This is a genomic window from Acidovorax sp. AC410 (assembly GCF_979253235.1).
This window is the reverse complement of the sequence record NZ_CEEDCG010000001.1, coordinates 2,723,999-2,781,248: the sequence shown is the minus strand read 5'-3', so window position 1 is coordinate 2,781,248 and position 57,250 is coordinate 2,723,999. Positions and strand designations below refer to the sequence as shown.

The window sequence follows — 57,250 nt, the reverse complement described above, 5'->3', positions numbered from 1 at the left end:
TGGGTCACGCACATCATGGTCATGCCTTCGTTGGCCAGGCCCACCATCACGTCGAGCACTTCACCGACCATTTCGGGGTCGAGCGCCGACGTGGGTTCGTCGAACAGCATCACGATGGGGTCCATGCTCAGGGCGCGGGCAATCGCCACGCGCTGCTGCTGGCCGCCCGAGAGCTGGCCAGGGAACTTGTCCTTGTGCGCCATCAGGCCCACGCGCTCCAGCATCTTGAGGCCACGCTTCTTGGCATCGTCGGGGGTGCGGCCCAGCACCTTGATCTGGGCAATCGTCAGGTTCTCCGTCACCGACAGGTGGGGGAACAGCTCGAAGTGCTGAAACACCATGCCCACGCGGCTGCGCAGCTTGGGCAGGTTGGTGCTGGGGTCGTGCAGCTTCACACCATCGACCGTGATCTCGCCCTTCTGGAAGGGCTCGAGCGCGTTGATGGTCTTGATCAGCGTGGACTTGCCCGAGCCCGAGGGCCCGCACACCACGACCACTTCACCCTTGTTGATGACGGCCGAGCACTCGTTGAGCACCTGCACGGGGCCATACCACTTGGATACGTTCTTGAGTTCGATCATTTCTTGTTCCTCAATCCAATCTCTTTTGCATCAGCGAATGATCGCGATCTTCTGGTGCAGGCGTTTGACCATCCAGGACAGCGCATAGCACATCACAAAGTACAGAACCGCTGCGGCCAGGTAAGCCTCGATGGGGCGGCCAAAGTTCTTGCCCGCCACTTCAAAGCCCTTGAGCATGTCGTAGGCACCGATGGCGTAGACCAGCGAGGTGTCCTGGAACAGGATGATGGTCTGTGTGAGCAGCACCGGCAGCATGTTGCGAAACGCCTGCGGCAGCACCACCAGCTTCATGTTCTGGCCATAGGTCATCCCGAGGGCCTGGCCGGCATGGACCTGCCCACGCGCAATGGACTGGATGCCGGCGCGCATGATCTCGCTGAAGTAGGCGGCCTCGAAGGCGATGAAGGTCACCACCGCCGAGACTTCCGCACCGATGGGCCGGCCGATGATGGCCGGCACCAGCAGGAAGAACCACAGGATCACCATCACCAGCGGAATGCTGCGCATGCCGTTGACGTAGATGGTGGCCGGCACGTCCAGCCACTTCTTGCCCGACAGGCGCATGAGGGCCAGCACGGTCCCGAAGATCACGCCACCGATGGTGGCCACGAACGTGAGCAACAGACTGAAATACAGCCCCTTGAGCACGAAGTTGGAGATCAGGTCCCAGTTGTAAAAGCCAAAGTCGAGATTCATTTGTCAGTGCCCTCCACCTGCGCCGCTGGGCACGACCACGCCGGGAATGCGCGCACGCTTCTCGATGAACGCCATGATGCGGTTGATGGCAAACGCGGAGATGATGTAGAGCGCCGTCACGGCCAGGTAGACCTCGATGCCGCGCGAGGTTTCCTCCTGCGCCTGCATGGCAAACATCGTGAGCTCGGCCACCGACACGGCAAACGCCACGGAGGAGTTCTTGAAGATGTTCATCGTCTCGCTGGTCAGCGGCGGGATGATGATGCGAAACGCCATGGGCAGCAGCACGTAGCGGTAGGTCTGGAAGGTGGTGAAACCCACTGCCATCCCGGCGTAGCGCTGACCGCGCGGCAGGGTATTGATGCCCGAGCGCACTTGCTCGGCAATCCGCGCCGACGTGAAGAAGCCCAGCGCCAGCACCACCAGCGTGAAGCCGGGAACGCCCTTCATGACCGGAAACAGGCTGGGCAAGACGTGGTACCAGAGGAAAATCTGCACCAGCAGAGGAATGTTGCGAAACAGCTCGACCCAGGCATTGCCCAGGCGCACGATCATCGGCCGGTCCTGCAAGGTACGCAGCGTGCCAATGAGGGAGCCCAACACGAGTGCCAGCACCAGGGCCAGCAACGAAACAGACACCGTCCAGCCCCAGGCCGACAGCATCCAGTCCAGGTAGGTGATGTCGCCGCCCTTGCCAAAGCAGCTTTGCACGACTTCCCTGTCCATGGTGTCCTGGCAGAACACCTGCCAATCCCAACTCATAGGATCACCCCTTTATTGTTTGGTATTGAATTGGGCGCAATCCTTTGCGGACCCAACAAAAAAGCCCCTTCAAACCATGGCGGCCGAAGGGGCGCAAGCATTCCGAAGATTACTTCTTGGCGTAGTCTTCCATCGGCTTGTCGTTCGGGGCGGCCCAGGCCGCCTTGGTAGCGTCGGAAATGGGCAGACCGATCTTGGTGTTGGTCGGGGGCACGGGCTGCATGAACCACTTGTCGTACAGCTTGGCCAGCGAGCCGTCGGCGATCTGGCGCTTGATGCTATCGTCCACGGCCTTCTTGAAGGCCGGGTCATCCTTGCGCAGCATGCAGGCGATGGGCTCCACCGAAAGCACTTCGCCGACGATCTTGTAGTCGGCAGGGTTCTTGGACTTGGAGACGTTGGCGGCCAGGATCGAACCGTCCATCACGAAGGCGTCGGCACGGCCGGTTTCCAGCATCAGGAAGCTGTCGGCGTGGTCCTTGCCGAAGACTTCCTTGAAGTCGACGCCACCAGCGCGCTCATGCTTGCGCAGGGTCTGCACCGAGGTGGTGCCCGTGGTCGTGGCCACGGTCTTGCCGTTCAGGTCCTTGATGGACGTGATGCCGGAATTGGCCTTCACGACAGTACGCACTTCTTCCACGTAGGTGGTCACGGCAAAGGCCACGTCCTTCTGGCGTGCGGCATTGTTCGTGGTGGAGCCGCACTCCAGGTCCACCGTGCCATTGGTCACCAGGGGAATGCGGTTTTGCGAGGTGACGGGCTGGTACTTGGTTTCCAGCTTGGCCAGGCCCAGTTGCTTCTGGATGTCGGCCAGGATGATTTCACCCATTTCGGTGTGGAAACCCACGTACTTGCCATTGCCCAGGGTGTAGGAAAGACCCGAAGACTCGCGCACACCCAGCGTCACGCTGCCCGAGGCCTTGATTTTGGCCAGGGTGTCGGTGGCTTGGGCGAATGCGCTGCCTGCAGCCAGGGCGGTCACGGCAACCGCGAGCAAATGCTTCTTCATTGGGATCTCCTTGTGTGAAACGAAAAGGGGGGGATTTTAGAGATTTACCCGGCCCGGAAGCACCGGTGGGCAAAAAACCAAAAAGGGAACCACGCGACCAGCGATATTAGTCAGAACGGGACCTGGTCGGTAGGGTATTTCCAGAAGTCCCGCAACAGATAGCTGACGGGAAGGTTCAGCGTGGTGTTGTTGGGGGGAATCGGTTTGGCAAACCACTTCTCATATATGGGGTAGATATCCCGGCTGGTGATCAGACGGCGCATCTCCTCGTCCACCAGCTTCTTGAATTCGGGGTCGTTCTTGGGCAGCATGATGGCCAATGGCTCGGTGGTCATGAAACGGCCCACCACTTTCAGGGCGCTCGGGTTCGGCCGGCCAGCGGCCAGGCCGTACAGCAGCACGTCGTCCATGACGAAGGCATCGGCTTCGCCCTTCTCCACCATCTCCACGGCCTTGGCGTGGTCGGGCGCTTCCAGGATGGTGATGCCCATCAACCGCTCGCGGTTGGCCTGGTCGGCCGCCTTCAGCGGCGTGGTCCCCTTGGTGGACACCAGTTTCTTGCCATTGAGATCTTCCACACGGTCGATGGTGCTGGCCGATTTCACCAGCAGGCGCGCGCCGGTGATGAAATGAGGCACCGTGAAGGCCACCTTCTGGCGCCGCTCGGCATTGTTGGTGGTGGAGCCGCATTCCATATCGGCCTTGCCCTGCTCGATCATGGCAATGCGGTTGGCCGGCGTGACGGCCAGGAACTCGACCTGCATGTCCTTCTTGCCGGTCTTCTTTCGAACCACTTCGGCCAGGCGCAGGCACAGGTCCATGGCATAGCCGACCGGCTTGCCGGTCTTGCTGTCGATGTAGGAAAACGGCACCGACGACTCACGGTGCGCAATCACCAGCTTGCCGCCGCCGCTGACGCGCTCGAGCACCCCCTGCGCAGACGCCGCGGATGCGCAGCACAAGGCGGCAAAGCCCCACGCGAATCCCCAATGCTGAACTTTCATGCGGTGTCTCGGTAAATAGGAAGTGGAATCAGATCTGCAATCTTCGTGCCACCCTGGGGCCTGAAAGAGACTACATCGCTATCGCTGATCCAGCAATGGGGGCGACTGTACGTGTCGTTACCATGAAATTCCAATGCCGTTTGCGCGGACAACTATGCAAACTGTTTATATCCGTATTTACCCTAGGCATGAAAGAACGCGGCGGTTCACGCCACCTGCGCCTGCAGGTAGGTCCACAGCGCCTGGGCCGTGCCCTTGGGTGCTTCCTTGCCGGAGGGCTTTTCGCGGTAGGCCCGCACGTCCATGGTCATTTGCAGGCCTTCGGTGTCCGGCGGGGCAGCACTCACCAGCTTGCGCGTGCGCAGCTCCTTCTTGACCGCACTGTGGGGCAGAAAGGCCACGCCGTGCCCTTCGAGCGCCATGGCCTTGAGGCCTTCGGCCATGTCGGTCTCGTAGACCCGATCCAGGTGAATCGGGGTGCCCGACTCCTTGAGGATCAGCTCCGTCACCCGCCCCAGGTAGGCGCCGGGCGCGTAGCCCAGGTAGGGCAGCGGCTGGCCCACGCGGCCCGGCAGCCGGAACAGCGGCTGCCCGTCGGCATCGGCCTTGGAGTAGGGGGACAGCACCTCCTGGCCCAGGCTCACCATCTCGTACCGGTCGGCGTCGAGCTGGAAAGGCTGCGAGGGGTGGTGGTAGGCGATCAGCAGATCGCAGCCGCCCTCTACCAGGCGCATCACGGCGTCATGCACGTTCAGCGCGATCAACCGGCTCTTGAAGGGGCCAAACTTGTCGTGCAGGCTCGACACCCAGGCCGGAAAGAAGGTGAAGGCCAGCGTGTGCGGCACCGCGAACTCGATCATGTCCTTGCCCGCACTGGTGTGCGCGCGCAGCATGGCCCGGGTGTTCTGCAGCGCCTGCAGCATCTCCAGCGCCTGGTCGTACAGGGTCTTGCCAGCCGGCGTCAGGCGCGTGGGGTAGGAGCTGCGGTCCACCAGATCGGTGCCGGCCCAGGCCTCCAGGGCCTGGATGCGCCGCGAAAAGGCGGGCTGCGTCACATGCCGCAACTGGGCGGACCGGCTGAAGCTGCGCGTTTCCGCAAGACTGACGAAATCTTCAAGCCACTTGGTTTCCATCGGTGCATTATCGGTGCCGGCCCTGCCGCGTGCTGGCCTGTCGTGGAAAGCCTGTACAAGGGTTTATCCATAGCGCACCATTGGTGTGCACACATAGCAACGCACCGCATAATAGGGAAAGTTGCGTCCAAAGCGCGCTCCCGCGTCACGGCCCCAGGTGCACAACACCGGCGGGCAGAGCGACCGGCCCGTCCTGTTTGTTCTCCTGTACCGCCGCCCCGATGTCCTCCACCCCTCCCCAAGGGCCGGTGACCGACGCATCCGTGCCCGTCGCCGCCCCTGACTCCGAAGAACCCCGCTCCCTGCGCATCGAGGACTGGCTCACCGTCATCGTCATGGCTGCGCTGGCGCTGATCACCTTTGCCAATGTGCTGGTGCGCTACTTCACCAGTTCCTCCTTCGCCTGGACGGAGGAAATCTCCGTCTTCCTGATGATCGTGCTGGCCCTGGTGGCGGGCTCCGCCGCCGTGGCGCGCGACCAGCACATCCGCATCGAGTACTTTGCCGAAGGCGGCTCTGCCGCCCGCCGCAAGCGCCTGGCGCAGCTGGGAGCCGTGGCCGTGGCCCTGCTGTTCGGGCTGATCGCCGTGCTCAGCGTGCGCGTGGTCTGGGACGACTACCGCTTTGGCGAGACCTCGCCAGGCATCGGCGTGCCGCAGTGGTGGTATTCCATCTGGCTGCCCGTCATCTCGGCGCTGATCGCCGCGCGCGCCGTGGGCCTGCTGCTGCGCCGCAGCCGCGAACCGCTGCGCGCCGAGGAAGCGCCCGCCAGGGACGCCCAGCCATGATCGCCACGCTCTTGTTCGTGGCCTTCCTCGGCCTGATGTTCGTGGGCGTGCCGATCGGCGCCGCCTTGGGCCTGGCCGGCGCGGCCGCCATCGCCCTGGCCAATGCCGACAGCCAGTGGTTCGGCCTGCTGGCCGTGCCGCAGAACTTCTATGCCGGCCTGGGCAAGTACCCGTTGCTGGCGATTCCGATGTTCGTGCTGGTGGGCTCCATCTTCGACCGCTCGGGCGTGGCCCTGCGCCTGGTGAACTTCGCCGTGGCCATCGTCGGGCGCGGCCCGGGCATGCTGCCGCTGGTGGCGATTGCCGTGGCCATGTTCCTGGGCGGCATCTCCGGCTCGGGCCCGGCCAATGCCGCCGCCGTGGGGGGCGTGATGATCGCGGCCATGTCGCGCGCGGGCTACCCGCCTTCGTTCTCGGCCAGCGTGGTGGGCGCGGCTGCGGCCACCGACATCCTGATCCCGCCGTCCGTCGCCTTCATCATCTACTCGGTGCTGGTGCCGGGCGCCTCGGTGCCGGCGCTGTTCGCGGCCGGCATGATCCCCGGCATCCTGGCCGGCATCGCGCTGATCGTGCCCGCCGTGTGGATGGCGCGCAAGCACAAGATGGGTGCGCTCGAATCCACCATGCCCCGCCCGCCGTTCTGGAAGAGCCTGCGCGAAGCCCTGTGGGGCCTGGCCGCGCCGGTACTGATCCTGGGCGGCATGCGCGCCGGCTGGTTCACCCCGACCGAAGCCGCCGTGGTGGCGGTGTTCTATGGCCTCTTCGTGGGCATGGTGATCCACCGCACGATCAAGGTGCGCGACCTGTTCCCCATCCTGCGCGAATCGGGCGAGCTCTCGGCCGTGATCCTGCTCGTGGTATCGCTCGCGGGCATCTTTGCCTATTCGCTGTCGACCCTCGGGGTGATCGACCCGGTGGCCAAGGCCATCGTGAACTCGGGCCTGGGCGAATATGGCGTGCTGGCTTTGCTGATCGTGCTGCTCATCACCGTGGGCATGTTCCTTGACGGCATCTCCATCTTTCTGATCTTCGTGCCCCTGCTCCTGCCCATCATGCAGCACTACCAATGGGACCCCGTCTGGTTCGGCGTGATCCTCACGCTCAAGGTGGCGCTGGGCCAGTTCACCCCGCCGCTGGCCGTGAACCTGATGGTCTCGTGCCGCATTGCCGGCGTGCGCATGGAATCGACCGTGCGCTGGGTCGGCTGGATGCTGTTCGCCATGTTCCTCGTGATGGTGCTGGTGATCGCCTTCCCGCAGTTGGCCCTGTGGCTGCCGGCGCGCCTGGGCTACTGACCCGTAGTAAACCCCGAGACCGATTTGCCTTCCACCCTACAAAATTGACCCAGGAGACTGACCCCATGAAACTGCGCACCTTTCTGACTTCCGCCGTGGCTGCCGCTGCCGCGCTGGCCTTCACCGCCCCGGCTGCCATCGCGCAGACCGCCTACAAGAGCGAGTACCGCATGTCGCTGGTGCTGGGCACCGCCTTCCCCTGGGGCAAGGGCGGCGAGCTGTGGGCCAACAAGGTGCGCGAGCGCACGCAGGGCCGCATCAACATCAAGCTGTACCCCGGCGTATCCCTGATCCAGGGCGACCAGACGCGCGAATTCTCGGCGCTGCGCCAGGGCGTGATCGACATGGCCGTAGGCTCGACCATCAACTGGTCGCCCCAGGTCAAGCAGCTGAACCTGTTCTCGCTGCCCTTCCTGATGCCCGACTACGCGGCCGTGGACGCACTCACCCAGGGCGAAGTCGGCAAGAGCATCTTCAGCACGCTGGACAAGGCCGGCGTGGTGCCCCTGGCCTGGGGCGAGAACGGCTACCGCGAGATCTCCAACTCCAAGAAGGCCATCAAGACCCCCGAGGATCTCAAGGGCCTGAAGATCCGCGTCGTGGGCTCGCCCCTGTTCCTCGATACCTTCACCGCGCTGGGCGCCAACCCCACGCAGATGAGCTGGGCCGACGCCCAGCCCGCCATGGCCAGCGGCGCCGTGGACGGACAGGAGAACCCCATTGCCGTGTACATGGCGGCCAAGCTGCACACCGTGGCGCAAAAGCACGTGACCATGTGGGGCTACATCAACGACCCGCTGATCTTCGTGGTGAACAAGGACATCTGGAATTCCTGGACCCCTGCCGACCGTGAAATCGTCAAGCAGGCTGCCATCGACGCCGGCAAGGAAGAGATCGCCATCGCCCGCAAGGGCATGGTCGAGGCCGACAAACCCCTGCTCAAGGACATCGCCGCCAATGGCGTGACCGTGACCCAGCTCTCTCCCGCCGAGCGCGAGGCCTTCGTGAAGGCCACGCGCCCCGTGTTCGAGAAGTGGAAGGGCCAGATCGGTGCCGACCTCGTGACCCAGGCCGAGAAGGCGATTGCCGCGCGCAAGCAATAAACGCATAAGCACATACCGGCAGCCGATAACGGCCGCCCGCACCATCCGAGGCGCTCCCTGTGACAGGGGAGCGCCTTTTTCGTGGACGGCCACCGGCTGGCCCGATGCTTGCGAGCGCTGCATGCAGCTGTGGGGGAAATGCGTGCCCAGCCAAAAAAAGCCCATCAACGGGCTCCGGCTTTGCCAACTTTATCGTGCGTACACATATGGCCCCCACAATGCCTTCAACTCTGACTCACCGTCTCCCATGCCGTTCCTTCTGAATGCTGGCCGCCCGGCTGCCACGGGCTCGCTGACGCTGGCCTCCTCCCCTGCCCGCCCCGCCCTTCCCATGTCCCGGCTGAACCCGGCCTGGGTGCGAACCTGCATGGCGGCCCTGTGCATCAGCGGCCTGGTGGCCTGCTCCGGCAAGGACCAGCCGGCCCAGGCCGGCGCGGGCAAGCCCGCCGGCGAGCCGGCGGTGGGCGTGGTAGTGCTGGCCCCCGAGAGCCAGACGCTGAGCACGGAGCTGCCGGGCCGCACGGCGGCGTTCCAGAACGCCGACATCCGCCCGCAGATCAACGGCATCATCCAGAAGCGGCTGTTCACCGAGGGCGCGCTCGTCAAGGCCGGCCAGCCGCTGTACCAGGTGGACCCGGCCACCTACGAAGCCGCCCAGGCCAGCGCCCAGGCGGCCCTGGCCAAGGCGCAGGCCACGGCGCGCACGGCCCAGGTCAACGCCAAGCGCAATGCGGAGCTGGTCGAGATCGACGCCATCAGCCGCCAGGTCTTCGACGAAAGCCAGGCCGCGGTGCAGCAGACGCAGGCCGACGTGGGCGTGGCGCAGGCCGCGCTGGACGCGGCGCGCATCAACATGCGCTACACCCGCCTGCTGGCGCCCATCTCCGGGCGCATCGGGCTGTCGTCCGTGACGGCGGGCGCCCTGGTCACGGCGAACCAGGCCAATGCCCTGGCCACCATCCAGCAGCTCGACCCGATCCAGGTGGACATTACGCAGTCCAGCGCGGACCTGCTGCAGTTGCGCAGACAGTGGCAAGAGGGCAAGTTTACGCGCGTGGATTCCAACCAGGCCAAGGTAAAGCTCATTCTGGAAGACGGGTCCACCTACGAAAAGGAAGGCACCTTGCAGTTCACCGGCACCGCCGTGAACCCGACCTCGGGTGCGATCACCCTGCGGGCGACCTTCCCCAACCCCGATCACTTCCTGATGCCCGGCATGTACGTGCGCTCCCAGCTGGCCACCAGCGTCGCACCGCAAGCGCTGCTGCTGCCCCAGGAGGCCGTGATCCGCAATCCTGCCGGCGAGCCCAGCGTGCAGGTGGTGGGAGAGGACAACAAGCTCACCAAGCGCCCGGTGGAACTCGGTCAGGCCGTGGGCAACCGCTGGCTCGTGATCTCGGGCGTCAAGGCCGGGGATAAAGTGATGGTGGACGGCTTCCAGAAAGCCCGCGTGGGCCAGACGGTCAAGCCCACGGTGGTCAAGCCACGCGACAAGGCCGCGCCCGCGGCGGCCACGGCCTCTTCGGCCGCAGCCAGTTCCTGAGGCGCGCTGCGCGCACCGCCCCCACCCGACCGACCTGCGACCCCACCCCCACGCTGATCCATGGCCCAGTTCTTCATCAACCGCCCGGTCTTCGCCTGGGTGCTGTCCATCGTCATCATGCTGGCGGGGGCGATGTCCATCTTCACGCTGCCGCTGGAGCAGTACCCTGACATCGCGCCACCGCGCGTGACCATCAACACCACCTACACCGGTGCCTCGGCCGGCACGGTCGACAACTCGGTGACCCAGGTGATCGAGCAGCAGCTCAAGGGCATCGACAGCCTGCTGTACATGGGTTCAACCAGCGACTCCGCCGGCCGCTCGCGCACCACCCTGACCTTCGCCCCCGGTGCCAACATCGACGTGGCCCAGGTGCAGGTGCAGAACAAGCTGCAGGCGGCCATGAACCGGCTGCCTGAGGCCGTCAAGAGCCGCGGCGTGTTCGTGAACAAGGGCGGCCAGGACTTCCTGGTGACCTACGTGTTCACCTCGCCCGACCCCACCGTGACCCAGGTGGCCATTGGCGACTACATCTCCAGCAACGTGGTGGACGTGATCGCCCGCCTGGACGGCGTGGGCGACGTGACCGTGTTCGGCACCTCCTATGCCATGCGCATCTGGATCGACCCGGCGAAAATGGAGAAGTTCGCGCTGATGCCGTCGGACCTGATCACCGCGCTCAATGCCCAGAACGCCCAGGTCTCGGCCGGCCAGCTCGGCCAGCAGCCCGCACCGGCGGGGCAGATGCTCAACGCCACGATCACTGCACGCACCAAGCTGCAGACAGTGCCCGAATTCGAGGGCATCGTGCTCAAGTCCGGCACCGACGGCTCGGTGGTCACCATGGCCGACGTCGCCCGGGTGGCGCTGGAGGCGGACAACCTCACCGTGAAGTCGCGCCTGAACGGGCAACCGGGCGCCGGTATCGGCATCGTGCTGGCCGACGGCGCCAACGCCATGGACGTGGCCGACGCCGTGGCGCGCAAGATGAAGGAACTCGAACCCTTCTTCCCGGACGGCATCAACGGCGTGGTCAGCTCGGACTCCACCCCCTTCGTGCGTGCCTCCATCGAGGAAGTGGTCAAGACGCTTGCCGAGGCCATGCTGCTGGTGGTGATCGTGATGTTCATCTTCCTGCAGAACTTCCGCGCCACGATGATCCCGGCGATTGCCGTGCCCGTGGTGCTGCTGGGCACCTTCGGCGTGCTCTCGGCGCTGGGCTACTCGATCAACATGCTGACCATGTTCGCCATGGTGCTGGCCATCGGCCTGCTGGTGGACGATGCCATCGTGGTGGTGGAGAACGTGGAGCGCGTGATGAGCGAGGAGGGCCTGTCGCCCAAGGAGGCCACGCGCAAGTCGATGAAGGAGATCACGCCCGCGCTGGTGGGCATCGGCCTCACGCTGTCGGCCGTGTTCATCCCCATGGCCTTCTTCACGGGCTCCACCGGGGTTATCTACCGCCAGTTCTCCATCACCATCGTCTCGGCCATGGCGCTGTCGGTGTTCGTGGCGCTGACGCTGACGCCGGCGCTGTGCGCCACCCTGCTCAAGCCCATCGAGAAGGGTCACCATGCAGCGCACGACGGCCCGCCACGGCGCGGCCTGCTGGGCCTGAGCGACCGCTTCTTCGCCTGGTTCAACCGCACGTTCGACAGCACGGCCAACCGCTACCAGCGCGTCGTGGGCGGCCTGCTCAAGCGCAGCCTGCGCATGGTCGTGATCTACCTGGCGATCCTGGTGGGCGTGGGGCTGCTGTTCAAGGTACTGCCCACCTCCTTCCTGCCCAATGAGGACCAGGGTTTCGTGACGGCCTCGATCACCTTGCCCTCTGGCGCCACCGACGAGCGCCTGGGTGTGGTGCTCGATGAAATCAAGGACTACTTTCTGGCCAAGCCCGAAGTGCTGCGTGTGAATTCGATTGCCGGCAACAACGGCAACCAGAACTCCGGCAACATGTTCATCCGGCTCAAGCCCTGGGCGGAACGCCCGCTGCGCAGCCAGTCGGCGGAGGTCATCGCCAGCCAGGCCACCAAGGACCTCGCCAAGATCCGCGACGCACGCATCTTCGTCTCGCTGCCGCCGGCCGTGCGTGGCCTGGGGTCGAGCGCGGGCATCAACTTCATGATCAAGGACCTCAACGGACTGGGGCAGGATGCTCTCGTCGCCGCCAAGGACCAGTTGATCGAACTGACCCGCCAGAACCCGATCCTCACCAATGTGCGGACCACCAATTTCGACAACACCTCGGAGCTCAAGGTCACCATCGATGACCGCAAGGCCGCGGCCCAGGGGTTGACCACGGCGGACATCAACGGCGTGCTCTCCAGCGCCATGGGCGGCACCTATGTGAACGACTTCGTGCACCAGGGCCGCGTCAAGCGCGTGTACGTGCAGGGCGATGCGCCCTACCGCATGCTGCCGCAGGACATCGGCCACTGGAGCGTGCGCAACCGCAATGGCGAAATGGTGCCCTTCTCGACCTTTGCCAGCACCTCGTGGACCAACGGCCCACCGCAGCTCATGCGCTACAACGGCAGCCCCGCCCTGGAACTGCAGGCCGAAACCGCGCCAGGCGCCAGCTCGGGCGACGCCATGGTGGCCATCGAGGAAATCATGAAGAAGCTGCCGCCCGGCATCGGCATGGAGTGGACGGGCGCATCGCTGCAGGAGCGCCGCTCAGGCTCGCAAGCGCCGCTGCTCTACGCCGTCTCCATCCTCTTCGTGTTCCTGTGCCTGGCGGCCCTGTACGAAAGCTGGAGTGTGCCGTTCTCGGTGATGCTGGCCGTGCCGCTGGGCGTGATCGGGGCCCTGCTGGCCACCTACACGCGCGGCATGACCAACGACGTGTACTTCCAGGTGGGGCTGCTCACCACCGTGGGGCTGGCCTCGAAGAACGCCATCCTGATCGTCGAATTTGCGGTGCAATTGCAAACCCAGGGCAAGAACCTGTATGACGCCACGGTGGAAGCCGTGCGCATGCGCCTGCGCCCCATCCTCATGACCTCGCTGGCCTTCGGCTTCGGCGTGCTGCCCCTGGCCATCGGAACGGGTGCCGGCGCGGGCGGCCGCCAGGCCATCGGCACCGGCGTGCTCGGCGGCATGGTCGCCTCCACCGTCCTGGGGCTGTTCTTCGTGCCTGTGTTCTTCCTGCTGGTGCGCTCGTGGTTCGCCTCGCGCAAGCCCACCCCACCCCACCTGCCAGCCGAGGTGAAGGAGGTGCAGGCATGAGCATGCACTCCACCCTCGCGGCCCGACCCGCTGTTTCCTCCGGCATGCACAGAGCCCTGTTGACACCGCTGTGCGCCCTGCTACTCCTGGCCGGCTGCACCAACCTGGCCCCCAGCTACGACCGCCCCGCGGCCCCGGTTCCCGCCGCCCTGGACAACGCCGCCACGGTCGCGGATGCCAGCGCGCCCACCTATGCCCCGCTCGGCTGGGATGCCGTAGTGCAGTCCGGCCAGTTGCGCGACGTCATCACCCTGGCGCTGCAGAACAACCGCGACCTGCGCTCCGCAGCCCTGGCCATCGAGCGCGCCCAGGCACAGTACGGCGTGAGCCGCGCCGACCGCCTGCCCGGCGTGGGCGGCACGGCCCAGGGCAACCGCAGCCGCACCGCCGCCGACCTGACCACGGCCGGCCGCTCGCAGATCGGCGAGCAGTACAGCGCACAGTTGGGCATCACCAGCTACGAGCTCGACTTCTTCGGCCGCGTGCGCAACCTCAACGAGGCCGCCCTGCAGGAGGTGCTGCGCGTCACCGACAGCCAGCGCAGCGTGCAGCTGAGCCTGGTGGCCGAGGTCACCAGCGCCTGGCTCAACCTTGCCGCCGACCAGGCGCGCCTGGAACTGGCCAAGGAAACCCTGCGCTCGCGCGAGGCGTCGTATTCCCTGACTGAGCGCACGCACCGCCTGGGGGGCACCTCGGGCCTGGTGCTGGCGCAGAACCAGACCACGGTGGACAGCGCGCGCGCCGACGTCGCCGCCTTCACCAGCCAGGTGGCGCGCGACCGCAATGCGCTGCAGTTGCTGGTGGGTTCGCCCGTTCCGGCCACCCTGCTGCCCGCGGTACAACCCGCGCCCGCTGTGCCGACAGCCGCCAAGGTGCCCGACGAACGGCGCAGCGAGCGCGTCACACAGGCGGCCGCACCGGTGCCCATGCTGCGCGAAAGCGCCCTGCAACTGCTGGCCGTGCCCGCGCAGATTCCCTCGAGTGTGCTGCTGTCGCGCCCCGACGTGATGGCCGCCGAGCGCAGCCTGCATGCCAGCTACGCCAACATCGGCGCCGCGCGTGCGGCTTTCTTCCCCAGCATCTCGCTCACGGCCAGCGTGGGCACGGCGAGCACGGAGCTCTCGGGCCTGTTCGGCAGTGGCAACCTGCTGTGGAGCTTCGTGCCGCAGATCCGGCTGCCGATCTTCGACGGCGGCCGCAACCAGGCCAACCTGGACGTCGCCCAGGCCAACCAGCGCATCGCCCTCACGCAGTACGAGAAGGTCATCCAGACCGCCTTCCGCGAAGCGGCCGATGCCCTGGCCGAGCGCGCCACCCTGACGGACCGCATCACCGCGCAGACCTCGCTGCTGGCCGCGACGGAGCGCGTCTACGCCCTGTCCGAAGCCCGCTTCAAGGCCGGCGCCGACAACTACCTCACGGTACTCGACGCGCAGCGCTCGCTGTACGCGGCGCAGCAGACCCTGCTGAGCCTGCAGTTGGCCGAGCAGACCAACCGCATCACCTTGTACAAGGTGCTCGGCGGGGGCTGAGCAAAAAGCACTTTGTTTGGTTCCTGGCAGGTGCACTGAAACGCGCGATGGCGCCATCGGACAGCTGTGCAGGTTCCCTCGCCGCGCGAAAGCCGGCGCTCAGATGCGTGCAGGCTTCTTCGCTCGTGCAGAGGTATAGGTGATTCTTTTCCCATCCGACGAGAGCGTCAGGGCGTTGCGAGCCTCCAGCAAGGCGCAGACTTGAAGCGCCATGGATTTTGGGTTCGTAGCTTTGGAGGCGTGAGTCTCGATGAATTTGAGCAAACCTGCCCGACGCGCTGGCTTGTTGCCGGGCATTTTTCCTAAAGAGATCAGCACGTGCTGTGCGATCCCTGCTGCCGTGGCCGCGACAACCATTTTTTTGCCTGCGGGCTCCTTCCTTCCACTTTGCGCAGAGTCTTTGCTGTCCATACTTGGCACAGGCGGAGGCTTTTTGGTAGCCGTCATGGGCTGCACGCTCTTCGACGCCGCTACCGGATTTTTCACAGTACCTTGCGGCGAAAGAGTGGCCGAGCCAATATAAAGATTTTGATCCTCCAACACGGCTGGCGCTTCTGGTCTCAGTTGGGCAGGGTGCAGCAGGTCATCGGGTGCTGTTCTCTGCCCCAGCCTTCGCCCCCAAACAAGCTGACAAGCGCGTTGCGCCAACCCAGCCTTGTCGCGCACAGGCTCCCGAATCAGCCCTTCCACGAAAGTCTGCCATTCTTCTGATCGCACCGGTCTGCTCACAAACTCGCGCATGCGCAACTGCACAATCGCACGCCACGCAATCTGCGCAGCAGACGGCTCGGCATCAGGCAGCAGCGCCAAAGGTACCGACGGCGGCTTGGACTTGAGTGCCGCCGCCTTGACAGACTTGGGTTTTGCAGGAAGTACCGGGGGCGGCGCGGGCGCCCTGCGAAACTCGCGCCGGATTGCCTCAAACCCAAGCTCGCGTGCATGCGCCAGCATCGGGTCATAGCCTCCATCGTTCGACACCACGACGAACCGCCCCTGCGGTTGACGTGCCGACACATAGCCGATGTAGTAGCTCAGCTGAAAATCCAAAGCGTTCTTGCCTGCGCCGGTCCGAGGTACCAATGTCACTTTGCCAGCGCCAAAAGTAAGCTGGTGGCTGGATGAGTCCACTTTCTGCTGAGGGCTGTGGAAAAGCCAGACATCAGAGCCTTCCGGCACGAGAAGGCGCAGCTCCGTACCTTTCGGCTGAACATTTTCCCAATCAACGAAAACATGGGTCTTTGGGCCAGGCTCTGGCTTTTCGGGGTGTTTTGCCGGGTACCTTTGCGCGTTTTTGAGCAACTTCCGCTCCACGGCCTGCTCCACATCCACGCCGGTTCGGTCAGCCAGTTGCACCAAGTACAGCAGCACATCGGCGACCTCATCGCCCACCCGCTCCATGTCTGCAGCATCCCGGGTAAGTGTGTGGGACTGCTCGGTGGTGAGCCACTGGAACAACTCCAGCAACTCCGCAGCTTCCACCATCAAGGCCATGGCCAGATTCTTGGGCGTATGAAACTGCTTCCAATCACGCGCGGCGGCGAAATCGCGCAAGCGCGATTGCAAATCCTTGAAATCCATCGCTCCCTCCCAAACTGCCGCAGTTATAGCTGCTCGGGTCTGTTGTGCAAGCTCAGAAGTTCCATCTAGCGCATCGACCGCCTTACACAGGAGAAACCGGCGCCTCGCCCGCGAGGTGGCGGCGCGCATTCTCGACGAAGCGGTCCACTGAGGCCTGCACCGCCTCGGGTGACCAGCCGCCCACATGCGGGGTGAGCACCACCCTGTCCAGGTCCAGCAGTTCGGCCGGTGGCGCGGGTTCGCTCTCGTACACATCCAGGCCCGCACCCGCCAGGCGCCCTTCGCGCAGCGCGCTGGCCAGCGCGGCGGTGTCGATCACGCTGCCGCGCGCAATGTTGACCACATAGCCGCGCGGCCCCAGCGCGTCGAGCACCTGGGCATTGACCAGGTGATGCGTGCCCGGGCCGCCGGGCGTGGCCACCACCAGGAAGTCGGCCCACTCGGCCAGCGAGGCCACATCGCCGAAGTAGCGGTAGGGCACGTCCGTGCGCTCGCTGCGGTTGTGGTAGCCGACCTGCAGATCGAAACCGAGCGCGCGCTGGGCGATCTTCTTGCCGATGGTGCCCAGGCCGATGATGCCCAGGCGCTTGTGCGAGACGTTGGGAGGCAGGGGCAGCGCCGTGCGCCACACGCCCTGGCGGGTGGCGGTATCCAGCTTGGGGATGCCGCGCACGGCCGCGATCAGCAAACCGAAGGCATGGTCGGCCACGCAGTCGTCATTGGTACCGGCGCCATTGGCCACCTCGATGCCACGTGCCTTGGCATGCGCCACGGCGATGTTCTCGTAGCCAGCGCCCAGCGCGCAGATCAGCGTGAGGGCTGGCAGCGCATCGATCTGCGCGGGCGTGATGCCGATGGAGCCGATGGTGAGCACCACGCGCACGCGGCTGCCGTGCTCGGCGATGGCGGCCTGGTGCTGCGGGGCTTCGGGCACATACACCAGATCGAAGGTTTCCGACAATTGGGCGCAGTGTTCTTCCGACAGGAACGACAGGGCAAGCAGGACAGGTTTCATGGCTGTGGAATCAATGGGAAATCAAAAGCGGTTCCGATGGATGGAGGCAAGCTTCATGCCGCTCCATCGCTCTGCTGCAGCGCCCACATGCTGGCGTAGCGGCCGCGCTGGGCCAGCAACTCGGCGTGGGTACCGCGCTCGATGATGCGGCCGGCGTCCATGACCAGGATCTCGTGCGCATCGACCACCGTCGACAGGCGGTGCGCGATCAGCAGCGTGGTCTTGTTCTGTGCCGCACTCTGCAGCTCGGCCTGGATGGCGCGCTCGTTGGCCGAGTCCAGCGCCGAGGTGGCCTCGTCGAAGATCAGGATCGGCGGGTTCTTGAGCAGTGTGCGGGCAATCGCCACGCGCTGCTTTTCACCGCCCGAGAGCTTGAGCCCGCGCTCGCCCACCATGGCCCCGTAGCCGGCAGGCGTGCCGGCGATGAAGTCGTGGATGCGCGCCGAGCGGGCGGCGGCCTCCACCTCGGCCTGGCTGGCGCCCGGGCGGCCGTAGGCGATGTTGTAGGCGATGGTGTCGTTGAAGAGCACCGTGTCCTGCGGCACGATGCCGATCGCCTGGCGCACGCTGGCCTGGGTGACCGAGCGGATCTCCTGCCCGGCGATGGTGATGCGGCCCTGCTGGATGTCGTAGAACCGGTACAGCAGCCGCGCCAGCGTGGACTTGCCGGAGCCCGATGGGCCGACCACGGCCACCGTCTTGCCGGCGGGGATCTCGAAGCTCACGCCTTGCAGGATGGGTCGGCCGCTGGCAATGCCCTCGCCGGTGCGCGTGTCGTAGGCGAAATGCACATTCTCGAAACGCACCGTGGCCTGGGTGAGGCCCGTGAGCGGCTGGGCACCAGGGGCATCGGCCACCTCGCGCTCCTTGTCCATCAGCACGAACATCTTGTCCAGGTCGGTGAGGCTCTGCTTGATCTCGCGGTAGATCACGCCCAGGAAATTGAGCGGTATGTACAGCTGGATCATGAAGGCATTGACCATGACCAGGTCGCCGAGCGTCATGCGGCCATCGACTACTCCCTGCGTGGCGCGCCAGAGCATGGCCACCAGACCGATGGCGATGATGAGCTGCTGGCCCGCATTGAGCATGGACAGCGTGGTCTGGCTCTTGAGGCGCGCGCGGCGCAGCCGCTCCAGGCTCTCGTCGTAGCGCCGGGCCTCGAAGCCTTCGTTGTTGAAGTACTTGACGGTTTCGTAGTTGAGCAGCGAGTCCACCGCCTTGGTGTGCGCGGCCGAGTCGAACTCGTTGGCCTCGCGCCGGAACTGGGTGCGCCACTCGGTCACCAGCACCGTGAACAGGATGTAGACGCCCAGGGCCGCCAGCGTGATCCAGGCGAACCAGGCGTCGAACTTCACGGCCAGCACGGTGAGCACCAGCACCACCTCGACCAGCGTGGCGACCACGTTGAACAAGGTGAAGGAGATCAGCGACTCGATGCCGCGCACGCCACGCTCGATGTCGCGCGTCATGCCCCCGGTCTGCCGCTCCAGGTGAAAGCGCAGGCTCAAGGCGTGCAGGTGCTCGAAGGTTTGCAGCGCAATGGAGCGCGCGGCGCCCTGCGTGGCCTTGGCAAACACCAGTTCGCGCAGCTCGCTGAAGATCGAGGTGGACAGGCGCAGCGCGCCGTAGGCCAGCAGCAGGCCCACCGGCACCACGAGCAGGGTGGCCGGCTCGCCCAGCTTCAGATCCATGGCATCGACCAGGGTCTTGAGCAACAAGGGCACGCCCACATTGGCCATCTTCGCGCCCACCATGAAGACGATGGCCGCGACCACGCGCCATTTGTACTGCCACAGGTAGGGCAGCAGGCGGCCGATGGTGGCCCAGTCGGAGGGCGCGGCAGTGGTGGAAACCGGTGCCTGGGTGGGGTGGGGTTCGCCGGCAGGGCGCATGGGGGACAATTCCGGTTGTTGTTTTTACCGACCCGGCTGGCGCCTGGGTGGTTTTTCCGGGGCCCGCCCTGGAGTCCACCCATGGTGTCCCCCAGCATCCGTGCCAGCCCCAACCGAGATTGTGCCCATGTCCGAGAATTTCAGCCCACCCGCCGCCCAATTGCCCACAGACAAGGAGCTGGTGCTCAAGGTGATCCCCATGCCGGCGGACACCAATGGCAATGGCGACATCTTCGGCGGCTGGGTGATGGCGCAGGTCGACCTGGCCGGTTCCGTGCTGCCGGCGCGCTACATGCAGGGCCGCATGGCCACCGTGGCGGTCAATGAATTCATCTTCAAGCAGCCCGTGCGCGTGGGCGACATCCTGTCGTTCTTCTCGTCGATCACGCGCGTGGGCAACACCTCGGTCACCGTGCAGGTGGAGGTGTATGCGGAACGCTTTGCCGACCAGGGGCGCTACGTCAAGGTAACGGAAGCGCGCCTGACCTATGTGGCCATCGACGACGACGGCCGCCCGCGCCCAGTGCCGCGCCCCAAGAAGGAAGGCGCATAGCCCGGATCACCGGATCCGCTGGCTGGAAGGAAAACCGGGACCTGCCTGGCCCCGGTCACGGCCTGCAGACGTTCAGGCCGCCACCGCCATCGCCGTGGGCTCGGCACGCGCAGGTTGTGCCGCGCTGCGCAATGCCGACGAGGCACTGCCCGTGCCGATGCCGGACTCGATCTCGCCAGCCAGCTGGCCGCCCTCTTCCACCACCAGCTTGCCGTAGCGGATCTTGCCGTTGACCTTGCCGGTGCTGTAGATCACGAGCTTCTGGCGCACCGTGAGCGTGCCGTTGAACTCGCCATGGATTTCGGCGATGTCGATCTCGGCCGAACCGCGGAAGGCGCCATGCTCGGAGATCTGGATCACGCGCGAGTCCATGGTGGCCTCGACCGTTCCCTCGACCACGAGCGTGTCGCAATCGGTGATCTCCACGCCCTTGAGCTTGATGTTGGGGCCTACCGTGAGCTTGCTGCCGGTGGAATCCGAGGCCGAAGACGGCTTGGCCAGTGCCGGGCTGGCGGGGGCCGATGCCGCCGCAGCGCTGGTGGCGGCTGCAGGGGAGTTGGCCACCGAACTGTTCAGGCCGGTGGAGTTGGAAGGACTGTGGCGGGGCTGAAACGATTCGGGTTCACGCTTGCCAAAGAAGGGGTTTTGCACGGCCATCGGTACTCCTTGAAAAGAGGCTCCATCGTAGGAGTGGGCCTACGCGATGGATGCGCGCTTTGCGCAAGAACGGTAACCAAACGGTTCACCCGTAGCATGCACTTGCAAGGCTTGCGGGATCACACATGCGCCTGTTACATCCTTGCCCGCAAGATGCTCAGGAGACGATGTAGGCCGCAGCCCCTGCCGACATGATTTCGCCGTTGGGCCCCTTGAACTCCATGCGCGTGGTGGCCACGCGCGAGCCCAGGCGCAGCACTTCGGCGTGCAGCGTGAAGTGGCTGCCGATGCCCGGGCGCAGGTAGTCGATGCGCAGGTCGATGGTGCCGAGCTTGGCAAAGCGGTGCAGGCGCTGATCGGGCGCCTCGTCCATGTGGCGCGCGCCGATCGCCGCCATCACGGCCAGGCCGCCCATGGCATCGAGCCCGGCGCTGATCACGCCGCCATGAACGCGGTTGTACGCGTAGTGGCCCACCAGCTCGGGCTTCATCTCGATGCGCCCTTCCACCCGGTCAGGGTGCAGGCCAGTGATCTTCAGGCCCAGCACCTGGTTGAAGACGATCTTTTCCTCGAAGATGGATTTCAGGCCGGCCACGAATTCTGGCTCGAATTCCTGCGGCAGTGCGGTGCTGGTCTTGCTCATGGTGTTCCTGTGCGGTGTCTGCGTGCGCTCTTCAATGGATAGCAGGCCATGCCATCCAAGTAAGCATTTCAGGTCATTTTCAATCAAAACTTTCCGTGCCGCCCCTGGCCCGCGGCAAAGCGCGCCGCGCCCCGCAGCGCATCGGCCAGGCAGGCCCTGCCGCCCTGCCATTCCTGTAACAACGCATCGGCCAGCGGCAGCCCCTCCTGCGCGATCGCGCTCGCACGGTCCGCCCGAATCGTGGCCTGCGGGAAGGCGGCTATCTCGCGCGCCAGCGCCAGGGCGGCCACCAACGCCTGCCCGGGTGGTACGACGCGGTTGCACAGGCCCATGCGCAGCGCCTCGGCCGCCTCGACCTTGCGGCCCGTAAGGATCAGGTCGAGCGCCTGCGACAGCCCGATCAGGCGCGGCAGGCGCACCGTGCCGCCGTCGATCAACGGCACGCCGAAGCGGCGACAGTAGACGCCGAAATAGGCGTCCTCTTCCATCACGCGCAGGTCGCACCACAGCGCCAGTTCCATGCCGCCGGCCACGGCGGCACCGCTGATGGCGGCCACCACGGGCTTGGACAACTGCAGCCGGCTCGGACCCATGGGGCCCGGCGGATCCCGGGTATCGACCGCATAGTCGAGCCCCTCGGCCAGCGCTTCGGGCGAGGCGCCCTCGGCCTGCAGCCGGGCACCTGCCTGCAGGTCCCAGCCGGCGCAGAAATGCCCGCCCGCGCCATGGAACACGGCCACGTCGGCGCCATCGTCGCGTTCGAAATCCAGAAAAGCCGCATGCAACGCCTGGGCGGTGGCGGCGTCCACCGCGTTGCGCACGCCGGGGCGGTGCAATGTCACCAGCGTGACACGGCCTTGCTTCTCTACCTCTATGGCCATCGGTTACTCCTCGCGCCGCATAGGACGCAACCCTTATTGCGCGCACGTTGGCAAAGGGACAACATGCGCCTTGATCCTCCATCAGGGTTAGCCCCGAGTGCGATACAGGCCGCGCACAGGCACCATTATTTATGCAAAGCAAATGCTTTGTATAAATATTCTGGAGAGCCAGTGTGCAATTCGTGCAACTGTTGATCAGCGGCGTCGCCCAGGGGTGCATCTACGGCCTGATCGCGCTCGGCTTCGTGCTCATCTACAAGGCCACGGAAACCGTGAGCTTCGCCCAGGGCGAGCTCATGATGCTGGGCGCCTTCTGCGGCCTGGCATTGATGACGGTGCTCGGCTTTCCCTTCTGGGTGGCGGTGCTGGCCAGCATTGCGGCCATGGGCCTGTTCGGCACGGTGCTCGAACGTGCCGTCATCCGCCCCATCCTGGGCCAGCCCGCGTTCTCCATCGTCATGCTCACCATCGGCATCGGCTATGTGCTGCGTGGCCTGGTGACCATGATCCCCACCATCGGCACCGAAACACACACCCTGCCCGTGCCCTACAAGGACCTGTCGTTCCGCCTGGGTACCCTAGTGGTCAACGCCGAGCAACTGGCCGTGATCGGCGCCACCGGCGTGCTGTGCGTGCTGCTGTTCGCGCTGTTCCGCTACAGCAAGCTCGGCATCGCCATGCAGGCCTCGTCGCAGAACCAGCTGGCGGCCTACTACATGGGCATCCCCGTGCAGCGCCTCAACGGCCTGGCCTGGGGGCTGGCGGCCGCTGTCGCGGCCGTGGCCGGGCTGCTGCTGGCGCCCATCACCTTCGTACACGCCAACATGGGGCTGATCGGGCTCAAGGCCTTCCCGGCCGCCGTGGTGGGCGGCTTCGGCAGCCTGCCGGGCGCCATCGTCGGCGGACTGGTGATCGGCATCGTCGAATCGTTCTCGGGCTTTTACCTGCCCGACGGCTTCAAGGACACCGCCGCCTACATCGTGGTGCTCATCATGCTGATGGTGCGGCCCAACGGACTGTTTGGCGAAAAGCTGAGAAAGAAAGTCTGACCCCATGCGCTTTCTCTTCAAGACTTCCTACGAGCAGGACCTGCGCCTGGCCAAGCATGGCGGGCATGTGTTCTGGTACGGGATGCTGGGGCTGGCCCTGGTGGTGGCGCCCTGGGTGGCGCCCGAGTACTGGCTGGCGCAGCTGACCTTCGTGCTGATCTACGCCATCGTCGGCCTGGGGCTGATGCTGCTGGCCGGCTTCACGGGGCTGTTCTCGCTCGGGCATGCGGCCTTCCTCGGCGTGGGGGCGTACACGCAGGCGGTGCTCACGGGCATGGGCTGGCCGTTCGCGCTGTCGCTGGCCTGCGCGGCCGGGCTATCGGCCGCAGTGGGCGTGGTGGTGGGCCTGCCAGCGCTGCGCGTGAAGGGCATCTACCTGGGCATGGCCACGCTGTCGTTCGGCTTCATCGTCGAGGAGGTGTTCGCGCGCTGGGAGTCGGTCACGGGCGGCAACTCGGGCAAGCACCTGGTGCCACCCGAGATCTGGGGCTTCAAGTTCGAGTCCACCGAGTCCTTTTACTTCCTGTGCCTGGTGATCGCCGTGGTCAGCACCCTGGCCATCCTGAACCTGCTGCGCTCGCCCACGGGCCGGGCCTTCGTGGCCATCCGCGATTCGGAGATTTCGGCGCAGAGCATGGGCATTCACCTGGCGCGCTACAAGACGCTGTCGTTCTCGCTGTCGGCCGCGCTGGCAGGCATCGGCGGGGCGCTGTATGCACACAAGCTGCAGTTCATCTCGCCCGACCAGTTCAACATTCTGCAGTCCATTGACCTGCTGCTGATGATCGTGATCGGCGGGCTGGGCTCGGTGCATGGGGCCTTCCTCGGGGCCATCTTCCTGATCTCCATGCCGCAGCTGATCTCGCTGGGCAAGGACTGGCTGCCCGCCAGCATCGGCCAGGCACCGGGCCTGCAGGCCGTGGTCTACGGGGCCGTGCTGATTCTCTTCGTGCTGTTCGAGCCCATGGGCCTGTATGGCCGCTGGCTCAAGGTGCGCACCTGGCTGCAGATGTTTCCGTTCTACCGCAAGGGCCTGTTCAAGCGGCAGAAGTCCTTCCAGAAGTCCGATAGGCTGAAATGACCGGCGCCGTTTCCACCATGACCGACGACATCCTGCTCAGCGCGCAGAACCTCAGCGTGCGCTTTGGCGGCGTGCTGGCCGTGAACAACGTGGGCTTCGAGGTGCGCCGCGGCGAGGTGTTCACCCTGATCGGGCCCAATGGCGCGGGCAAGACCACGGTGTTCAACCTCATCAGCCGCATCTACACGCCCACCACCGGCACCATCCACTACGCGGGGCCGGCGGGCATGCTGCCGCTGACCGAGCAGCCGCCGCACAAGGTGGCGGGCCTGGGCATTGCACGCACCTTCCAGAACATCGAGCTGTTCGAGCACGCCAGCGTGCTGCACAACCTGCTGATCGGGCGCCATACGCGCCGCGAGACCGGCCTGTGGGCCGACATGCTGTTCACCCGCCGCGTGCGCGATGCCGAGGTGCGCGCGCGCGAGAAGGCCGAGGAGATCATCGACTTCCTGGACCTGCAGCACTACCGCGACACCCTGGTGGCCGGCCTGCCCTACGGTGTGCGCAAGGTGGTGGAGCTGGCCCGGGCGCTGTGTACCGAGCCGCGTCTGCTGCTGCTGGACGAGCCCTCCTCGGGCCTGAACGTGGAGGAGACGGATGACATGGCCTTCTGGATCCAGGACATCCAGCACGAACTGGGCATCACCGTGCTGATGGTGGAGCACGACATGTCGCTGGTGTCCAAGGTCTCCGACCGCGTGCTGGCCATGAACCAGGGCGAGGTGGTGGCCATGGGCACGCCGCGCGAGGTGCAGGCGCACCCCGGCGTGATCGAGGCCTACCTGGGCACCATCGACGATGTGAGCAACCTGCGCCGCCCGGCGGGCAGCGCACCGGCAAGGATGGCACGATGACCGTCATTCCATTTCCCGGACCATCCGGCGCCAGCACCGCAGAGGGAACGCCGCTGCTGCGCCTGCAGAACGTGGAGAGCGCGTACGGCCCCATAAAAGCCATCCGCGGCGTGAGCCTGCAGGTGCAGCGCGGCGAGATCGCGGCCGTTCTGGGCAGCAACGGCGCAGGCAAGACGACCATCCTCAAGACCATCTCGGGCATCATCGACCCGCGCCGGGGGTCCATCGAATTCCAGGGCGCCCACATCACGGCCAACGATCCGGCTGCCATTGTGCGCCGGGGGCTGGTGCATGTGCCCGAGGGACGCGAGGTATTCGCCCTGCTGTCAGTGCGCGACAACCTGCTCATGGGCGCCTACACGCGCAGCGATGCCGACGCGGTGGCACGTGACCTGGAGCTGGTGTACGCCTATTTCCCCATCCTCAAGGAGCGCGCCACGCAGGACGCGGGGCTGCTCTCGGGTGGCCAGCAGCAGATGCTGGCGATCTCGCGTGCGCTCATGGCCGCCCCCGAGCTCATCTTGCTTGACGAGCCGAGCCTGGGCCTGTCGCCCAAGCTCACCAAGGAGATCTTCGAGATCGTGGTGCGCATCAACCGCGAGCGCGGCACCACCATCCTGCTGGTGGAGCAGAACGCCAACATGGCGCTCAATGCCTCCGACTACGGCTACGTGCTGGAGAACGGCCGCATCGTGATGGAAGACAGCTGCGATCGCCTGCGCGAGAAGGACGACATCAAGGAGTTCTACCTGGGCATGAAGGACGCCGGCGTGCGCGGCGAGCGGCGCTGGAAAAAGAAGAAGAACTGGAGGTAACCGGCATGTCCAATCTATGGGACCTCTCCCACATCCAGCCGGCCGGTACCGACGTGCTCGCAGGCGACACCATGGCCGCCATGTTCTGGAACGGCGTGGCCGAGCGCGGCCCGCGCGTGTGGATGCGCCAGAAGAAGCTCGGCATCTGGAAGAGCTGGACCTGGGACCAGACCGCCGATGCCGTGCGCGAGATCGCGGGCGGCCTGATGGCGCTCGGGTTTGCACCGGGCGAATGCGCCTCCATCCTGTCGAGCACCAACATCGAATGGGTGCTGGCCGATCTGGCCGTGCTCAGCTGCGGTGGCGTCTCCAACGGCATCTACCCCACCGACGCGTCCAGCCAGGTGCACTATTTGAGCGAGGACTCGCGCACCAGCGTGCTCTTCGTCGAGGACGACGAGCAACTGGACAAGGCGCTGGAGGTGCGCGCGCAACTGCCGCTGCTGCGCAAGATCGTGGTCTTCGACATGGAGGGCCTGCGCAGCCTGGCAGACCCCGGCATCATCAGCCTGCAGGACCTGCGCGCGCTGGGCCAGGACTGGAACCAGCAGCACGCAGGCGAACTGGAGCGCCGCGTGCAGGGCTGCAAACCCGAGGACGTGGCCATCCTGGTCTACACCTCGGGCACCACCGGCAAACCCAAGGGCGCCATGCACACCCATGCCGCGCTGGCCTATACCGTGCGCGGCTACAACACGCTGATCTCGCGCACCGAGGACGACGAGGCCATGTGCTTCCTGCCGCTGTGCCACATCGCCGAGCGCATGGGGGGCGAATACTTTTCGCTGTACACCGGCTCGCGCCTGAACTTCGTGGAGAACCCCGACACCGTGCCCGAGAACGTGCGCGAGATCGCCCCCACCGTATTCACCGCCGTGCCGCGCGTGTGGGAGAAGTTCTATTCGGGCGTGATGATCGCGCTCAAGGAATCCACCGCGCTGCAGCAGGCGGCCTATGCCTGGTCCATCGGTGTGGGCACGCGCATTGCCGAGCAGGTGCTGACCGGGCAGCCCGTGGGCGCCGGGCAGAAGCTGCAGTTCCAGCTGGCGCGCTGGCTGGCGCTCAACAATGTGCGCAAGCTCATCGGCATCCACCGCGCGCGCTTCCTGGTCACCGGTGCGGCGCCCATCTCGCCCGACCTGGTCAAGTGGTACCTGGCCCTGGGCGTTCCCATGCTGGAGGTGTGGGGCATGACCGAGACCTGCGGCGCCGCCACCGGCGTGCCCGCCAGCCGCATCAAGCCCGGCTCCATCGGCCCCGCCGCCAGCTATAACGAGGTGCGCGTGGACCCGGGCACGGGCGAGATCCAGGTGCGCGGCCCGAACGTCTTCAAGGGCTACCTGAACCAGCCCGAGAAGACGGCGGAGACCATCTCCCCCGATGGCTGGCTGCACACCGGCGACGTGGGCGTGATCGACGCCGACGGCTACCTGCGCATCACCGACCGCATGAAGGACATCATCATCACGGCCGGTGGCAAGAACATCACGCCGAGCGAGTTGGAGAACGAGCTCAAGTTCAGCCCCTACGTGACCGACGCGGTGGTGATCGGCGATGCGCGCCCCTACCTCACGGTGATCATCATGATCGACCAGGAGAACGTGGAGAAGTACGCGCAGGACAACGACGTGCCGTTCTCCAACTACGCCAGCCTCACGCGCGCGCCCGAAGTGCAGGCCCTGATTCAGGCAGAGCTGGACCGCGTGAACACCCGCTTCGCGCGCGTGGAGCAGATCAAGAAATTCTTCCTGCTCGATACCCAGCTATCAGCCGAGGACGAGGAGCTGACCCCCACCATGAAGCTCAAGCGCAAGCTTGTGCAGCAGAAATACGCGGCCCAGATCGAGGCCATGTACCGCTGATACGGATTTGCCTTCAACCGTCTAGCGTCGTTGGTTCGCCTTGCCGTGCTAAAGCACTGTCTGCGGCTCCCGCCTGGCCATACGATCAAATGCAAATCCGTAGAAGAGGCTGAGACCCGCCCATAGGGAAAGTGCTGGTGCCCGGGTCCGGGCATCGTTCTATAACGACGAATCCGATCCATCCAAGGAGACGTGTCATGAAACTTCATCCCATTGCCGCGCTGGCCATCGTGGCCATGTCCAGCGGCGCCGGCTGGTGCCCGGGTCCGGGCATCGTTCTATAACGACGAATCCGATCCATCCAAGGAGACGTGTCATGAAACTTCATCCCATTGCCGCGCTGGCCATCGTGGCCATGTCCAGCGGCGCCGCCCAGGCCCAGGCCACGCAGGGCGTGGCCAAGGACAGCATCACGCTGGGCTCCATCCAGGATCTGTCGGGGCCGCTCGCGGGCTTTGGCAAGCAGGTGCGCCTGGGGATGATGCTGCGCGTGGACGAGGCCAACGAGCAGGGCGGCGTCAACGGCCGCAAGCTCGATCTCAAGGTGGAGGACTCTGGCTACGACCCCAAGAAGGCCGTGCTGGCGGCGCAGAAGCTCGTCAACCAGGACAAGATCTTCATGATGGTGGCGCACATCGGCACGGCGCAGAACCTGGCGGCCATGCCGGTGCAGTTCAGCAAGAACGTGATCAACTTCTTCCCGGTGACGGCCGCGCGCGAGATGTACGAGCCCTTCCACAAGCTCAAGTACTCGTTCGCCGCCACCTACTACGACCAGATCCGCCTGGCCGCGCCCAAGCTCATCAAGGAAAAGGGCGCCAAGAAGATCTGCACCATCTACCAGGACGACGAGTTCGGGCTGGAGGTGATGCGCGGCGGCGAGGCGGCTCTGAAGGCCATGGGCATGGACTTCACCGAGAAGACCTCGTACAAGCGCGGCGCCACCGACTTCTCGTCCCAGGTGGCGAAGATGAAGGCGGCGGAGTGCGACTTCGTGGTCCTGGGCACCATCATCCGCGAAACCATCGGCACCATCGGCGAGGCGCGCAAGACCGGCTTCAACCCCACCTTCCTCGGGTCGAGCGCGGCCTACACCGACCTGATCCACAAACTCGGCGGCAAGCCCATGGATGGCCTGTACGCGACCATGACGGTGCAGCACCCCTACCTCGATGAGGCCTCGCAGCCGATCCGCTTCTGGGCCACCAAGTACAAGACCAAGTTCAATGAAGACCCCACGGTGTTCTCGGTTTACGGCTATGGCGCCATCGACGCCTTCATCCGCGCGGCACAAAAGGCCGGCACCTCGCTGACCACAGAGAGCTTCATCAAGGCCATGGACACCATGGTGATCCCGCCCGACATGTTCGGCAGCGCCGAGGCGACCTACGGACCGCAGAAGCGCCTGGGCAGCGACCTGTCGCGCCTGTCGCAGATCCAGGACAGCAAGTGGAAGGTCGTGTCGGACTACGTCAAGTAGGCAGGTCCACGATCGCCTGCCAGGCCGCCCCGCATGGGCGGCCTTTTTGTTGCCGCGAACCCATGGCAGAATTTTGAAAAGCGCCTGCTTTGCAAAATGACTCCGGAGACACAACCATGATCGAACGCACCCTCTTCACCGCAGACCACCAGGCTTTTGCCGGAAGCTTTGCGCGCTTTCTCGACAAGGAGGTCGCGCCGCACCACGCAGCCTGGGAGGAGCAGGGCTATGTGGACCGCGCCGTATGGACCAAGGCTGGCGAGAACGGCTTTCTGTGCATGGCGCTGCCCGAGGAGTACGGCGGCGCGGGCGCCGACAAGCTTTACTCGGTGGCGCAGATGGAGGCGATTGCGCGTGCCGGCTTCACCGGCATCGGATTCGGGCTGCACAGCGAGATCGTGGCCCCCTACCTCCTGCACTATGGCACCGAGGAACAGAAGCGCCGCTACCTGCCGCAGCTGGCCAGCGGTGCCATGGTGGGCGCCATCGCCATGAGCGAGCCGGCCGCCGGCAGTGACCTGCAGGGCATCAAGGCCACGGCCGTGAAAAGCGCCGATGGCTCGCACTATGTGCTCAACGGCAGCAAGACCTTCATCACCAACGGCTGGCACGCCGACCTGGTGATCGTGGTCGCCAAGACCGACCCGGCCGCCGGCGCCAAAGGCACCAGCCTGTTCCTGGTGGAGCGCGGCATGCCGGGCTTCGAGAAGGGCCAGCGCCTGAAAAAGCTGGGCATGAAGGCACAGGACACCTCCGAGCTGTTCTTCACCGACGTGAAGGTGCCGGCAGACAATCTGCTGGGCGGCCCGGCCATGGAGGGGCGCGGCTTCATCTGCCTGATGGAGCAACTGCCCTGGGAGCGCCTGCAGATCGCCATCACCGCCGTGGCCGCGGCCCAGGCGGCCATCGACTGGACGGTGGACTATGTCAAGCAGCGCAAGGTCTTCGGTCAGCCCGTGGCCAGCTACCAGAACACCCGTTACACGTTGGCCGAACTGCAGACCGAGGTGCAGGTGGCCCGCGTGTTCGTGGACAAGTGCTGCGAGCTCATCGTGGCCGGCCAGTTGGACACCGCCACGGCCAGCATGGCCAAGTACTGGACCAGCGACCTGCAGTGCAAGGTGATGGACGAATGCCTGCAGCTGCACGGGGGCTATGGCTACATGTGGGAGTACCCCATCACCCGCGCCTACGCCGATGCCCGCGTGCAGCGCATCTACGGCGGCACGAACGAGATCATGAAGGAAGTGATCACCCGCGCGATGGGGCTGGGCAAGTAGCCCGAGCCGCTGCCTGGGGCTGCGCTTACAGCAGCCAGGTCTCGCGGATTTCTTCGGGGCTGAGCTTGCGCGGGGCCGGTGCAGCGCCGCGCACCTGCAGCCAGTCGCGCACGCCATCACGGCCGCTGAGGCCGCGCACCAGCAGCACCCCGGCAGCGAGGCCGCGCACGGCGGCCGCACTGCGGCTGGGTGCCATCAGTGCGGATACCGCCAAGCCCGCGCCGGCGGCCAGGGCCAGGTGGTGCTCGAGGAAAAAGCCGGAGCGCGCGTCGTCGTATTCGATGGCGTCACGCGCCAGGCGCTGCAGGGATTCGGAGAGGGTTTTTGCCATTGTTCTGATGGGGGCGGTCAATATGCGGCCCAGCTTGCGCAGGATAAGGCCATGAAGGGCCGGCCTACAAGAAACTGTTCACAGGTGACAGGATAGCGCGTTGCTGGCGCAACTCCATGCAGGCCGATTCCTACACAGACCACTTACCAAATCCCACGTGCTGTTACAGGGCGGCCGCCTAAATTGGAAGTCAGGCGGCCCGCGCTTGCGGGCGTCGAGAACGGTGTCCTTACCCTGGGAGACTTCCATGAGACATGCACGGCGCAGCAGCACTTCCCCCTGGCTCATTGCCGCCATCGGCGGCGCCCTCTTCGGCGTGATGTGCGGCGTAGCGCGCGCGCAAGCGCCTGCCGATGCGCCCATGCCCTCCTCCAGGTCCATCCTGCCCTTCACCCAGGCGGGCTACGTGGGCCTGTCGGGCGGGCGTTCCCGGTACGACCTGTACTCCGGGCCGTCCGGGGTGGCCTACGACGACAGCGACACGGCCTGGAAGCTCAGCACCGGCGGCTACTTTCACCGCAATTTCGGCGTCGAGGTGGGCTACCTCGATTTCGGCCGGGCCTACCGGCTGGACGGAAGGACCAAGGCCCGGGGCCTGAACCTGAGCCTGGTGGGGCGCGCGCCCATTGGCGACCGCCTGGAACTGTTTGCCAAGGCTGGCACCACCTACAGCCGGACCTTCACGTCCGCCCCGCCCGTCTATGGTCTGCAGACCGGCAGGAACAGCGGCATGGGTCTGTCCTTCGGCGTCGGCGCCAGCTGGGGCTTCACGCCCAACGTCGCCGCCGTGCTGGAATGGGAGCGCCACCGCCTGCACTTCGCGGACGATACGGCGCCCGCCGACCTGGCCACGGTGGGCGTGCGCTACAAGTTCTGACCGCCCCCGCTCCCCGGGTACCGCCGGCCGACCTGCCCTTGCGGTAGCCGTCGGCCGCCCGTGCCTCAGCTGTCGCCATTTATACAAAGCAGATGATCTGTATAAAGCCGTACCATCCTATACTGCGGCGACAACTGGAGACACGCCATGACACAAGCCTATGTGTTCGATGCCATCCGCACGCCGCGGGGCAAGGGCAAGAAGGACGGCAGCCTGCACGAGGTCAAACCCATCAGCCTGCTCACCGGCCTGCTGACCGAGCTGCAGCGCCGCCACCGTTTTGACACCGCCGCGGTGGACGACATCGTCATGGGCATCGTCTCGCCCGTGGGCGAACAAGGCTCGGTGCTGCCCAAGGTGGCGGCACTCAAGGCAGGTTGGGACTTCCGCGCTTCGGGTCTGCAGGTCAACCGCTTTTGCGCGTCGGGCCTGGAGGCCGTGAACCTGGCCGCGCAGAAGGTGCGCTCGGGCTGGGAGGACCTGGTGGTGGCGGGAGGCGTGGAGAGCATGAGCCGCGTGCCCATTGGATCCGATGGCGGTGCCTGGGCACAGGACCCGGACACCAACTCGGCCACGCTGTTCGTGCCCCAGGGCATCGGCGCGGACCTGATCGCCACGCTCGACGGTTTCACGCGCTCCGACGTGGACGCCTATGCAGTCGAATCCCAGCGCCGCGCCGCCGCAGCGCGCGCGGCCGGGTACTTTCGGCGGTCGGTGGTACCGGTGCAGGACTTCCTGGGCCTGCCCATCCTGGAAGAGGACGAGTTCATCAAGCCGCAGACCACGCTCGAAGGCCTGGCCGCGCTCAAACCCTCGTTCGAACAACTGGGCGGCATGGGCTTCGACGCGGTGGCGCTGCAGCGCTACCCGCAGGTGGAGCGCATCCACCATGTGCACCATGCGGGCAATGCCTCGGGCATCGTCGATGGCGCGGCGGCGGTGCTGATCGGCAACGAGGCGGCGGCCGCTGCCCATGGCCTTACGCCGCGCGCCCGCATCGTGGCCACGGCGCTCAGCGGTGCCGACCCGACCATCATGCTCACCGGCCCCGTGCCGGCCGCACGCAAGGCGCTGGCCAAGGCGGGCCTGGACATCGGCCAGATCGACCTGTTCGAGGTCAACGAGGCCTTTGCCGCTGTGCCCATGCGCTTCATGCGCGAACTGGACGTGCCACACGAGAAGGTCAACGTCAACGGCGGCGCCATCGCCATGGGGCACCCGTTGGGGGCCACCGGCGCCATGATCCTGGGCACGCTGATCGACGAGCTGCACCGTCGGCAACTGCGCTATGGCCTGGCCACCCTGTGCGTAGGCGGCGGCATGGGCATTGCCACCATCGTGGAGCGCGTGTGATGACGATGACGACAGAGAACACCATGCAGACCATCCACTACGAACTCCTCGACGCCGCCGACGGCAAGGTGGCGCTCATCACCTTCGACGAACCGGACTCCAGCGTCAACACCATGTGCCGCCAGTGGCAGGCCGACCTGGGCGAGGCCACGGCGCGCGTGGTTGCCGACCGCGCCCAGCTCAAGGGCGTGGTGCTGGCATCGGCCAAGACCAGCTTCTTCGCGGGCGCCGACCTCAAGGCCACGATGCGGCTCACGCCGGCCGATGCGCCCACGGCCTTCGGCGAGATCGAGCGCATGAAGCAGCACTTTCGCACGCTGGAAACCCTGGGCATCCCGGTGGTCAGCTGCCTCAACGGTGCGGCCCTGGGCGGCGGCTGGGAGGTGGCGCTGGTGGGCCACTACCGCATCGCCGTGGACAACCCACGCATCCAGTTCGGCCTGCCCGAGGTGACCCTGGGCCTGATGCCCGGTGCCACTGGCATCACCAAGATGACACGCCTGCTCGGCCTGATGGGTGCGCAGCCCTACCTGCTTGAAGGCAAGCTGTTCAACCCGCGCGAGGCGCTGGAACTGCAGCTGGTGCACGAACTGGTGGCCACGCCCGAGCAGTTGCTGCCTGCCGCGCTGGCACGCATCGCCACGCACCCGCATTCTGTGCAGCCCTGGGACGACAAGAACCACAGGATGCCCGGAGGCACGCCTTCCAACCCCAAGGTGGCCGGAGCGCTGAGCGTGGCCCCCGCCGTGCTCAAGAAGACCACGCGCGGCCGCTACCCAGCGCCCGAGGCCATCCTGGCCACCATGGTCGAAGGCGCCATCGTCGACTACGACACGGCGCTGCGCATCGAAAGCCGCTACCTGGCCCGCCTGATGACCGGGCCCGTGGCGCGCAACATGATCAACACGTTCTTCTTCGACATGAACGCGATCAAGAGCGGCCAGTCGCGCCCCGGCCAATCCCCGCGCTACAAGCCGCAGAAGGTCGGCATCCTGGGCGCCGGCATGATGGGCGCAGGCATCGCCTGGGCCCAGGCCAGCCGGGGCATCACCACCGTGCTCAAGGATGTGAGCCAGGAAAAGGCCGAGGCCGGCAAGGCCTACAGCGCCAAGCTCTCGCAGGCACGCGTGGACAAGGGCCGCATGGAGGCCGCTGCGCAACAGGCGCTGCTCGGCAAGATCAAGGCCACCGCCGATGCCACCGACCTGGCCGGCTGCGACCTGGTGATCGAGGCGGTGTTCGAGAGCCGCGACCTCAAGGCGAACGTGACGCGCGAGGCCGAGCCCCATCTGGCCGAAGGCGGCTTCTTCGCCAGCAACACCTCGACCCTGCCCATCACCGGCCTGGCCCAGGCCAGCAGCCGGCCCGCGAAGTTCGTGGGCATCCACTTCTTCAGCCCGGTGGACAAGATGAAGCTGGTGGAGATCATCCGCGGCAAGGAAACCGACGACGAGACCGTGGCGCGTGCGTTCGACTACGTGCAGGCCCTGGGCAAGGTACCCATTGTGGTCAACGACTCGCGTGGCTTCTATACCAGCCGCACCTTCGGCACCTACGTGATGGAGGGCGCGGCCCTGCTCGGCGAGGGCGTACCCGCCGCGCTGATCGAGAACGCGGCGATGCAGGCCGGCATGCCCGTGGGGCCGCTGGCCGTGCTGGACGAGACGGCGCTGACCTTGAGCGTGCATGTGCTGGACCAGACCCGCGCGGACTACGCGGCCGAGGGGCGCAGCTACATCGCCACGCCCGGCGAGCTGCTGGTGGAGCGCATGGTCAAGGAACTCAAGCGCCCTGGCCGTTCGGGTGGGGGCGGGTTCTATGACTACCCTGCGGGTGGTCGCAAGCAGTTGTGGCCTCAACTGCGTTCGCTGTTTGAAGGCGTTGCTGGTTCCGAGACCTTGGGCGTGCAGGAGATTCAGGATCGATTGCTGTACCGGCAGGCGGTGGAGACGGCGCGGTGTCTGGCGGAGGGGGTGCTCACCAGCGTGCATGATGCGAACATCGGGTCGATCTTCGGGATCGGGTTTCCGGCCTGGACTGGGGGGGCGATGCAGTTCATCTATGGGACAGGGGTCGAAGCATTCCTGGCGCGGGCAGATGGGTTGGCGCAGCGGTTCGGGGCTGGGTTTGCGCTGGATGCTGCGGCGCGTGATGCGATCGCGCGATTTCAACCCCGGTATTGATGCGAAAGCCGAATTTCTTGCTGAACGACTTGCTTTGTTGAAGGGCGGAGGCCGGGATGTGCGCCCGGCGGCGCAGTAACTTTCTCTTGGCCGCCAAGAGAAAGTCACCAAAGAGAAGGCGGCCCCCAGTCTGCGTCCCCCGTTCGCCCTGTCGGGCGAACGGGGGCAACCTGCGATGCTCGGAACAGGGGTGGGGAGCGGGGTCCAAACGGCTGCTGCTGCGCAGCTGCGCCGGGTGTCGGGTCGCGCTGCGCGCTGCCGACGGTGTGGGCGCGATCGCCCTGGCGAGCCGAGCGAAGCAATGGCCCGTGTGGAGCCCGTTCCCACCCCCTTCTGACCGTGCCGAGAAGCGCAGGGCCTGGGGTGAGCGCGTGCCGAAGGACACGCGCATCGTGAACTGACTCACCGCGGTTGTCCGAGCGGAGTTCGCCCGAAGGGGGAACGCAGCGAGTTCCGCGGTGCACCCCAGGCCCGAGCATCGCAGGCTGCCCCCTCGCCCACCGGGCGAGGGGGACATGGGCAGCGGGGTCGCCTTTCTTTGGGGTACCTTTCTTTGGCGACTCAAAGAAAGGTACCTCGGCTGCCGGGCCGAGACCCGGCCTCCGCCCTCAGCAAAGAAGAGGAGCAACCACCATCAAAAAAATCAAACCTTGCTGAAGTCCGGCTTGCGCTTCTCCATGAACGCCGAGAACGCCTCGCGCGCAGCAGGCTCGCGCAGCATGCGCCCAAAGCTCGCGCCCTCTTCACCCATACGCTCCAGCACCGGCTGAATCTGCCCCTTCTTCATCAACCGCTTGGTCTCGATCAACGCAGACAAGGGCTTGGCCGCGAGCTTCTTCGCCTGCGCCTGTGCCACGCCGTTGCACTCGGTAGGCGGCACCACACGATTGACCAGGCCCACCTCCAGAGCCGCCTCGGCCATGAAGGGCTCGCCCAGCAGCAAGGCCTCGGCCGCGCGGTGGTAACCCATCATCTGCGGCACCAGCAGGCTCGAAGCCGCCTCGGGGCACAGGCCCAGGTTCACGAAGGGCATGGAGAACGCCGCGTTGTCACCCGCGTAGACCAGGTCGCAATGGAACAGCATGGTCGTGCCGATGCCCACGGCAGGGCCGCAGACGGATGCGATGACGGGCTTGGGAAACGCGGCAATACCGTGCAGGAAGCGGAACACCGGCGAGTCCTGCGTGGCCGGTGGCTGCTGCAAGAAGTCGCCGATGTCGTTGCCGGCGCTGAAGATTGCCACATCGCCCTGGAACACCACCACGCGCACGGCGGCGTCCGCCTCGGCGGCAACCAGCGCGTCGGCCATGGCCGCGTACATGGTGGTGGTGATGGAATTCTTCTTGTCCACCCGGTTGAAGGTGATGGTGGTGACACCGGCTTCGGTGTGGACGAGGATGTCTTGGGTGGAGGCGGTCATGGCTGAAATCTCGGGGTTCGGGGTGAGTGGGGCATCGAAGGGCGGATGCAGTGGGCGCAGGATACTGGGTGCTGCCTCGCATCCATCCATCATTCCTTGTAATAAACGATCTGGTGGCTCGTGGCCAGCATGGTGCCGGCCTCGTTCCAAAGCTGTGCGGTCTGGTCGAAGAAACCGTTGCGGAACTCCTGGCCGCGGGCCTGGCCCAGCAGGTGGCCGGTGCCGGTGGCCTTGAGTTGCTCGGCGCTGGCGTGGAAGTACACAGTGATGGACACGGTGCCGGCCGGCACGCGGCGCGCGCGGCGCAGCCAGACGCGCGGGTAGAACACATCGGCCAGGGCGGCGAGCGACAAAAAGTCCAGCGGTCGTGGTGGCGCATCGCGCATCCACAATTGCGTGGTGCTGTGGTCGCCGCTACCGTCCCAGGTGTTGGGGATGGGGCCTTTCAAGGGGCGCATTTCATAGCGGTTGATCCACTCGACCCCCTGCCTGGCAATGGCCGCCAGCTCGGCGGGCGGCGTCACCTCGGGCATGGGAAGGTCGCCCACGCTCCAGGTCTCGCGGCGCACGGCCGTGACCGCGGTGCCGGTGGTGGTGACCACCAGCGCGCCCTCGGCATCGGCCTGCAGGATGGACAGCGTCCAGTGCTGGGTGGAGCGGTTGGTGCGCACGGGCACGGCCTGGATGGTGAAGGCGCCCTCCACCAGGGCCCCCGCGTAGTTGACGGTGAGCGACAGCGGATCGCCCAGCCGGTCCGGGTGCAAAAGGATGGCATTCAACAGGCTGGCCGCCGTGACACCACCAAACGGGCCGACCATGTTCCAGTAACCGGGGTGGGTCTTTCCTTGGTACTGTCCCAGGATATCGACGCTGGCGGACAACTGCAGCGCTTCGTCGAGCGGGTGGTGGTGTTGGTCGGCGGGTGCCGAAGCGTCGTCGCCGCCGTGCGGGGTCTGGGTGCTGCTGGTCATGCGCTGAGTGTGCCGCGAATTGCCGGACTACACCGTCGTGCCGGTGACTGTGGCCGCGCCCAGCCCGGCCAGCAAAGCCGCCGCGGCGCGCGGCCACAGGCTGCTGCTGAACTGGTCGCGAAAGAAGCCGAAATGCCCGATGCGGCGCACCTGCAGATCCGCCGGGGTGATGCTCTCGACCCGGCGCTCGGTGTTGGCATACAGGTTGACCAGGTTGTGCGTGCCGCGCAGCGTCATGAGCTCGTCGTCGCTCATCGACAGCGCCAGCACCGGAAAGCGCACAGCCCCGTAGCTCTGCGCCACGGCAGCCCCTTCGGCCCCCACGCTGTAGGCGGGGTTCAGGCACCAGCGGCGCCACTGCAGGATCACGCCGGCCGGCAGGTCGCCCACCTTCCTGAGCGTGCGCCCCGGAAAGTAGCCGCACAGCCGCGTGGCCAGCGGCACCAGCACCCACCAGAAATACGGAACGATGCGCTTGAGCTGCGGCGCATTGTCGCGCCAGTACCCACTGCCCGCCGCCACGCTCAGCAGCCCATCGACCTGCCCCGGGTTGCGCAGCAACCCCGGCAACTGCGCCCCCAGGCTGTGCCCCAGCAGGTACAGCGGCGACGCCGGCAGCGCGGCCTTTGCGGCCGAGATCACGGCCTCATAGTCCTGCGCCCAGTCGAACAGATCCGCCTTCACGGCGCGCATCGGGCCCTGCAGCGAGTCCCCATGCCCGCGGTAGTCAAACGTGGTGACCCGAAACCCCTGCTGCGCCAGCCAGCGCGCAAACGCTTCGTAGAACGCCTGCCGCACCCCCATGGCCCCGCCGATGACGACACTGGCGCGCGCGGCACGGGTGCCACCCTCGGGCTCGTACACGCGCATTGCCAAGGGCACGCCACCATCCACCTGCAAAGTCTGCTTGTCCATGTCCGTCTCCTGTGAAGACCGATCTGCGCCGGTTCAATGGAAAACACTTCAAACAATCCCGCTCTTCAAACCCCGCCCTCAAGGGCGTAGCGAGCGGTCTTCAGGCTAGGCGGACGGAGCACAGCAACCGGAACGTACTTCCTGTACGTGAGGATTGCGAGCACCGCCCAACGACGCCTGGAGGCCGCTCGGTAGCCGGCCCCACCACCCCGCCCTCAAGGGCGTAGCGAGCGGGATGAGCTGCTAGGCGGACGGAGCGGAGCCACCGGAACGTACTTGAAGTACGTGAGGATGGCGAGCACCGCCCAACGACGCAGATCGCCCGCTCGGTAGCCAGCCAACATCAAACGGATTCGAAGATGCCGGCGGCTCCCTGTCCCATGCCTACGCACATCGTGACCATGCCGTACTTGAGCTTGTTGCGCTTGAGCGCATGCACCACCGTGGCCGAGCGGATCGCGCCCGTCGCACCGAGCGGGTGCCCCAGCGCGATCGCGCCGCCCATGGGGTTGACCTTGGAAGGGTCCATGCCCAGCGTATTCATCACCGCCAGCGACTGCGCCGCAAAGGCTTCGTTCAGCTCGAACCAATCGATGTCCTGCTGGTTCAGGCCTGCATAGCGCAGGGCCGCAGGGATCGCCTCGATCGGGCCGATGCCCATGATGTGCGGCGGCACGCCCTTGGACGCATAGCTCACGAAGCGCGCCAGCGGCGTCAGGCCGAAGCGCTTGACGGCGGCCTCGCTGGCCAGGATCAGCGCACCGGCACCATCGCTGGTCTGCGAGCTGTTGCCGGCCGTGACGGAGCCGCGCGCGGCGAACACGGTCTTGAGCTTGGCCAGTCCTTCGAGCGTGGTGTCGGGGCGAGCGCCCTCGTCCAGGCCCACGGTGCGGCTCTTGGCAATCGACTCGCCGGTTTCGAGGTTCGCCGTGCGGTCGGTCACTTCGATGGGGGTGATCTCATCGGCGAAGTAGCCGGCCTGCTGGGCGGCCAGGGCTTTCTGGTGCGACTGCAGCGCGAACTGGTCCTGCGCATCGCGGCTGACCTTCCACTGCTGGGCCACCTTCTCGGCCGTGAGGCCCATGCCGTAGGCAATGCCCACGTCGCCGTCGCGCTCGAAGATCGAGGGCGACAGCGAGGGCGAGTTGCCCATCATGGGCACCATGCTCATGCTTTCCACACCTGCCGCGATCATCACGTCGGCCTCGCCCACGCGGATGCGGTCGGCCGCCATCTGCACGGCCGACAGGCCCGATGCGCAAAAACGGTTGACGGTGATGCCGCCCACGCTGGTGGGCAGGCCGGCCAGCACGGCGCCGATGCGCGCGATGTTCAGGCCTTGCTGGGCTTCGGGGATCGCGCAGCCGCAGATGATGTCCTCGATGGCTTTCGGATCGAGCCCGGGCGCCGCCGCCAGCGCTGCCTTGAGCGTGGTCGCCAGCAGATCATCAGGCCGGGTGTTGCGGAAGAAGCCGCGGTGCGAACGCCCGATGGGCGTGCGCGTGGCAGCAACGATGTAGGCTTCCTGGACTTGTTTGGCCATGGTGGTGAAACTCCTTCAATTCTTGGCTGGGCGGCTGGAGGGAATCCAGGCCCAGGTAAATGCACATTCGACCGGCTCGGCGCCGGCCTCATCGGTCACGGTGACGGTGACCTGAACCTCGCCCTTGTCGCTGGCCTGCATGGCGGCGCGCTGCTCGGCGCTGAGCACGGCCACGGCCTTGAGGCCGCCCGTGGCGCGCTTGCGAAAGGCCATGCTGAGCTCCTTGGCCAGCGGGATGCAGTCGTCGCGCACGTTCATGCCCACGACCATGCCCGTGGCCGTTTCGGCCAGCAGGTTCATGGCCGAGGCATGCACGCCACCGATGTGGTTCTGCACACGGTGGTCGTTGGCCAGATGCACCTCGACCCGTTCGGGCGTGAGCGACACGAACCTGACACCGGCCGTGCCCGTGAAGGGAACGGCGCGGCGCAGGATGATGTTCTGCACGAAGCCGCGCATGAAGGCCGGGGCTTCGTCCAGCCGCATCAGCGAGCGCTGCAGCTTGTTCGGGGGACGGTTAGCGTCGTTCATGGAGGCGACCGGTCAGTTGCGCACGGGCTTGCCAGTGGACAGCATGCCGAGGATGCGCTCCTGCGTCTTGGGGTGCTCGATGAGGGCGCAGAACGCCTTGCGCTCCAGCGTCATCAGGTACTCCTCGCTCACCAGGGTGCCGGCATCGACATCGCCGCCGCAGACCACTTCGGCGATCAGGCCGGCGATGTGGAAGTCGTGCTGGCTGATGAAGCCGCCGTCGCGCATGTTGACCAGCGAGCCCTTGATGGTGGCGATGCCGCTGCGGCCCGCTACCGGGAACAAACGCTTGGCCGGCGCACGCCAGCCGCCCTTGGCCAGGGACTTGGCCTCGTTGATGGCCACGAACAGCAGCTCGTCCTTGTGCGGCACGATCACGTCGCTCTCGAGCAGGTAGCCGAGCTTGCGCGATTCGAGCGCGCTGGTGCCCACCTTGGCCATGGCCGCAGCCGTGAAGCCTTCGGTCAGGAAGGGCAGGATGTCCTTGCCCGTGGAGGTGGCGGCGTTCTCGGCCGCACGGCGGGCGATGTAGGTCAGGCCGCCGGCGCCGGGCACCAGGCCCACGCCGACTTCGACCAGGCCGATGTAGCTTTCCATGTGCACCACGCGGCGGGCCGAATGCACGGCCAGCTCGCAGCCACCGCCCAGCGCCAGGCCGCGCACGGCGGCCACCACGGGCACGTTGGCATAGCGGATGCGCAGCATGGTGTTCTGCAGCTCGGCCTCTGCCCCTTCGATGGCGCTCACGCCGGCCACCATGAAGGCGGGCAGCATGGCCTGCAGGTCGGCACCGGCGCTGAAGGGCTCGTCGCCCGACCAGATCACCACGCCTTCATAGTCCTTCTCGGCGATGTCCACGGCCATGGCCAGGCCCTCGGCCACGTCGGGGCTGATGGCATGCATCTTGGTCTTGATGCTGGCGATCACGATGCCGGTGCCGGGCGCGCGGTCAGCGCCTTCCAGCGTCCACAGGCGGATGGCATCGTCCTCGTGCAGCGTCGTGCCAGCGGTGGCGAAGTCGGGCAGCGCCTCACCGAGCAGCTTCTCGGGGAAGTGTTGGCGTTCATACACGGGCAGCGCACGGCGCGCGATGAACTTCTGCGCCGATGCGCTCCACGAGCCTTGTGCGGTATGCACGCCACCGGCCTCGGCCACGGGGCCCTTGAACACCCACTCGGGCAGCGGTGCCTTGGACAGCGCCTTGCCTGCGTCGATGTCCTCCTGGATCATCTTCGCCACGTCGAGCCAGCCGGCTTCCTGCCACAGCTCGAAGGGGCCTTGCTTCATGCCGAAGCCCCAGCGCATGGCCTGGTCCACGTCGCGCGCATTGTCGGCAATGGTGCCCAGATGCACGGCGGCGTAATGGAAGCTGTTGCGCAGGATGGCCCAGAGGAACTGGCCCTGTGCGCCTTCAGCGTTGCGCAGCAGGCGCAGGCGCTCGGCGGCGGGCTTCTTGAGCATGCGGCCATACACCTCGTCGGCCTTCTGGCCGCCGGGCACGTACTCTTCGCTCTCCAGGTCAAAGCGCAGCACGTCGCGGCCGACCTTCTTGTAGAAGCCGGCCTTGGCCTTCTGGCCCAGGTTGCCCAGTTCGAGCAGCTTTTGGAGCACGGCGGGCGTGCCGAAGCTGGCGTAGAACGGATCGCTCTTGTCGTCCAGGTTGTCCTGCAACGTCTTGATGACGTGGGCCATGGTGTCGAGGCCCACCACGTCGGCCGTACGGAAGGTGCCGCTCGATGCGCGGCCGAGCTTCTTGCCCGTGAGGTCATCCACCACGTCGTAGGTCAGGCCGAAGTTCTCGACTTCCTTCATGGTCGCCAGCATGCCGGCGATGCCCACGCGGTTGGCCACGAAGTTGGGCGTGTCGTGCGCGCGCACCACGCCCTTGCCCAGGCCGCTGGTGACGAAGGCTTCGAGCTGGTCGAGCACTTCGGGCGAGGTCGTGGGCGTGTTGATCAGCTCCACCAGCACCATGTAGCGCGGCGGGTTGAAGAAGTGGATGCCGCAAAAGCGCGGCTTGATGCTCTCGGGCAGGGCCTCGGAGAGCTTGGTGATCGACAGGCCCGAGGTGTTCGATGCCACGATGGCATGCGGTGCGACGAAGGGCGCGATCTTCTTGTACAGATCGAGCTTCCAGTCCATGCGCTCGGCAATGGCCTCGATGATGAGGTCGCAGTCGCGCAGTTGCTCCAGGTGCTCTTCATAGTTGGCCTGACCGATCAGGGCGGCGTCGTCCGCCACGCCCAGGGGCGAGGGCTTGAGCTTCTTGAGGCCTTCGACGGCGCGGGTGACGATGCCGTTCTTCGGGCCTTCCTTGGCCGGCAGGTCGAACAGCACCACGGGCACCTTGACGTTGACCAGGTGCGCAGCGATCTGCGCGCCCATCACGCCTGCGCCGAGCACGGCGACTTTCTTCACTTGGAATCTTGACATCGGTGTTTTCTCCATGAGGACGACAGCGGCGCAGCGCCCTGCCCTCGTTGTTGCGCACACCTGGCATGGCCAGGTGCGTGCGGTTGTCTTTCTCTTACTGCACCCGTATCCAGGTCTGCGTGCGACCGAAGGGGCCGATGGAGCCGCGTACTTCGAGCTTCTTGCCGCCCTCGATGGGCGCCATGCGCAACGTGTAGTTGCGGCCGTTCTCGGGGTCGAGAATCTTGCCGCCCTCCCACACGTCCTTGCCGTCGGCCTTCTTCGCGCCGCGAATCAGCTCCAGGCCCAGCAGCGGCTTGCCCTTGCGGTCATCGCTGCACTCCGCGCACACCTCGTCGGGCTTGGCGTCCTTGGCCAGGCGCTTTTCCAGCACGCCGGTCAGGGCACCGCCACCCGCGTCGCGGATGCGGATCTCGGCCTTGGCCTCGCCGGTCTTGTCGTCGACGTTGCGCCACAGGCCTTCGGGCGTCATCTGCGCCCAAGCCGGTGCCGCAAAGGCGACGAACGCAAGGGCGGCTGTTGCTGCTTTGTACATGGACGCTGCTCCGTGGTTCAAGGGGTCGGGATCCGCAGGCCAGCGACTCAGGCCAGGGCCAGGTCGGTGTCCATCAGCACCCTGCTGCCGGCACGTGCCGTGCGCATCAGCGTCGCCGTCTCGGGGAAGAGCTTGGCGAAGTAGAAGCGCGCGGTCTGCAGCTTGGCGGGGTAGAACGGGTCGGTGTTGCCGGCAGCGATCTCGCGCAGCGCGACCTGGGCCATGCGGGCGAACAGGTAGCCGAACACCAGGTGGCCGGCCACGCGCAGGTAGTCCACAGCGGCGGCGCCCACTTCGTCGGGGTTCTGCAGGCCCTTGAAGCCGATCTCGGTGGTGAACTTGGTCATCTGGTCGGCCAGGTAGGCGACGGGGTTGATGAACTCGGCCATCTTCTCGTTCACGCCCTCTTCCTCGACCAGTTTGCCCACCAGCTTGCCGAACTTCTTGAGCGAGGCGCCGTTGTTGCCCAGGATCTTGCGGCCCAGCAGGTCCAGCGACTGGATGGTGTTGGTGCCTTCGTAGATCATGTTGATGCGGTTGTCGCGCACATACTGCTCCATGCCCCATTCCTTGATGAAGCCATGGCCGCCGAAGACCTGCATGCACGCATTGGTGGCGATGTGGCCGTTGTCGGTAATGAAGGCCTTGACGATGGGCGTGAGCAGGGCCACGAGTTCCTCGGAGTCCTTGCGCACCTTCTCGTCGGCGTGGCCGTGGGCCTTGTCCAGCAGCAGCGTGCAGAAGATCTGCAGTGCGCGGCCGCCTTCGGCATAGGCCTTGGCGGTGAGCAGCATCTTGCGCACGTCGGGGTGCACGATGATCGGATCGGCATCCTTGTCCTTGGCCTTGGTGCCCGACAGGCTGCGCATCTGGATGCGGTCCTTGGCATAGGCCAGGGCGTTCTGGTAGGCCACCTCGGTCAGGCCCAGCGACTGGTTGCCCACGCCCAGGCGGGCGGCGTTCATCATCACGAACATGGCGGCCAGGCCCTTGTTGGGCTGGCCCACCAGGGTGCCGACCGCGCCGTCGATGGCGATCTGCGCCGTGGCGTTGCCATGGATGCCCATCTTGTGCTCCAGCCCGGTGCAGAAGATCGGGTTGCGCTCGCCCAGCGAGCCATCGGCATTGATGTTGAACTTGGGAACCACGAACAGGCTGATGCCCTTGCTGCCCTTGGGCGCATCGGGCAGGCGTGCCAGCACCAGGTGGACGATGTTGGCGGCCATGTCGTGCTCGCCGGCCGAGATGAAGATCTTGTTGCCGGTGATCTTGTAGCTGCCGTCGGCCAGGGGCTCGGCCTTGGTGCGCAGCAGGCCCAGGTCGGTACCGCAATGGGGTTCGGTCAGGCACATGGTGCCGGTCCACTCACCGCTGGTGAGCTTGGGCAGGTACAGGGCCTTCTGCGCGTCGGTGCCGTGCGCGTGCAGTGCCTCATAGGCGCCGTGCGACAGGCCGGGGTACATGGTCCAGGCCTGGTTGGCCGAGTTCATCATCTCGTACAGGCACTGGTTGAGCACGAAAGGCAGGCCCTGGCCGCCGTAGGCGGGGTCGCAGGAGAGGGCCGCCCAGCCGCCTTCGACGTACTTGGCGTAGGCGTCCTTGAAGCCCGTGGGGGTCTTCACTTCGTGGGTGGCCTTGTCCAGCACGCAGCCTTCGGTGTCGCCGCCGATGTTCAGCGGGAAGGTGACCTCGGCAGCGAACTTGCCGGCTTCTTCGATCACGGCATTGATGGTGTCCACATCCACTTCGGCATGGGCCGGCAGGGCCTTCAGTTCGTCGCTGACCTTGAGCACTTCGTGCATGACGAATTGCATGTCGCGCAGGGGCGGCGTATAGCTGGGCATGGGGGTTACTCCTTGGAGATGGTGGTTTGGTTGGAAACTTTGCGGCGTGCCGCAGCGGGTGCTGCGGCCACAGGTGCGGATGCCTGCACGCTGTAGCGCGCCAGGATGTTCTGAAAGCCCGTGACGGAGCGCGCCATGGAGCCGGGGGTGCGCAGGAAGCGCGCTTCGTAGTGCAGCGCCAGGATCAGGCCGTGGATCTCGAAGAGCATCTGCTCTTCATTGGTGTCAGGGCGCAGTTCGCCGCACTCCTTGCACTGCTCGATGGCCCGGCGCATGGCGGCCAGCCAGGTGAGGACCGAGCTGGCCAGCGCGTCGCGCACGGGGCCGTTGCGGTCATCGAACTCGACCGCACCGCTGATGTAGATGCAGCCCGAATCGATCTCGATCGAGGTGCGCTTCATCCAGTTGTCGAACAGCGCACTCAAGCGCGCCACGCCGCGCGGGGCCGACATGGCGGGGTAGAACACTTCCTGCTCGAAGCGGGTGTGGTATTCGCGGATCACCGAGATCTGCAACTCCTCACGCGAGCCGAAGTGTGCGAACACCCCCGACTTGCTCATGCCTGTCACATCGGCCAGGGCACCAATGGACAGGCCTTCAAGCCCGATGTGCGTGGCCAGGCCCAGCGCCGCCTCGACGATGACCGCCTTGGTCTGCTGGCCTTTTTGCAGGGCACGGCCCGTGCCGCTGCGGGGGCGCGGAATGCGGGTGACCGGGGTAGAGTCGGAGGTGGCGGGCATGCGTGCAAATAAAAACGAACGTTCGTACTATTCTGCAGCATATTTGCCCTGCCACCAAAGGCCTCTCCAAAAATAGGGAGACCGTACCAAAACTTTGTTGCATGGCGACGACCCGCAAGGCGCGGGCCAGGGATCTCAGGAGCTAGCGGGCGGCTTGCGCGTTCAGAGCATCAGCGCCAGGCTGGCATCCAGGTGCTCGGTGGGCATGCGCCGAAAGCCCGAGCGTGCGTAGCGCTGCAGGCGCCCGAGCACGAAGGCGGTAAGCACGCTGGCAGCCACCTGGGTGTCGACGGTGGGCGTGTCCGACGCAGCGGCAGCAGGCCGCAGGCATTGGCGCAGCGTGGACTCGATGCGGTCGAAGAACTGATTCATGCGCTGTTGCAGGCGCTCGTGCTCGAACACCAGCGCATCGCCCACCATCACGCGCACCATGCCCGGGTTGCGCTCGCCGAACTGCAGCAGCACGGCGACGATGCGGGCGGCCTGGCGCCGGCCTACTTCGGCCGGCTGGTCGGGGTCGGGCACCTCGCGGCCGGTGATCTGCTGCACCAGCGCAAACACGGACTGCTCGATGAAATCGATCAGCCCCTCGAACATCTGTGCCTTGCTGGCGAAGTGGCGGTACAGCGCTGCCTCGCTCACCGACAGGCGCGACGCCAGTGCCGCCGTCGTGATGCGCTCGGCCCCCGGCTGCTCCAGCATGGTGGCCAGCATCTGCAGGATCTGCACCCGGCGCTCACCGGGCTTGGGCCGCTTGCGCGCGGCAGGGCTGTCCCCTGCTTCGGCAGTGCTGGCTGGCTCGGGAGGCGTGAAAAGATCGGACATGCGCAAAGATGGAATAAGTACGCTCCGAGGCGGGCGGCCCCGAAGCCCTGGGGCCCGTGAGTCCCCGCCACGTGAAGGCCATGCCGGGGTAACGGCATGCCCAGTCTGCGGCAGGGCGTAAATCATGTGTGGAAATGATTCTCGCACACGCCCGGGGAGCCCCAGACAAGCAGCGGCGCTAGAGCGGAAACACCACAGTCACCACCAGGCCACGGCCTTGCGCTCCGCTGCTCAGCGTGAGAGACGCCCGGTGCACGCGGGCAATCTCGTCGGCAATCGCCAGGCCCAGGCCCGTGCCCTCGCCCACCGTGCCCGGCACGCGGTAAAAGCGCTGCATCACGCGGGTGCGCTCGGCGTCGGGCACCCCGGGGCCATCGTCTTCCACCTGCAGGAAAACGCGCGGCGGCCCGCTCTTGCCCTGGCGCATGCCGCAGCGGATCGTGACAATGCCCGAGGGCGGGGTGTACTTGATGGCGTTGTCCACCAGGTTGGACAACAGCTCGCGCAGCAGCCAGCCGTGGCCCGTGACATGCACGGGCTGGACTTCGATCCCCAGGTCCAGGCCCTTGCCGGTGGCGGGATCGAGAAAGGTTTCGAGCAGGGTCTCGCACAGGTCCTTGAGGTCCACGCGCTGCGGTTGCTGGGCATCGAGGCTGCGGGCATCGGCACGCGACAGGGCCAGCAGCTGGTGCGCCAGCTGCGAGGTGCGGCGCGTGGCGTTGCGCAGTTTCTCGATCTGGTCCACGCCCAGCACGATGGCGCCCTGGGTACGCCCATCGGTGGACACGGGGCCCTTCTTGTCCGGGCCGGACGATGGCAACCGCTGGGGTGCCGCCGCCTTGGCCATCATGGCCCAGGCCTCGACCTGGGCCTGCAGGCCCGCGAGCGGGGTGCGTAGTTGGTGCGCGGCATCGGCCACAAAGCGGCGCTGGCCCTCGGCCTGCGCGTTGACCAGGGCGAACAGTCGGTTGAGCGAATGCACAAGCGGCCGCACTTCCGAGGGCGAGGCCGCTTCGTCGATCGGGCTCAGGTCGCGCGGCGAGCGGTGCTCCACAGCCTCGGCCAGGTCCACCAGCGGCTTGAAGGCCTGGCGCACGGCCCAGTGGATGGCCAGCGCGGCGGCCGCCACCAGCACCAGGTTGGGCAGCAGCACGCGCAGCAGCAGTTGCTGGGCCCACTGCTGGCGCGGGTCGGATCCATCGGCCAGGGCCACCACCATCTCGCCGGCTCCCGTTCGACCGCGCTGCACCGCCACCCGGTAGGTCACGCCGCCGTACTCCATGCTGTGGAACTCGGGCGCCTGGGTGGTGGGCACGGCGCTGTGTACCCAGTCGTCACCCAGCAGCAGCCTGCCCGAGGGGTCGCGCACGCTGTAGCCCGAGAAACCGGCGTTCTGCCGCAGGAAGTCCTCCAGCGGCGGGGCCAGCAGCAGCAGGGGCGGGTCGTTGTCGCGGATGGCCGGCGCCAGCACCGAGTCGGACAGGGCCGGCAACAGGCGCAGCAGGCGCTGGTCGTGCTGGCCGGCGGCCTCGTCCGCCGACCGGTAGTCGAGCCAGACCCCAATGGTCGCCAGTGCGCAAAGCGGCAGCACCAGCAGCAGCAGCAAGCGGTTGCGCAGATCCGAAGTCATGGCACGCAGCCCGGGCCGTCGCGCAGGAGGGATCCGGGGTTCCATGGTCAGGGCCGCGAGAAGAAAAAAGGGGGAGGTTTCAGCCGGCCTGGAGTTCCAGCCGGTAGCCGAACCCCCGGATCGAGCGCAGGGCCACGCCATGCGGCTCCAGCTTGCCACGCAAGCGGGAGACATACACCTCGACCGCGTTGGGGGTGATCTCCTTGTCCCAGCCGGTCAAGGCCTGCAGCAGCTTGTCCTTGCTGGCGGGCTTGGGCGCGTTGATGAGCAGGTATTCCAGCACGGTCCACTCGCGCGGCCCGAGCTCGATCACCTGTTCACCGGCATCGGAGCGAATGCTGGCACGCCGCCCTGCAGTGTCCAGCTCCAGCGGGCCGAAGCTGAGCACCGCCGTGGTGGCGGCCTGCGAGCGGCGCAGCAAGGCCCGCAGGCGCGCCAGCAACTCGGGCAGCTCGAAGGGCTTGACCATGTAGTCGTCGGCCCCCAGATCCAGCCCCTGCACCCGGTCATGCAGGGCATCGCGCGCGGTGAGGATCAGCACCGGCATCGACGGACTGGCCATGTCCGGGCGGCGCAGGCGCCGCGTGAGTTCGAGCCCGTCCATGGCGGGCAGGCCGATGTCGATGATGGCGGCGTCGAAGGATTCGACGCGCAGGACTTCTTCCGCGCGCTCGCCGCTGCCGACCCAATCGACTGCATAGCCGGCATCGGACAGCCCCAGCTTGATGCCGCTGGCCACCATCACATCGTCTTCGACCAGCAGCAGTCTCATTCCGTCACCAGGATCAATGGCTGCGGATCATCGTGCCGTAGGCCTGGTCGGTCAGGATTTCAAGCAGCATGGCGTGCGGCACACGGCCGTCGATGATGTGTACCGCATGCACGCCCGCTTTGGCGGCGTCCAGCGCGCCGGCGATCTTGGGCAGCATGCCACCGGAGATGGTGCCGTCGGCAAACAAGGCGTCGATCTCGCGTGCCGTCAGGTCGGTGAGCAGCTTGCCTTGCTTGTCCAGCACGCCGGGGGTATTGGTCAGGAGCATCAGCTTCTCGGCCTGGAGCACGGTGGCCAGCTTGCTGGCGACCACGTCGGCGTTGATGTTGTAGCTCTCGTTGTTTTCGCCAAAGCCAATGGGGCTGATCACGGGGATGAAGGCATCGTCCTGCAGCGCCTTGACCACGCTCGGGTCGATGGAGAGGATGTCGCCCACCTGGCCCACGTCGTGCTCGATGCTGGGGTCCTTGGAATCGAGCAGCTTGAGCTTTTGCGCGCGGATCATGCCGCCATCGCGCCCCGTGAGGCCCACGGCCTTGCCGCCGGCCTGGTTGATCAGGCCCACGATGTCCTGCTGCACCTCGCCAGCGAGCACCCACTCCACCACTTCCATGGTTTCGGCGTCGGTCACGCGCATGCCTTGCACGAATTCGCCCTTCTTGCCCAGACGGTTCAAGGCCGTTTCGATCTGCGGGCCGCCACCATGGACCACCACGGGGTTCATGCCCACCAGCTTGAGCAGCACCACGTCTTCGGCGAAGTCGGCCTGCAGGGCCGGGTCCGTCATGGCGTTGCCGCCGTACTTGATGACAATGGTCTTGCCATGGAACTTGCGGATGTAGGGCAGCGCCTGGGCCAGAATTTCAGCCTTGTCGCGGGGCGCAATCGAGAGAAGATCGGTCATGGGGGCGTGCCATCAAGAGAAAACGAGGATGCGCAAATTGTGCCGCATTCGCGGCCCGGTCTTGCAAGCATTACCCGGGCATTCTGTTATCCAATGCGTAGTCCACCGTCACAGCCTTTGAAACTGGCATGCCACGAGCCAGTGCTCCCGCGCAAGGGCCGCCCCGCCGCGCTGGGAGCGTCCCCCTCGGGGGATGGCGCCGCAGGCGACTCAAGGGGGCTTCATCTCCTCAACCAGTCCGGCACCTTGAAGCGCACGATGGCCAGGTAGGCGACGACGTAGCTGATGACGAACAGCCAGCAGAAACCCATCAGCACCAGGGTGTTGTTCCAGAACAGGATGGCCGGCACCACCGTGAGCAGGGTAAAGCCCCACAGGTAGGGCGAGGTGCGGTTGTTGCGCATGAGCACACGGCGCGACTCGTCGTCGTGGAACACACCGCGCACGATGCGTCGGTAGATCAACTGGTGGAAATGCAGGGCATCGGCCACGCCGGGCGAGACGCCGCGAACCGCCTTGCGGTAGATCGAGAACACGGTCTCCCAGACCGGGTAGATCAGGAGCAGCATGGGAAACCAGGGAGAGACATCGGCATTGCGCTGTACCAGGGAGATACTGGCCAGGGCAATGACGACGCCCCACACATAGGCCCCGCCATCCCCCGCGAACAGCATGCCCCGCGGGTAGTTCCAGACCAGAAAGCCCCCCGTGGCCGCAGCCGTGGTGACCAGCAACGCCGCCAGGGAACGGTCCCCCACCTGCAGCGCCACGTGGGCCAACGCGAGGCAGACGATGATCGCAACCATGCCGGCCAGGCCGTTGTAGCCGTCGATGATGTTGAAGGCGTGGGGCAGGCCCGCCACGGCCAGCACCACGATGGCCAGGCCCAGCCAGGGGCAGGCCGACAACAGCATGTCGATCCAGGGCAGACCGATGCGGGGAACGGAAAGATCCAGGAGGAAGATGGCCAGCAGCCCCGAGGCGCCGGTCAGCGCCAGGCGGTAGCGCACGGCCAGCCGCTGGGTCATGTCCTCGGCAATGCCACCGAGCACGGCCGGAAGCAACACCAGCAGCCAGCTGCCCACCCACCAGCCCAGCTTGAGAGAACCGGGGTCGCCCAGAAAGGACTGCAGGATGCCCAGGCCCCAGGCGCTTGCAAGGCCCAGCAGCAAGGCGGCCCCCCCCAGGCGCGGCACATCGCCCATGTGGAAGCGCTGCGGCATGCCGTTTCCATAGGCGGACGCATGCCCCCGCACCCAGCGTACGACGAACCCTGCAGCCATCGCCGCCACCAGAAAACCCACCACGGACAACCAGATCATGAGGCGCCAATCGTAACTGCAGGGCCTGTGTCGGCAAGTAACCTCATGTACCCCTGCGTGCGGCTGATCACACAAACGGCGCCAATCAACAACAAAGCGAATGCATCTCTATTGCATTCACACAGGTTGCCACCCGCTCCATTCCTGCTCGCAGGACGCACGACAGGCCAGGACGCGACGGCAGCAGATTCCCGACTCAAAGGGCCAGCCAGGCGTTGATCTCCGTCACGCTGGCAGCACGCTCGTCCCCGGCCAGCGACTGCAGGCGCAGGCGCGACGCCACGTACAGGTACCGGGCCTGGGCCAGGTCGCGCAGTGCCGTGGTCTTTTGTTGCTCGGCGTTCAGCACGTCCAGCGTGGTGCGGGCGCCGGCCTTGAAGGACATCTGGTTCGAAAGCACGGCCTGCTCGGCCGAGCGCACGGCCTGCTCCAGGGCGCTGATGCGCAGCACGCCTTCGGTCATGCCGCGGAATTCGCGGTGCACACGCACGCTGAGATCCAGGCGCGTGGCCTCCAGCAGCTCACGGGCCCGCTCGGCACTGGCGACGGCCTGGCGCACGGTGGAGTTGACGTAGCCACCCTGGTACAACGGCACCGTCAGTTGCAGACCGATGGTCTTGTTGTCATAGCGCGAATTGACGTTGGTCACGCTGTCGCTGCTGTTGCGCGACCACTGGGCCACCGCGTCCAGCGTGGGCTTGTGCCCGGCCTTGGCCTTGTCGATTTCGAAGGTCGAAGCCTCCAGGCGGGCGCGCAGGGCCTTGATTTCGGGACTGGCCTGCTCGGCCCGGGCAATCCAGTCGTCCACCGAATTCGGCGCGGGAGCCCCGGGAGCGAAGCGCGCCAGATCCAGGCGCGCCAAGGTACCGAGCGGCTGGCCGGTGATGGTCTCCAGCCGGCGGCGCGTGTACTCCACGTTCTGCTGGACCTCGAGCTCCTGGGCAAAGGTCATGTCCAGGCGGGCCCGGGCTTCGTCGATGTCGGTGCGCGTACCGCTGCCTGCCGCAAAACTTTTCGTGGCCGCATCGAGTTGCGTGGTGTAGGTGCTTTTCTGCGCGCTGATGAGCGCGAGTTGCTCCTCGGCCAACAAGGCATCCAGGTAGGCCTCCCCCACGCGCACCACAAGGTTCTGCTCGGCATTTTCCAGCGTGGCGTCCGCATCCTGCACCACGGCCTCGGCCTGCTTGACCAGCGCACCAATGGCGGGGCGGTACAGCGGCTGGCGAATCGTCAGCGCCTGGTTTCCGCTGTAATAGCGGTTCACGGTCGTGGTGGGCTCGCCGAGAAAGTTCTGTGTCCGGCTCGTGAGATCGTTGTAGTTGCGGCCTGCGCTGAACGACATGTTGGGCAACCGCTGGGCCTGTGCCTGCGGCAACTGCTCGCGGCTGGCATTGGCTGCGGCGCGCGATGCACGGATGGTCGCATCATTGGCCACTGCGGCCTCGTAGGCTTGGCGCAGGTCGATGGACCAGGCTGGCGCAGCCGCCAACAGCCCTGCCACTGCGGCGGCCAGGCAGCCCAGGCGGGCCGCGGGCCTGCGGCGATCAGTTAGCACGGGCAAATGGGCGTATTGTTGCGGGGTCATCGCGTCACTCCTCGGTCATGGCCGCCGCCAGCCGCTTGGTCAGCGGATGCAGCAGGTAGGTCAGCATCGATCGCTCACCCGTCTTGAAGATCACTTCCACGGGCATGCCAGGCTGCAACTGGCGCGCGCCCAGCTTCTTGAGGCCATCGGCCGTTACCTGGACACGGGCCAGGTAGTAGCTGGTATTGGTCTGCTGCTCGGTGAGCAGGTCTCCAGAGATGGAAACCACCTTGCCGTCCACCACCAGTTGCGGCGAATGGGCGAAGGACGAGAACCGCACGTCCACCGGCAGGTCGGAATGCACCCGGTCGATCAGATGTGGCGCCACATGCGCCTCCAGCAGCAGCGGTGCGTCCTTGGGCACGATGTCCATCAGCTTCTGGCCCGGAGTGATCACGCCGCCCACGGTCTGGACGGCAAGGGAGACCACCTGGCCAGACGCCGGCGCCTTGATCTCGGTGCGCGCCAGATCATCGGTGACCGAATGCAGCTTCTCGTTATCCCCCAGCACTTCGCGGCTGACGTCGGCCAGGTTGGTTTCAACCTCCTTGCGGTATTCCTGCTGGCGCGACAGGGCGCGCTGGCGCAGCTCGCCGATGGTGCGGCGGGCGCGTATCGTGTTGCCCTGCAGATCGGCAATCGCGGTGCTGGAGTCGGCGACCATGCGCTCCATTTCCAGCTGTCGGTTGCGGGGCGCGTAACCCTCCTTGACCAAGCCCCGCAGATTGCCCAGTTCTTCATTGATCAGGGACAGTTGGCTCTTGCGGCTGGCGAGCATGCCGTCATAGGCCTGCAACAGCCCTTCCTGGCCCTGGATGCTTTCCTCGATGGATTGCAGGTCGGAGCGCAGCAGGCTGCGCCGGGTCAGGAACAACTGCTCCTGGTTCTGCATCTGCTGGCGCATCAGCGGGTCCGACGCAGCCGCCTGCAGATCAGGGTGGAAGCTGATGCTGGCCAGATTGCCCTGCTCCGCAAGCAGCCGCCCCTGCATGGCGCGCAGCCCCAGGTAGCGCTGGCGCACGGACTCGTAGTTGGCCTTGGCCACTGCCGAGTCCAGACGAATCAGCAACTGGCCTTCCTGGACCGAATCGCCTTCGCGGACCAGCACCTCCTTGACGATACCGCCGCTCAGGTGCTGTACCGCCTTGCGTTTGGTATCGATGGCCACGATGCCGGACGCAGGCACACCTTCGTCCAGAGGTGCCAGGGATGCCCAGAGCAGGAAGCCACCGAAACCGATGGCCAGAACCCAAAGGCCCATGCGACCGGGGCGACCGGCATCGCCTGATCGGGCCGCGTCCACGATGCCCGCGCCCGACGGGGCATCCTGCTTTTTATTCAAAGGAAACAATGATTTGACCATGTCAGTACCCGACAGAATGAGGGTTCAAGAAACAGCGAACGTCACAAGGAGGCGTGCGCTCAAGCCGGCGTTGGCTGCAGGCCGCCGGCGGCGGAAGGAGGAGCAGGTGGCGGCGATTGCGCGGCTGCCTGGGCGGCCCGCAACGCATTCAACACGGCATCGCGCGGGCCATCGGCCTGCACCTTGCCGTCCTGCAAAATCAGAAGGCGGTCTGCCACGGCCAGAATCCCCGGGCGGTGGGTGATCAGGAAAACCGTGCAGCCACGCGCCTTGAGCTCCTGCACGGTGCGCACCAGCGCTGCTTCGCCCACGTCGTCCAGGTTGGCATTGGGCTCATCGAGCACCACCAGCACCGGATCGCCATACACGGCCCGGGCCAGGCCCACACGCTGGCGCTGGCCGCCCGAGAGCAGGTTGCCGGCTTCGCCGATGGGCGTGTCGTAGCCCTTGGGAAAGCGCAGGATCATCTCGTGCAGCCCCGCAGAACGCGCAGCGGCGATGACCTTCTCGGGGTCGACCGCCCCGAACCGGGCGATATTCTCGGCAATCGAGCCCTCGAACAATTCGATGTCCTGCGGCAGATAGCCCAGGTGCGGGCCCAGTTCCATGCGGTCCCAGCCGTCGATGGGCAGGCCATCGAGCAACACCTCGCCCGAGGCATCAGGCCAGATGCCCATCAGGCAACGCGCCAGGGTGGATTTGCCAGAGCCCGAGGGTCCGAGAACAACGGTCACCGTACCCGCCTGCACAGCAGTGCTGATGCCCTTGAGAATGGGCGCAGGCCGGCCGGGGGCCGTCGCCACCAGATCACGAACAACCACTGCGCCCAGAGGGGCCACACGGGACAATGCCGGATCACTCTCGGGGTAGGTGCGCAAAAGATCTTCCAACCGCCCGAATGACCCGCGCGCACTGACGAAGCTGCGCCACGTGCTCACCAGCGTATCGATCGGACCCAGTGCCTTGCCCATCAGCACGTTGGCGGCAATCATCCCCCCGGGCGACAGCTGTCCATCAATCACCAGCAAGGCCCCCAGCGCCAGCGCGAGAGACTGCTGGCTGTAGCGGATGTACTTGCTCCAGGCCGTGATGCGGTGGGTCAGCGCCTGCGCCCGGCCACTCAACTCCAGGGCCTTGTCATGCCGCGCCTTCCAGTGGGGGTGCAGGTTATGCACCATGCCCATCGACTCCAGCACCTCGGCATTGCGCAACTTGCTCTGCAGGTAGGCGCCTGATTCCGAACTGGCCTTGGATGCAACCTCGGCAGGCGCAATGATCTGTCGGTGGCCAAACCAGGCCAGCGCGCCTTGCACCACCGCAAACACCAGTGCCGCATAGCCCAGCATGGGGTGCAGCACGAACAGCACTGCCAAGTAAATGGGCGCCCAGGGCAAATCAAAAAAGGCCAGCGTTCCGCTGCCGCTCAGGAACTGGCGAACGTTGATCAAGTCGCTGAAGGCACGTCCCACCGCTGCGCCGGATTGCGTGAGCCTGGCTTCGAAGCTGGCATTGAACACCCGGGTGCTCAGCAAGGCATCCAGCCGCAAGCCTGCTGCCACCAGCACACGGGAGCGCATCCACTCGGAGAACGCCATCACGACGAACAGGAACAGGGTGACGACCGACATCATGATGAGAGTCAGGTCGCTGCGACTGCTCATCACACGGTCAAAGATCTGCAGCATGTACATGGTGGGTGCCAGCATGAGCACATTGGCCACCATGCTGAAAATACCCACCACGATGAACTCCCGGCGAAAGGCCCAGAGAGCCTGGGTCAGTTCGCTGCGCTGGAAAAATCCCATTATTTTCATGATTGAAACCTGTTGGTATCAGGAAGCAGCCAGCGCTGGTGCTGCAACTGCTGCCTTGGCCGCAGCCGCGTGCTGCGCCTGTGCATCCTGCGCCGCTTTGTTCAACGCAGCGAGCACATCGTCGCGGGGCCCAAAGGCCTGCTGGATACCGTCGCGCAGCACCAGCATCTTGTCGACCACCGCGAGCACGCTCATGCGGTGGGTCATGATGACAAAGGTCGTGCCTCGTGCCTTGGCTGCCTGGATGGCCCCGTTCAGCGCGGCATCGCCTTGCTCGTCCAGGCTGGAGTTGGGCTCGTCAAGCACAACGAATACTGGATCGTCATACAGTGCGCGCGCCAACCCCACCCGTTGCCGCTGGCCGCCGGACAGCCGCGCACCATCAGGCCCTACCGGGTTGTCATAGCCATGGGGCAGGGACAGGATGAATTCGTGCAGCCCCACGGTACGCGCCGCAGCTTCTACCTTGGCCATGTCCACCTCGCCAAAGCGCGCGATGTTCTCGGCTAACGTGCCCTCAAAGAGCTCCACGCCCTGTGGCAAATAGCCCATATAGGGGCCTAGCTCAGCCTTGTTCCAGGTGTGTACATCCGCACCATCCAGGCGCACCTTGCCGCTTACCGCAGGCCACAAGCCCACCAACATCCGCGCCAGCGTGGTCTTGCCGGAGGCCGATGGCCCCACCACCGCCAGCGCCTCGCCAGGAGCCAATGCAAAAGCCACACCGCGCAATATCTGCGCCTGATTGCCGCCGGGTGCAGCGGCAAACAACTGCTCCACCTGCAAAGCACCACGTGGCGCGGGCAATGCCATCCCGGGTGGCTTTTCGGGCAACGCGCTCAGCAGGCCATCCAGACGCATCCATGCATCACGCACGTTCACCACGGTCTGCCACTGGGCCACCACCTGCACCAGGGGTGCCAGCATGCGCCCGCCCAGGATGGAGGCAATGATCATCATGCCCGCACCACCGTTGAGTTCATTGCGCAGGAGCAGCCAGCACGCCAAGCCCAGCAACAGTGAACTGAGCGTGGTC

The 57,250-nt window shown here is 65.9% G+C and carries 47 protein-coding genes and 2 pseudogenes (2 of these 49 cut by a window edge); 17 read left to right on the top strand and 32 right to left on the bottom strand.

The window, feature by feature from the left end:
- The 6 genes from AC0IZS_RS12975 to AC0IZS_RS12950 all read right to left on the bottom strand — a co-directional run.
- Positions 1-581, bottom strand: the 5' portion of a protein-coding gene (locus AC0IZS_RS12975; protein ID WP_471635989.1) for an amino acid ABC transporter ATP-binding protein. 157 nt of this gene lie to the left of the window's left edge; the window shows 581 of its 738 coding nt (coding positions 1-581); it begins with the start codon at positions 579-581; the stop codon falls past the left edge of the window.
- A 30-nt stretch (positions 582-611) separates the two neighbouring features.
- Positions 612-1,277, bottom strand: coding sequence for an amino acid ABC transporter permease (locus AC0IZS_RS12970; protein ID WP_179682100.1), 666 nt, complete (start codon positions 1,275-1,277; stop codon positions 612-614).
- 3 nt (positions 1,278-1,280) lie between these two features.
- Positions 1,281-2,039 carry an amino acid ABC transporter permease gene (locus tag AC0IZS_RS12965; RefSeq protein ID WP_471635988.1) on the bottom strand — a complete coding sequence of 253 codons (759 nt, stop codon included), beginning with the start codon at positions 2,037-2,039 and terminating at the stop codon, positions 1,281-1,283.
- 109 nt (positions 2,040-2,148) lie between these two features.
- Positions 2,149-3,048, bottom strand: a complete 900-nt coding sequence (locus tag AC0IZS_RS12960; protein ID WP_471635987.1) for an amino acid ABC transporter substrate-binding protein — start codon at positions 3,046-3,048, stop codon at positions 2,149-2,151.
- 110 nt (positions 3,049-3,158) lie between these two features.
- Entirely contained in the window at positions 3,159-4,052 is an 894-nt protein-coding gene (locus AC0IZS_RS12955) for an amino acid ABC transporter substrate-binding protein (protein ID WP_471635986.1), read from the bottom strand.
- Positions 4,053-4,258: 206 nt separating this feature from the next.
- Entirely contained in the window at positions 4,259-5,185 is a 927-nt protein-coding gene (locus AC0IZS_RS12950) for a LysR family transcriptional regulator (RefSeq protein WP_471635985.1), read from the bottom strand.
- Positions 5,186-5,406: 221 nt separating this feature from the next.
- On the opposite strand from AC0IZS_RS12950, the gene AC0IZS_RS12945 reads away from it, so the two are divergent.
- The 6 genes from AC0IZS_RS12945 to AC0IZS_RS12920 all read left to right on the top strand — a co-directional run bounded on the left by AC0IZS_RS12945 (position 5,407) and on the right by AC0IZS_RS12920 (position 14,677).
- Positions 5,407-5,973, top strand: a complete 567-nt coding sequence (locus AC0IZS_RS12945; RefSeq protein ID WP_471635984.1) for a TRAP transporter small permease — start codon at positions 5,407-5,409, stop codon at positions 5,971-5,973.
- Positions 5,970-7,268 (top strand): TRAP transporter large permease, encoded by a 1,299-nt coding sequence (locus AC0IZS_RS12940; protein WP_471635983.1) that lies wholly within the window; start codon positions 5,970-5,972, stop codon positions 7,266-7,268. Before AC0IZS_RS12945 ends, AC0IZS_RS12940 begins: the two co-directional genes overlap by 4 nt.
- 65 nt (positions 7,269-7,333) lie before the next feature.
- A complete protein-coding gene (locus AC0IZS_RS12935) occupies positions 7,334-8,371 on the top strand; it encodes a DctP family TRAP transporter solute-binding subunit (protein WP_436176740.1) in 1,038 nt (345 codons plus the stop codon).
- Positions 8,372-8,618: 247 nt separating this feature from the next.
- Positions 8,619-9,914 carry an efflux RND transporter periplasmic adaptor subunit gene (locus AC0IZS_RS12930; protein WP_471635982.1) on the top strand — a complete coding sequence of 432 codons (1,296 nt, stop codon included), beginning with the start codon at positions 8,619-8,621 and terminating at the stop codon, positions 9,912-9,914.
- Positions 9,915-9,974: 60 nt separating this feature from the next.
- A complete protein-coding gene (locus tag AC0IZS_RS12925) occupies positions 9,975-13,145 on the top strand; it encodes an efflux RND transporter permease subunit (protein ID WP_436176738.1) in 3,171 nt (1,056 codons plus the stop codon).
- A 44-nt stretch (positions 13,146-13,189) separates the two neighbouring features.
- The gene (locus tag AC0IZS_RS12920; RefSeq protein ID WP_471639514.1) at positions 13,190-14,677 is read left to right on the top strand and encodes a TolC family protein; all 1,488 of its coding nucleotides are present in this window, start codon (positions 13,190-13,192) and stop codon (positions 14,675-14,677) included.
- Positions 14,678-14,776: 99 nt separating this feature from the next.
- On the opposite strand, the pseudogene AC0IZS_RS12915 reads toward AC0IZS_RS12920, so the two are convergent.
- The 4 genes and pseudogenes from AC0IZS_RS12915 to AC0IZS_RS12900 all read right to left on the bottom strand — a co-directional run.
- Positions 14,777-15,892: pseudogene (locus AC0IZS_RS12915) on the bottom strand (PIN domain-containing protein); the annotation flags it as partial.
- A gap of 57 nt (positions 15,893-15,949) precedes the next feature.
- Positions 15,950-16,255, bottom strand: a pseudogene (locus AC0IZS_RS12910) (nucleotide pyrophosphohydrolase); the annotation flags it as partial.
- An 82-nt stretch (positions 16,256-16,337) separates the two neighbouring features.
- A complete protein-coding gene (locus tag AC0IZS_RS12905; RefSeq protein WP_471635981.1) occupies positions 16,338-17,270 on the bottom strand; it encodes a 2-hydroxyacid dehydrogenase in 933 nt (310 codons plus the stop codon).
- A gap of 53 nt (positions 17,271-17,323) precedes the next feature.
- Positions 17,324-19,165 carry an ABCB family ABC transporter ATP-binding protein/permease gene (locus tag AC0IZS_RS12900; protein WP_471635980.1) on the bottom strand — a complete coding sequence of 614 codons (1,842 nt, stop codon included), beginning with the start codon at positions 19,163-19,165 and terminating at the stop codon, positions 17,324-17,326.
- A gap of 127 nt (positions 19,166-19,292) precedes the next feature.
- On the opposite strand from AC0IZS_RS12900, the gene AC0IZS_RS12895 reads away from it, so the two are divergent.
- Positions 19,293-19,718: an acyl-CoA thioesterase gene (locus AC0IZS_RS12895; protein ID WP_471635979.1), complete on the top strand. Its 426-nt coding sequence runs from the start codon at positions 19,293-19,295 to the stop codon at positions 19,716-19,718.
- A gap of 72 nt (positions 19,719-19,790) precedes the next feature.
- Here the strand turns inward: AC0IZS_RS12895 and AC0IZS_RS12890 are convergent, their stop codons facing one another.
- From AC0IZS_RS12890 to AC0IZS_RS12880, 3 genes are all read right to left on the bottom strand, one after another.
- The gene (locus AC0IZS_RS12890; protein WP_471635978.1) at positions 19,791-20,375 is read right to left on the bottom strand and encodes a bactofilin family protein; all 585 of its coding nucleotides are present in this window, start codon (positions 20,373-20,375) and stop codon (positions 19,791-19,793) included.
- 157 nt (positions 20,376-20,532) lie between these two features.
- On the bottom strand, positions 20,533-21,018 hold the full coding sequence (locus tag AC0IZS_RS12885; RefSeq protein ID WP_471635977.1) for a thioesterase family protein: 486 nt from the start codon (positions 21,016-21,018) through the stop codon (positions 20,533-20,535).
- 83 nt (positions 21,019-21,101) lie between these two features.
- Positions 21,102-21,899, bottom strand: a complete 798-nt coding sequence (locus tag AC0IZS_RS12880; protein WP_471635976.1) for a crotonase/enoyl-CoA hydratase family protein — start codon at positions 21,897-21,899, stop codon at positions 21,102-21,104.
- A 173-nt stretch (positions 21,900-22,072) separates the two neighbouring features.
- On the opposite strand from AC0IZS_RS12880, the gene AC0IZS_RS12875 reads away from it, so the two are divergent.
- The 7 genes from AC0IZS_RS12875 (at position 22,073) to AC0IZS_RS12845 (ending at position 30,323) form a co-directional block, all read left to right on the top strand.
- The gene (locus tag AC0IZS_RS12875) at positions 22,073-22,948 is read left to right on the top strand and encodes a branched-chain amino acid ABC transporter permease (RefSeq protein ID WP_471635975.1); all 876 of its coding nucleotides are present in this window, start codon (positions 22,073-22,075) and stop codon (positions 22,946-22,948) included.
- Positions 22,949-22,952: 4 nt separating this feature from the next.
- The gene (locus AC0IZS_RS12870) at positions 22,953-24,029 is read left to right on the top strand and encodes a branched-chain amino acid ABC transporter permease (RefSeq protein WP_471635974.1); all 1,077 of its coding nucleotides are present in this window, start codon (positions 22,953-22,955) and stop codon (positions 24,027-24,029) included.
- 17 nt (positions 24,030-24,046) lie between these two features.
- Positions 24,047-24,886 carry an ABC transporter ATP-binding protein gene (locus tag AC0IZS_RS12865; protein ID WP_471635973.1) on the top strand — a complete coding sequence of 280 codons (840 nt, stop codon included), beginning with the start codon at positions 24,047-24,049 and terminating at the stop codon, positions 24,884-24,886.
- A complete protein-coding gene (locus AC0IZS_RS12860) occupies positions 24,883-25,701 on the top strand; it encodes an ABC transporter ATP-binding protein (RefSeq protein ID WP_471635972.1) in 819 nt (272 codons plus the stop codon). Before AC0IZS_RS12865 ends, AC0IZS_RS12860 begins: the two co-directional genes overlap by 4 nt.
- Positions 25,702-25,706: 5 nt before the next feature.
- A complete protein-coding gene (locus tag AC0IZS_RS12855; protein WP_471635971.1) occupies positions 25,707-27,563 on the top strand; it encodes an AMP-dependent synthetase/ligase in 1,857 nt (618 codons plus the stop codon).
- A gap of 316 nt (positions 27,564-27,879) precedes the next feature.
- Positions 27,880-29,043, top strand: coding sequence for an ABC transporter substrate-binding protein (locus AC0IZS_RS12850; RefSeq protein WP_471635970.1), 1,164 nt, complete (start codon positions 27,880-27,882; stop codon positions 29,041-29,043).
- 116 nt (positions 29,044-29,159) lie between these two features.
- On the top strand, positions 29,160-30,323 hold the full coding sequence (locus AC0IZS_RS12845) for an acyl-CoA dehydrogenase family protein (RefSeq protein WP_471635969.1): 1,164 nt from the start codon (positions 29,160-29,162) through the stop codon (positions 30,321-30,323).
- 25 nt (positions 30,324-30,348) lie between these two features.
- On the opposite strand, the gene AC0IZS_RS12840 is transcribed toward AC0IZS_RS12845, so the two are convergent.
- A complete protein-coding gene (locus tag AC0IZS_RS12840) occupies positions 30,349-30,654 on the bottom strand; it encodes a hypothetical protein (protein WP_007862169.1) in 306 nt (101 codons plus the stop codon).
- Between the two features lie 247 nt (positions 30,655-30,901).
- Between AC0IZS_RS12840 and AC0IZS_RS12835 the strand changes: the two genes are divergently transcribed.
- From AC0IZS_RS12835 to AC0IZS_RS12825, 3 genes are all read left to right on the top strand, one after another.
- Complete coding sequence (locus tag AC0IZS_RS12835; RefSeq protein WP_471635968.1) at positions 30,902-31,531, top strand: outer membrane beta-barrel protein; 630 nt, start codon at positions 30,902-30,904, stop codon at positions 31,529-31,531.
- 147 nt (positions 31,532-31,678) lie between these two features.
- Positions 31,679-32,884, top strand: a complete 1,206-nt coding sequence (locus AC0IZS_RS12830; protein ID WP_471635967.1) for an acetyl-CoA C-acetyltransferase — start codon at positions 31,679-31,681, stop codon at positions 32,882-32,884.
- Between the two features lie 23 nt (positions 32,885-32,907).
- Positions 32,908-35,067 (top strand): 3-hydroxyacyl-CoA dehydrogenase NAD-binding domain-containing protein, encoded by a 2,160-nt coding sequence (locus AC0IZS_RS12825; protein WP_471639513.1) that lies wholly within the window; start codon positions 32,908-32,910, stop codon positions 35,065-35,067.
- Between the two features lie 643 nt (positions 35,068-35,710).
- Here the strand turns inward: AC0IZS_RS12825 and AC0IZS_RS12820 are convergent.
- The 18 genes from AC0IZS_RS12820 to AC0IZS_RS12735 form a co-directional block, all read right to left on the bottom strand.
- On the bottom strand, positions 35,711-36,487 hold the full coding sequence (locus AC0IZS_RS12820; RefSeq protein WP_471635966.1) for an enoyl-CoA hydratase: 777 nt from the start codon (positions 36,485-36,487) through the stop codon (positions 35,711-35,713).
- An 89-nt stretch (positions 36,488-36,576) separates the two neighbouring features.
- Complete coding sequence (locus AC0IZS_RS12815) at positions 36,577-37,458, bottom strand: acyl-CoA thioesterase (RefSeq protein ID WP_471635965.1); 882 nt, start codon at positions 37,456-37,458, stop codon at positions 36,577-36,579.
- A gap of 27 nt (positions 37,459-37,485) precedes the next feature.
- The gene (locus AC0IZS_RS12810) at positions 37,486-38,373 is read right to left on the bottom strand and encodes an alpha/beta hydrolase family protein (protein ID WP_471635964.1); all 888 of its coding nucleotides are present in this window, start codon (positions 38,371-38,373) and stop codon (positions 37,486-37,488) included.
- Between the two features lie 343 nt (positions 38,374-38,716).
- Positions 38,717-39,916, bottom strand: a complete 1,200-nt coding sequence (locus tag AC0IZS_RS12805) for an acetyl-CoA C-acyltransferase (protein ID WP_322595517.1) — start codon at positions 39,914-39,916, stop codon at positions 38,717-38,719.
- Positions 39,917-39,931: 15 nt separating this feature from the next.
- A complete protein-coding gene (locus AC0IZS_RS12800; protein WP_471635963.1) occupies positions 39,932-40,447 on the bottom strand; it encodes a DUF4442 domain-containing protein in 516 nt (171 codons plus the stop codon).
- A 12-nt stretch (positions 40,448-40,459) separates the two neighbouring features.
- Positions 40,460-42,880 (bottom strand): 3-hydroxyacyl-CoA dehydrogenase/enoyl-CoA hydratase family protein, encoded by a 2,421-nt coding sequence (locus AC0IZS_RS12795; RefSeq protein WP_471635962.1) that lies wholly within the window; start codon positions 42,878-42,880, stop codon positions 40,460-40,462.
- A 94-nt stretch (positions 42,881-42,974) separates the two neighbouring features.
- Entirely contained in the window at positions 42,975-43,415 is a 441-nt protein-coding gene (locus tag AC0IZS_RS12790; protein WP_471635961.1) for a DUF2147 domain-containing protein, read from the bottom strand.
- Positions 43,416-43,462: 47 nt separating this feature from the next.
- Positions 43,463-45,259: an acyl-CoA dehydrogenase C-terminal domain-containing protein gene (locus tag AC0IZS_RS12785; RefSeq protein WP_471635960.1), complete on the bottom strand. Its 1,797-nt coding sequence runs from the start codon at positions 45,257-45,259 to the stop codon at positions 43,463-43,465.
- Between the two features lie 5 nt (positions 45,260-45,264).
- A complete protein-coding gene (locus AC0IZS_RS12780; protein ID WP_471635959.1) occupies positions 45,265-45,999 on the bottom strand; it encodes a TetR/AcrR family transcriptional regulator in 735 nt (244 codons plus the stop codon).
- Positions 46,000-46,161: 162 nt separating this feature from the next.
- Entirely contained in the window at positions 46,162-46,824 is a 663-nt protein-coding gene (slmA, locus tag AC0IZS_RS12775; RefSeq protein ID WP_471635958.1) for a nucleoid occlusion factor SlmA, read from the bottom strand.
- 178 nt (positions 46,825-47,002) lie between these two features.
- The gene (locus tag AC0IZS_RS12770) at positions 47,003-48,454 is read right to left on the bottom strand and encodes a sensor histidine kinase (RefSeq protein ID WP_471635957.1); all 1,452 of its coding nucleotides are present in this window, start codon (positions 48,452-48,454) and stop codon (positions 47,003-47,005) included.
- A 79-nt stretch (positions 48,455-48,533) separates the two neighbouring features.
- Complete coding sequence (locus tag AC0IZS_RS12765) at positions 48,534-49,226, bottom strand: response regulator transcription factor (protein ID WP_471635956.1); 693 nt, start codon at positions 49,224-49,226, stop codon at positions 48,534-48,536.
- 13 nt (positions 49,227-49,239) lie between these two features.
- Positions 49,240-50,130: an acetylglutamate kinase gene (gene argB, locus AC0IZS_RS12760; RefSeq protein WP_471635955.1), complete on the bottom strand. Its 891-nt coding sequence runs from the start codon at positions 50,128-50,130 to the stop codon at positions 49,240-49,242.
- A gap of 221 nt (positions 50,131-50,351) precedes the next feature.
- The gene (locus AC0IZS_RS12755; protein ID WP_471635954.1) at positions 50,352-51,452 is read right to left on the bottom strand and encodes an MraY family glycosyltransferase; all 1,101 of its coding nucleotides are present in this window, start codon (positions 51,450-51,452) and stop codon (positions 50,352-50,354) included.
- A gap of 196 nt (positions 51,453-51,648) precedes the next feature.
- A complete protein-coding gene (locus AC0IZS_RS12750; RefSeq protein WP_471635953.1) occupies positions 51,649-53,037 on the bottom strand; it encodes a TolC family outer membrane protein in 1,389 nt (462 codons plus the stop codon).
- A gap of 4 nt (positions 53,038-53,041) precedes the next feature.
- Entirely contained in the window at positions 53,042-54,400 is a 1,359-nt protein-coding gene (locus AC0IZS_RS12745) for an HlyD family type I secretion periplasmic adaptor subunit (RefSeq protein WP_471635952.1), read from the bottom strand.
- 59 nt (positions 54,401-54,459) lie between these two features.
- On the bottom strand, positions 54,460-56,214 hold the full coding sequence (locus AC0IZS_RS12740; RefSeq protein ID WP_471635951.1) for a type I secretion system permease/ATPase: 1,755 nt from the start codon (positions 56,212-56,214) through the stop codon (positions 54,460-54,462).
- Positions 56,215-56,232: 18 nt separating this feature from the next.
- A protein-coding gene (locus tag AC0IZS_RS12735; RefSeq protein WP_471635950.1) for a type I secretion system permease/ATPase crosses the window boundary here: on the bottom strand, positions 56,233-57,250 show its 3' portion. 743 nt of this gene lie beyond the right edge of the window; the window shows 1,018 of its 1,761 coding nt (coding positions 744-1,761); its start codon lies off the right edge, out of view; the stop codon is at positions 56,233-56,235.

What these genes read in the sequence shown, in the direction of transcription:
- AC0IZS_RS12970 (WP_179682100.1), bottom strand. Translation starts at nt 1,277, where the DNA reads ATGAATCTCGACTTTGGCTTTTACAACTGGGACCTGATCTCCAACTTC.
- AC0IZS_RS12965 (WP_471635988.1), bottom strand. Translation starts at nt 2,039, where the DNA reads ATGAGTTGGGATTGGCAGGTGTTCTGCCAGGACACCATGGACAGGGAA.
- AC0IZS_RS12960 (WP_471635987.1), bottom strand. Translation starts at nt 3,048, where the DNA reads ATGAAGAAGCATTTGCTCGCGGTTGCCGTGACCGCCCTGGCTGCAGGC.
- AC0IZS_RS12955 (WP_471635986.1), bottom strand. Translation starts at nt 4,052, where the DNA reads ATGAAAGTTCAGCATTGGGGATTCGCGTGGGGCTTTGCCGCCTTGTGC.
- AC0IZS_RS12950 (WP_471635985.1), bottom strand. Translation starts at nt 5,185, where the DNA reads ATGGAAACCAAGTGGCTTGAAGATTTCGTCAGTCTTGCGGAAACGCGC.
- AC0IZS_RS12945 (WP_471635984.1), top strand. Translation starts at nt 5,407, where the DNA reads ATGTCCTCCACCCCTCCCCAAGGGCCGGTGACCGACGCATCCGTGCCC.
- AC0IZS_RS12940 (WP_471635983.1), top strand. Translation starts at nt 5,970, where the DNA reads ATGATCGCCACGCTCTTGTTCGTGGCCTTCCTCGGCCTGATGTTCGTG.
- AC0IZS_RS12935 (WP_436176740.1), top strand. Translation starts at nt 7,334, where the DNA reads ATGAAACTGCGCACCTTTCTGACTTCCGCCGTGGCTGCCGCTGCCGCG.
- AC0IZS_RS12930 (WP_471635982.1), top strand. Translation starts at nt 8,619, where the DNA reads ATGCCGTTCCTTCTGAATGCTGGCCGCCCGGCTGCCACGGGCTCGCTG.
- AC0IZS_RS12925 (WP_436176738.1), top strand. Translation starts at nt 9,975, where the DNA reads ATGGCCCAGTTCTTCATCAACCGCCCGGTCTTCGCCTGGGTGCTGTCC.
- AC0IZS_RS12920 (WP_471639514.1), top strand. Translation starts at nt 13,190, where the DNA reads ATGCACAGAGCCCTGTTGACACCGCTGTGCGCCCTGCTACTCCTGGCC.
- AC0IZS_RS12905 (WP_471635981.1), bottom strand. Translation starts at nt 17,270, where the DNA reads ATGAAACCTGTCCTGCTTGCCCTGTCGTTCCTGTCGGAAGAACACTGC.
- AC0IZS_RS12900 (WP_471635980.1), bottom strand. Translation starts at nt 19,165, where the DNA reads ATGCGCCCTGCCGGCGAACCCCACCCCACCCAGGCACCGGTTTCCACC.
- AC0IZS_RS12895 (WP_471635979.1), top strand. Translation starts at nt 19,293, where the DNA reads ATGTCCGAGAATTTCAGCCCACCCGCCGCCCAATTGCCCACAGACAAG.
- AC0IZS_RS12890 (WP_471635978.1), bottom strand. Translation starts at nt 20,375, where the DNA reads ATGGCCGTGCAAAACCCCTTCTTTGGCAAGCGTGAACCCGAATCGTTT.
- AC0IZS_RS12885 (WP_471635977.1), bottom strand. Translation starts at nt 21,018, where the DNA reads ATGAGCAAGACCAGCACCGCACTGCCGCAGGAATTCGAGCCAGAATTC.
- AC0IZS_RS12880 (WP_471635976.1), bottom strand. Translation starts at nt 21,899, where the DNA reads ATGGCCATAGAGGTAGAGAAGCAAGGCCGTGTCACGCTGGTGACATTG.
- AC0IZS_RS12870 (WP_471635974.1), top strand. Translation starts at nt 22,953, where the DNA reads ATGCGCTTTCTCTTCAAGACTTCCTACGAGCAGGACCTGCGCCTGGCC.
- AC0IZS_RS12865 (WP_471635973.1), top strand. Translation starts at nt 24,047, where the DNA reads ATGACCGACGACATCCTGCTCAGCGCGCAGAACCTCAGCGTGCGCTTT.
- AC0IZS_RS12860 (WP_471635972.1), top strand. Translation starts at nt 24,883, where the DNA reads ATGACCGTCATTCCATTTCCCGGACCATCCGGCGCCAGCACCGCAGAG.
- AC0IZS_RS12855 (WP_471635971.1), top strand. Translation starts at nt 25,707, where the DNA reads ATGTCCAATCTATGGGACCTCTCCCACATCCAGCCGGCCGGTACCGAC.
- AC0IZS_RS12850 (WP_471635970.1), top strand. Translation starts at nt 27,880, where the DNA reads ATGAAACTTCATCCCATTGCCGCGCTGGCCATCGTGGCCATGTCCAGC.
- AC0IZS_RS12845 (WP_471635969.1), top strand. Translation starts at nt 29,160, where the DNA reads ATGATCGAACGCACCCTCTTCACCGCAGACCACCAGGCTTTTGCCGGA.
- AC0IZS_RS12840 (WP_007862169.1), bottom strand. Translation starts at nt 30,654, where the DNA reads ATGGCAAAAACCCTCTCCGAATCCCTGCAGCGCCTGGCGCGTGACGCC.
- AC0IZS_RS12835 (WP_471635968.1), top strand. Translation starts at nt 30,902, where the DNA reads ATGAGACATGCACGGCGCAGCAGCACTTCCCCCTGGCTCATTGCCGCC.
- AC0IZS_RS12830 (WP_471635967.1), top strand. Translation starts at nt 31,679, where the DNA reads ATGACACAAGCCTATGTGTTCGATGCCATCCGCACGCCGCGGGGCAAG.
- AC0IZS_RS12825 (WP_471639513.1), top strand. Translation starts at nt 32,908, where the DNA reads ATGCAGACCATCCACTACGAACTCCTCGACGCCGCCGACGGCAAGGTG.
- AC0IZS_RS12820 (WP_471635966.1), bottom strand. Translation starts at nt 36,487, where the DNA reads ATGACCGCCTCCACCCAAGACATCCTCGTCCACACCGAAGCCGGTGTC.
- AC0IZS_RS12815 (WP_471635965.1), bottom strand. Translation starts at nt 37,458, where the DNA reads ATGACCAGCAGCACCCAGACCCCGCACGGCGGCGACGACGCTTCGGCA.
- AC0IZS_RS12810 (WP_471635964.1), bottom strand. Translation starts at nt 38,373, where the DNA reads ATGGACAAGCAGACTTTGCAGGTGGATGGTGGCGTGCCCTTGGCAATG.
- AC0IZS_RS12805 (WP_322595517.1), bottom strand. Translation starts at nt 39,916, where the DNA reads ATGGCCAAACAAGTCCAGGAAGCCTACATCGTTGCTGCCACGCGCACG.
- AC0IZS_RS12800 (WP_471635963.1), bottom strand. Translation starts at nt 40,447, where the DNA reads ATGAACGACGCTAACCGTCCCCCGAACAAGCTGCAGCGCTCGCTGATG.
- AC0IZS_RS12795 (WP_471635962.1), bottom strand. Translation starts at nt 42,880, where the DNA reads ATGTCAAGATTCCAAGTGAAGAAAGTCGCCGTGCTCGGCGCAGGCGTG.
- AC0IZS_RS12790 (WP_471635961.1), bottom strand. Translation starts at nt 43,415, where the DNA reads ATGTACAAAGCAGCAACAGCCGCCCTTGCGTTCGTCGCCTTTGCGGCA.
- AC0IZS_RS12785 (WP_471635960.1), bottom strand. Translation starts at nt 45,259, where the DNA reads ATGCCCAGCTATACGCCGCCCCTGCGCGACATGCAATTCGTCATGCAC.
- AC0IZS_RS12780 (WP_471635959.1), bottom strand. Translation starts at nt 45,999, where the DNA reads ATGCCCGCCACCTCCGACTCTACCCCGGTCACCCGCATTCCGCGCCCC.
- slmA (WP_471635958.1), bottom strand. Translation starts at nt 46,824, where the DNA reads ATGTCCGATCTTTTCACGCCTCCCGAGCCAGCCAGCACTGCCGAAGCA.
- AC0IZS_RS12770 (WP_471635957.1), bottom strand. Translation starts at nt 48,454, where the DNA reads ATGACTTCGGATCTGCGCAACCGCTTGCTGCTGCTGCTGGTGCTGCCG.
- AC0IZS_RS12765 (WP_471635956.1), bottom strand. Translation starts at nt 49,226, where the DNA reads ATGAGACTGCTGCTGGTCGAAGACGATGTGATGGTGGCCAGCGGCATC.
- argB (WP_471635955.1), bottom strand. Translation starts at nt 50,130, where the DNA reads ATGACCGATCTTCTCTCGATTGCGCCCCGCGACAAGGCTGAAATTCTG.
- AC0IZS_RS12755 (WP_471635954.1), bottom strand. Translation starts at nt 51,452, where the DNA reads ATGATCTGGTTGTCCGTGGTGGGTTTTCTGGTGGCGGCGATGGCTGCA.
- AC0IZS_RS12750 (WP_471635953.1), bottom strand. Translation starts at nt 53,037, where the DNA reads ATGACCCCGCAACAATACGCCCATTTGCCCGTGCTAACTGATCGCCGC.
- AC0IZS_RS12745 (WP_471635952.1), bottom strand. Translation starts at nt 54,400, where the DNA reads ATGGTCAAATCATTGTTTCCTTTGAATAAAAAGCAGGATGCCCCGTCG.
- AC0IZS_RS12740 (WP_471635951.1), bottom strand. Translation starts at nt 56,214, where the DNA reads ATGAAAATAATGGGATTTTTCCAGCGCAGCGAACTGACCCAGGCTCTC.